We start from the raw sequence: 56,651 nt of genomic DNA on the forward strand, positions 1-56,651 counted from the left end.
GGCTTTGTCCTTAACCATCCAGGCCGGGCCATAGGTGTTCCAGTATGACGTTTTGCCGCGTTTCTCGTATTCGATATCATAAAAGTGCGGCTGCGCGCCGCGTTGTTCAATGAAATATTTCACCAGAGCAAGATAGCGGGGCTCCTGCGTGACGTCGTACAGCCGCATCAGCGCCAGCTCGATTTCCGGGTGGCCCGGATAGCCGTGCAGCTGGCTTTCTCCCGGGCCAAACACGCTGTCGATATGGTCCGCCAGCCTGCAAACCACATCCAGCAGGCGGCGTTTCCCTGTTCCCTGGAAATACGCCACGCCCGCTTCAATCATATGACCGGCGCAGTAGAGCTCGTGGCATTCGGCCAGATTGGTCCAGCGCTCCTCAGGCGCTTTTACCGTAAAGTACGTGTTGAGATAGCCATCCTCACATTGCGCCAACGCGATCAGCTCAATCACCTCGTCGGCGGTTTTCTCCAGTTCTGCATCAGGCTTCTGGCACAGCGACCACGCCACGGCTTCCAGCCATTTCGCCACGTCGCTGTCCTGAAACACCATGCCGTAGAATTCACCCTGCTCCAGGCCTGCCGCAATGCGGAAGTTGGTGATAGCGTGGCTGGGCTCGGCTTCCGCCACGCGGTCGTTCAGCGCATCCCACTGGTAGGGGATGACGACATCACGGGCCAGGCGTTGATACTGCCCGAGAAACGGGTCGTTGATTTTCAACTGGTGCAGATCGGGTTCCATTATGGTCATAGCGTTCTCCTCAGGACGATACGTGACGCTGGCGCAGGTCGGTGGCAATGCGCGACATCATAGGGTTGTTAAGCCTGCACCAGCGGATAGCGACAGCCAGCAGCAGGTGAAAAAGGGCGGGCAGCAATGTCTCCATGGCGGTGATGCCCTGTAACGAGGCTGGCGTCTGGTTGCCCACGCCCGGCTGATAGGCCACGGCGATAAACACCAGGCTGATGATCCCGGCGCTGGACGCCCACGCGAGCTTGATGAAAAACAGGTTGAAGGCGAAGTTCATGCCTGAAGAGCGCACGCCGGTTTTCCATTCGCCGTAGTCATCGGCAAAAGCCATCAGCGAAAAGTGCAGCGGCAGGGTGAAACCCAAAATTACGCCGTTACTTAAAATGACGATCAGCCAGAGCGTCTGCTGCGCCGGGCTAGCCGGCAGAAACCACATGCCCACCGCGAGCGCGGCGAGCACCAGGTTGGTGTAGTAGTAGAGCTTGACGGTATCAATACGGCGCGACAGCGGGCTGACGATCACCGCGCCCAGAATGGCGGCAAAGGTCACCATCGTGAAAAAAAGCGAGGTATAAGCCGTGCTGCCGTGAAGCACGTAGGTGATGAAGTACATATATCCACCACCGCGAATGTTGAAGACATTGATCAGCAAGAAGGACATCACCAGCATCAGCAGCAGCTGATCGTTTTGACGCAGACCGGCCAGATGCTCCCGCAGGGTGAATTTACCCATCAGCGCCAGCGGGACGCGCTCGCGCACCCAGAAAAAGCAGCACAGGAACATCACCACGGCGATGGCGCACAGCACGCCGACGCCAAGCTGATAACCTTTCGCGGCATCTCCCTGGCCTAATTCAGCGACCAGCCACGGCAGGCCCACGGAGACCAAAAAGCCCGCCACGCCGCACAGCACGAAGCGCCAGGACTGGCAGGATATGACCTCGTTGTGACGGGTTGTCATGGTGTTGATTAGCGCGCAGTAGGGCACGTTGATGGCGGTGTAACCCACGGACAATAGCAAATAAGTGCCGAACGCCCAGGCGATTTTCACCCCCATGCTGGCTTCCGGTACGGTGAAGGTCATCACTCCGATAATCCCTATCGGGAAGGCGATCCACAGCTGCCAGGGACGAAAACGCCCCCAGCGGCTCTGCGTACGGTCGGCAATGACGCCCATCACCGGATCGGAAATCGCGTCAAACACGCGAAGGGCAATAAACAGCGTGCCCACCAGCGCGGGAGTGAGGCCAAAGACATCGGTATAGAAAAAGGTCAGAAAATTCATAATCAGGCAGGTGATCACGGTGCCGCCCGCATCGCCCAGGCCGTAGCCCATTTTCTCGCGGACGGACAAGCGGCTATCTGTTGCCTCTTGCGTCACGTCTGATTCTGTCATCGGTGTGGAAGTCATGAAGTAACTCCTCGGTAATCGAATTTATTATCGTATTTGTGCAAGGTACGCATTTATTCTGCACCGAACGGAGAGGCCAACAAGGGAAGGGAAAAGTATAAAAAGATGACGATTCCGACCTGATGATAAAAATGTGATTCCGATCGGACAGTTATTCGAATATTGATTAATAATCAAAGCGTAAGTTGAATACAAACGGCAATAAAAGCGGAATGGTGAATATCCATGCTTGAATTATCCATAGCGCTTCCGATTAAGGTCCAAAATGGCGGGTTATTTATCTCCCGGGGCGTGGGCCGCCACCCTGCGCGAAAATTAACGTCTTGGGAGATTATTTTTGTCGAAAAAGGGACATTAACGATCCAGGAAGAAAATACGGTATTTGACGTGAAGGCGGGTGAGAGTTTGCTGCTTTGGCCTGGCAGGCGACATGTAGGCGTCGGCGACTTTCCTGCCGATCTTAAATTTTACTGGCTGCATTTTGAGGTTGAGCATCACCCGCCCCGATTACCCAATTTGGCAATAGAACAACATTGCCGAGTGAGGGATGCACAGTATGTGATTTCTCTTTTTCGCCAGTTCCTGAGTGAGCAGGAGAAATTACAGCGAAGCGTGGCGCTTGAAATCATTCTATTACTGATTTTGCAGCAAATTTCCATTTCATCAGGATATGAAGATAATGCTGATGAAGCCGGTGCGGCGATGGCGTGGAAGGCGAAGCAGCTTATTCGCACGCAGTTTCATTTACCCCTTTCGACGTCGCAGCTGGCAAAAGCGTTGCACTGCAATGCCGATTATCTCGGGCGCGTGTTTCGCCGGACGTTCCATTTAACCCTGACGGAGGCGATACATCGCCAGCGCGTCAGGGCAGCGGAAAAGCTGTTGCTGGATGGTTCTGCTTCGCTTACTGAAGTGGCAACCCGCTGCGGTTTTAATGACGTGGGGTATTTTCGGCAGATCTTTTCGAAGCATACCGGGCTAACGCCCGCCGTCTGGAAACGGCGGTACTGTAAAGAGCATATCAATTCCGGCTGATTACTGCCCGTAATAGGCATTCGCTCCATGCTTACGCAGATAATGTTTGTCGAGAAGTTCCTGCTGCATAACCGGAAGCTGTGGCGCGAGCTGGCGCGAGAACAGGCCCATATAGGCGCACTCTTCCAGCACGACGGCATTGTGGACCGCATCGGCAGCGTCTTTACCCCAGGCGAACGGGCCGTGGGAGTGGACCAGCACCGCCGGGATCTGCATTGGGCTTAAGTCGCGCTCCTCGAAGGTTTTGATGATAACTTCACCCGTCTGGTATTCGTATTCCCCGGCAATCTCTGCCGCAGTCATCGGGCGCGTGCAGGGAATGGACCCGTAGAAATAGTCCGCGTGCGTGGTACCCCAGGCGGGTAGGTCGAGCCCCGCCTGCGACCAGATAGTGGCGTGGCGAGAGTGGGTATGCACGATGCCGCCAATCTCCGGATAACGGCGATACAGCGCAAGATGGGTGGGCGTGTCGGAAGAGGGCTTTTTATTACCCTCGACAACCTGACCCGTGGCGATATTCACCACCACCATATCCTCCGCCGCCATCACGTCGTACTCCACGCCGGAGGGCTTAATCACCATCATGCCGCTTTGGCGGTCCACGGCGCTGACGTTGCCCCAGGTAAAGGTCACCAGCTGGTGGGCGGGCAGCGCCAGGTTTGCTGCCAGCACCTCGGCTTTGAGCTGTTCTAACATGTCATGCCTCCTTCCTGCATACGGGCTTCAATCCAGCGGCGCGCCTGGATAATCTCCAGCACCGGCTCTTTTGCTTTTTCAGTCCACATTTCAATCAGAAACGCGCCGCGATAGTTCAGTTGGTTCAGGGTGTTAAAGACGCCGACAAAATCGACGCAGCCTTCGCCAAACGGCACGTCGCGAAACTGTCCGGGGCTTTGCGCGGTAACGGGTTGGGTATCTTTCAGGTGAATCGCCGCAATGCGGTCAATGCCCAGCGTCAGCTCGGCGGTGACGTCGTTACCCCACGCGCTCAGGTTGCCGACGTCCGGGTAAACGCTGAACCACGGCGAGGCGAGCATCTCGTCCCATTTTTTCCATTTGCTGATGGAGTTCATAAACGCGGTATCCATGATCTCCACCGCCAGCATCACCTGTGCGGCGGCGGCCTGCTCCACGGCCCACGCCAGCCCTTCGGCAAAGCGCTGCTGCGTTCCCTCGTCATGCTCTTCGTAATAAACGTCGTACCCGGCAAGCTGGATGGTGCGAATGCCCAGGTCACGCGCCAGCCTGATGGCTTTGGTCATGATCTCCCGGGCGCGTTCGCGCACGGTTTCATCGCGGCTGCCAAACGGGAAGCGACGGTGGGCAGACAGGCACATGGATGGGATAGACACCCCCGTTTCCAGCATCGCTTCAACCAGAGAGGCGCGCTGCGCGGTGCTCCAGTCGAGGCGCGATAATCGTTCATCGGTTTCATCGACAGACATCTCGACAAAATCGAACCCGCAGCTTTTCGCCAGTACCAGCCGTTCCGGCCAGGAGAGATCTTTTGGCAGCGCTTTTTCATAAATCCCTAACGGATGCTGACGCATGGTTACGCTCCCCAGATGTCGCGAATGTTCGAATGGAATGCCTCAGCCACCTGCTGCGGATTGGCGGCACCCGCGAGCGCGCGGCCGGCAATAAAGGCTTTAACGTTGATCTGCTTAAAGAGCGGCAGATCGGCGGGGGTGATGCCGCCGGTAATCGAAAGCTGTAAACCGATGTCGGAGAGCGCTTTCATTTTTGCGAGATCCGCCTCGCCCCACTGCTGGCCGCTCGCCTGCGCGTCGCGCCCGCGGTGATAAATGGCCTGCTTCACGCCAACGCGATGCCATGCGCGAGCATCGTCCAGCGTCCAGCTACCGAAGAGCTCCATCTGGATTTCTCCCCCGCAGCGCAGGGCCATCTCGTGGCCGCGTTCAACGGTCGCCAGCGGTGCGGCGCAGATGATGGTCATCCAGTTCGCACCCGCGCCAAACGCCTGCTCTGCCAGGGTTTCTCCGGCGTCGGCCACCTTCCAGTCCGCAACGATGATTTTATTCGGGCACTGCTCGCGCAGGGCGCGCACGGCGTTTAGCCCTTCGGTCAGGCACAAAATGGTGCCCGCTTCGACGATATCGACGCAATTCGCGAGCGTCGCGACATCGCGCTGCGCGGCCTGAAGAGAGGTATGGTCGAGCGCCAGCTGCAGTAATGGTCGGCTCATAGGTCGTACTCCTTAACTCGGGCGTGGTAGCCCTGAAGTGCTGAAATCAGTAACTGGTAGCGGTGATATTTGCGCTGGTAGGCCGCATGGGCGCGCATGTCGGGTGCAATGACGCGAATGTCGTGTCGGAGGGCGCTTTGCGCCGCATGGAAATCGGTATACACGCCGGTGCCGACGAGGGCGGCCAGCGCCGCGCCGGAACAGCCGGTCTCTTCCACCTGCGGCAGTTCAATCGCCAGCCCGCTGACGTCCGCGAGCATTTGCATCCACACGTCCGAATGGGCGGGGCCACCGGTCACGCGCAGGGCATGAACGTGGGTAAAGCGTTCGAGCATGCGGTTGAGGTGGGTCATGTGGCTGAACACCACGCCCTCATACACCGCCTGCAGCAGGTGCGCGCGGGTGTGTAGCGCCTGCATCCCATAGAAACCGCTGGTCATCTCCAGCCCGGCGTTGCTGCCATAGAGGAACGGCAGGAAGAACAGGTCGCTTCCGGCCTTCGGCTGGCTGGCAACCGTGCGGTTGATCTCATCGAATGACATGTCGCCCCATTGCGCGGTGAGCCATTCAAGGTTGCCGGACGAGGTCGGGCTGGCTTCGTGAACGATATACTGCTGCGGGTACACGTAGCGGCCATAGACGTACGGGAAGGGTTCGTTGTCGCGAAGCGCATCGGCGATCCCGCTGGTGACGGCCCAGGTGCCCATCACGGCGTTCAGCGTGTGTGGGTCTTGCAGCCCGGCACAGACTGCGGTGGAAACCACGTCAAACAGTCCACCCACGACGGGCGTGCCCGCCGCGAGACCGGTAAGGGTGGCTGCCTGAGCGGTGATTTCCCCGCAAATTTCTGCTGAACCGACAATTGGCGGCAGGGCGTCGTCAATTTCGCCGATCCCGAGCCAGCGCGTTAGCTGGGGGTCGTATTTCCCGGTATTCATGTTGTAGAGGTTGGACTCGGAGATGTTGCTCTCCTCGCAGCCTTTCACGCCGGTCAGGCACCAGCGAAGATAGTCGTGCGCCATCATCACGCAGCCAATCTGCTGGTACCGCTGCGGTTCGTTCTCTTTGACCCAGCGCAGAAGCGAGGCCGGGTGCCCGGTCCACAGGGTCTGGCGCGTATGCGGATAGAGCTTTTCGGGAATGCCGTCCTGCTGCCAGCGCTGCACAATTTCCAGCGCCCTGCGGTCAGAGGAGAGTATGGCGTTGCCCAACGGTTGGTTCTGTTTATCAAGTAGAAACAGCCCTTTACCTTGCGCAGAAATGCCCACGCCTTTTATCCGGTTGCCGTTTATGCCTGAACGCTTGAGCAGCGCGGCGAGGGTTGCGTGGCAGTGCTGCCACAGATGATGCATGTCCCGCTCGGCGTAGCCCGCTCGCGGGCTGAGCGTGGCAACGGCGCGACGTTCGATACATACTTCTTTGCCCTGGCTGTTGTACAAACCGGCTTTCAGATAAGTACCGCCACAATCGATACCCAGCCAGAAGGGCTCTTTTTCACTCATCTTCGTCTCACTTATTCGCCGGGTGGCGCTGCGCTTACCCGGCCTACGGTTCGGTTTTCTCCCTCTCCCTGTGGGAGAGGGCTGGGGTGATCAGGCCGCACGCTTGTGCGGATTTACCGTGGGGTTAGGCTCTGCCCCGGCATCGCACTTCGCCGGTAACAGCAGGGCCAGCAGCGACGCCAGCGCCAGAGAAACGGCCAGGCAGTAAACGCCCGCGTCTTTGCTGTACAGGGTGATCAATACCCCAACCGCATACGGGCCGCAGAAGCCACCGAGGTTACCGAGGGCGTTGATCACGCCGCGCGCGCCGCCCGCCATTTCTGCGCTGAACAGACGCGCTGGAATGGTCCAGAACACGCCCGCGGCGGATTGCAGGAAGAACCCACAGCCCACCAGTGCGGCATAGGCCAGCCAGGTGTTTGCTTTTAGCGCCACGGAGAGGAACATGCAGAGCGCAAAACCGATCAACGGCAGGGAGACAAACAGCTTGCGCTTGCCGGTGCGGTCAGAAAGCGTAGAGAACAGGAACATCCCCGCAATGGCGCCGATGTAGGGCAGGATGGCGAGCATCCCCACCTGGCCGATGCTGGTGTGCGTCAGCTCCTTCAGAATGGTGGGCAGCCAGAGGGTGTAGCCGTAAATCCCGGTCTGGTAGAAGAAGTTCAGGGCGATCAGCTGCCACATGGTTTTGTCGGACAGCACGGCGCTGAGCGAGGCATTTTTCACCTCTTTTCCGGCGATGGCCTGCTGTTCAGCCGCCAGCGTTTTCACCAGATAGTTTTTCTCGGCCTCTGAAATCCAGCGGGCTTCCTGCGGACGGTCGTAAACGGTAAATGCCCAGAGCACCAGCACGACGACGGACATCAGACCTTCAATGATGAACAGCCAGCGCCAGTCGAGTGCGGTAATAATCCAGCCCGATAGCGGGGCGGTGATGATCCCGGCGATGGGCACGAACATGATCACAATCGCGTTGGCGCGACCGCGCTCGGCATCCGGGAACCAGTTGCTGATCATGGTGAGCACAACGGGCAGCATCCCGCCTTCCGCCACGCCGAGTAAGAAGCGCAGCACCAGCAGCTGGTACTGATTCGTTACAAGACCCGTGAGCACCGATATCGCCGCCCAGGCGACCAGCGACCAGCCGATAAATTTCTTGCCGCTGCCGTGCACGGCAATCTTGCCGCCGGGAACCTGCAGAAACAGATAGCCGATAAAAAATATCCCGCCCGCGAGGCCTGCCATGGTCGCGGTAATCCCTAATTCTTCATCCATCCCCCCCGGCATCGCAAACGCGATATTCACGCGGTCCATATATGAAATAATGCAGGCAATAAGAATAGGAGGAATGATTCTTAGCCAGCGCTGGCGCGGAATGTCCGCATGTAGAGTTTGAGTAGAAATATTCATCGTTAATCTCTCAGTAAGGTAACCGGAATAAACTTTTATTATTGTTATTGCGTTGCTTTATTCATTTGGCTAATGCCGTCGCGCAAAATGGCGATGCGATGACTGACGTCAGCATTAGCATTTATTTCCAGTAATTTAATACCGGAGAATTTCAACCTTGCGGCGCTCGCCGCAGTAAAGAGTGCTTTTGCTTGTTCGGTTGACAGTAAACTGTCGGCGCAGAACGAGGAAAATGGCGCGTGCAGATCCTGCCATTCACCGTACTCCCCACCGGGAGCCGTGCCCGAAAACATCAGCGCACCCAGTTTTCCGGCCTTAAGCGCGGCCTGAACATGGTCAAGGGGAAGGGTAGTGTTACGGCCTTCGATGGCTGACCGCGCCCAGTTGATGCAGACGCTGATATCCGTCTCTTTAACCACCTCCAGCACCTGCTCTAAGGGCAGGAAGCCTTTACGGGGTGCGGCGCCGGTCATGGCATCGCAGTGTTCCAGCACCAGATCGCAGCCCCAGTCCCAGCGTGCTATTTCACGGATGGAGCGGGAAAACGCGTCGGTGGCTTGCTCGACCGAGGCATTGCCCGCCTGTGGTGCGGCCTGCATCTCAAGCGCCATCACTTTCCCCGGGAAGCGGGTATTCACAGCGTTAATTTTATGGTGCAAACGCCGGTAAAATTCGACACACGCTTTACGCTGCGCCTCGTCGGCAGATGCCAGGCCAAACGCGCCGTTGATGCCGCGACGGCGCATGGTTTCCATGACCGCCGTGACCACAATTTGCCAGTCCCCCGGCGTATGGCGAAACAGCCATTCATCGCCAAGGGGATGGAGATTTTCAAGGCACGGCTGTTCCAGCCCGCGAATATTTGGCGTGTCGGAAAGCTGGCGCCAGAATGCCTGTTCTTCTTGTTCCCCTTTCTGGTGAAACGAGGGTGCGCAGGGGTACGCACCAATAATAAAACCGGTGTTGGTCATTTCGCGTTCCTGTATTTATCAGAAAATTAATCTAATTCGCTGATTGCCACTTTCACCACAATTTTACGAATTGTGGTTTCCTTGTTTTTAATACAGGCAGGACGGTGCACATCCTGCGGGAAAAATAGGGCATAGCTGCCGGGAATCATGTCGATAAACAATTCGTTTTCACTGTCGTGATAAAAAATAATATCGCGCTGTTCCAGCAGTGATTCGCTTATTTCGTTATTGCCGGTATCAATCGCGATACCGATTTTCTCTTCACCCCAGGCCAGGAACTGTATATCCAGATAACGGCGATGCACTTCCGGCCGGTTCTCGTGCGGTTCCTTTGTGGTGAGATCCAGAACCTGGGCAAAAATGTTACGCCCTTCAATTTCCACCACGCCTGGCTCCAGGGTGGTGAAATCCGTCGTGCGCAGAAATTCGAGCGCTTTTTCAATCGCCCGCGGCAGGCGACACGGATTTGGCTGGGAAATATGTCCGAATATCATGGTCCACTCCTTACAGAGACTGGATTTTCGCCCACACGCTGTCGTCAACCGTGATGCCGTTGCGGCGGTTCTCTTCCAGCAAACGGGTGAACTCATGCCCCGGCAGGCGGACGGCGACATTCTCATCCGCGCGTTCGGCCGTGGTGATGAAGTCCATGATGCGCTGCAGTTTGGCATGGCGGGTTGGGCCGTCGATCAGGCGGTCCACCTCGATGGCGATGAAGATCTGCGATACGCCGTACTCGTCGCTGTTGTCCTGGGTGACTTCCGCGACGGACGATCCGTTCGAGAGCAGGGTGGCGATCATGTCGAGGACGATGGATAAGCCGGACCCTTTCCAGTAGCCCATGGGCAGAATACGACGGTTTTTCTCGATCGTGCCCGGCTCCCGGGTGAGGTTGCCTTCGTCGTCGAAGCCGCCATCGACCGGCAGCTCGCGCCCGGCCAGGCGATTCACCTCCAGCATGCCGTAGGAGAACATCGACATCGACATGTCGACCATGGTGATTGGATTAGAGGGAATAGCCACGATCAGCGGGTTGGTGCCAATGCAGCACTCTTTTGATCCCCACGCGGGCATCACGGCAATGGAGTTGGTCCAGCAAATGCCGATATAGCCCTTCTCCGCCGCCTGCCAGCCGTAGCTGCCGCCGCGCATCCAGTGGTTCGCGTTACGCAGTGCGACCAGACCAATGCCGTGATCGGAGGCCAGCTCGGTGGCGCGATCCATCATCTTCTTCGCCGTCAGGTTGCCGATGGAGCGCTGCGCATCCCACTGTTCGATGGCGCCTAACGTCATCACCCGTTTGGGCTGGGCGTCAGGAATGATATCGCCTGCATCAAGCTGCTGAATAAAGCGCGGGAAGCGGTTCACGCCGTGTGAATAGACGCCGGATTCCGTGGTGCGGGCAAACATCTCGGCGCAGGCGTCTGCGGCTTCCGCCTTCACGCCGCGATCGAGCAGAACCCGATTGAACGCCGCTTTCAACTCTTCAAAGGTCACTTTCATCCCTGTTCTCCTGTTCTTTTAAGGGCAAGTGCGAGTGCTTTTTTATCGCTAAATTTCACTATGCGAAATCTGATTTCAAATATAGCGATCAAATTTTGTCAGATCAACGACATTCATGTTTTTCAAAATCGATTAAAATCAAACGGTTGTGTTTTTTCTGTTGAGATCGTGAACTGACCCACACTTTGCGCTACCATCAGAGCGCGATAAAAAGGAGCCATGTAATGAGCATGAAAGAGAGCGAAATGACGCAAGAAAAAGAGAGGCCAGCAGGTAGCCAGAGCTTGTTTCGCGGCCTGATGCTGATTGAGATCCTCAGCAACTATCCGAACGGGTGTCCGCTTGCGCATTTATCGGAACTGGCGGGGTTGAATAAGAGTACCGTGCACCGGCTGTTGCAGGGGTTGCAGTCATGCGGGTACGTGACGCCAGCACCCGCGGCGGGCAGCTATCGCCTGACTACCAAATTTATCGCCGTCGGGCAAAAGGCGCTGTCGTCGCTGAATATCATTCACGTGGCGGCGCCGCACCTCGAAGCGCTGAATATTGCGACCGGCGAAACGGTGAACTTTTCCAGCCGGGAAGACGACCACGCGATACTGATTTACAAGCTCGAACCGACAACCGGCATGCTGCGCACGCGCGCCTATATCGGCCAGCATATGCCGCTCTACTGCTCTGCAATGGGTAAGATTTACATGGCGTTTGGCCATCAGGATTACGTGGCGAGCTACTGGGAAAGCCATCAGGAACAGATCCAGCCTTTGACGCGCAACACCATCACCGAGCTGAGCGCCATGTACGATGAGCTGGCGGAAATTCGCGATCGCAGCATGGCGATGGACAAAGAAGAGAACGAGCTGGGCGTCTCCTGTATTGCCGTGCCGGTGTTTGATATCCACGGCCGCGTCCCGTATGCCATCTCTATCTCACTATCAACGTCGCGCATGAAGCAGGTGGGCGAGAAGAACCTGCTCAAGCCGCTGCGCGAAACGGCCGAGGCTATCTCCAAAGAGCTGGGTTTTAACGTGCGCGAGGCGTAACCGATGAACCGATTTATCATGGCGGATGCGGAAAAATGCATCGGGTGCCGCACCTGCGAAGTGGCCTGTGCGGTGGCGCATCAGGACGACTTCACCGCTCAGATTTTCACCTCCCGCCTTCGGGTGGTGAAAGGGGATGCCTGCACAACGGTGGTGGGGTGTCATCAGTGCGAGGACGCCCCCTGTGCCAACGTCTGCCCAACCCACGCCATCAGCCGCACGGCGGGTGCCTGGCTCGTGGATCGGCGGCGCTGCATTGGGTGCAAAAGCTGTATGGTAGCGTGTCCGTTTGGGGCGATGCAGATACGGCTGGTGGGAAACAGGGCGCAAGCGCTTAAATGTGATTTATGCAGTCATCGCGAAGGCGGACCGGCCTGCGTGGAGGCCTGTCCAACCCACGCGCTGCGCTGCGTTGATCCCGCCAGATTACGCGCCGACCGGCTGCATAATCTGGGGTAAGAGCTTACTGACCGTTTTCGCGCCAGGCTTTTTCGATCTCTTCGGCCAAAATTTTGACACCCGCTTCGATTTTTTCCGGATCGGGCACGTAGTTCATGCGCATGCACTGGTGCGTATGCGGCCACGGCTTGTCCAGACCCGGGAAGAAATAGTCCCCCGGCACCATCAGTACGCCGCGCTTTTTCAGGCGCTGGTAGAGCAGTTCGGTGGTGATAGGTAAATCTTTAAACCACAGCCAGAGGAAAATCGCGCCTTCCGGTTTGTGGATCAGGCAGCGTTCTTCCGGCAAATAGCGACGAAGCGTCGCAATCGTCTCCTGAACGCGCTGGTAATAGAAAGGCTTGATCACGTCATTCGACAGACGCAGCAGGTCCTTGCGTTTAATCATTTCGCACATCATCGCCGGGCCAATGCCGCCCGGTGAAAGGCTGATAATGCCGTTCATGTTGGTAATGGCGGTGATGATTTTCTCGTTGGCGATGATAATGCCGCAGCGGCTGCCCGGCAGGCCCAGCTTGGAGAGGCTCATGCACAGGACGATGTTCGGGTTCCACAGCGGGCGTGCTTCGCTGAAGATAATGCCCGGGAACGGCACGCCGTAGGCGTTATCGATCACCAGCGGAATGCCGTGCTGATTTGCCAGCGCATCCAGCTTCATCAGCTCGTCATCGGTAATGACGTTGCCCGTTGGGTTAGTTGGGCGCGATACGCAGATCATGCCCGTCTCTTCACCGATATGCAGGTGTTCAAAATCGACGTGATATTTGAACTGGCCTTCCGGCAGCAGCTCTATGTTTGGGCGCGCGGAGACGAACAGATCCTCTTCCAGGCCGGAATCGGCGTAGCCGATATACTCCGGAGCCAGCGGGAACAGCACCTTTTTGGTCGTGCCGTCGGCGCGACGTCCAGCGAACAGGTTAAACAAGTAGAAAAACGCGCTCTGGCTGCCGTTTGTTAGTGCAATATTCTGTGGTTCGATATCCCAGCCGAGCTCGTCACGCAGCATGTCGGCGAGGAGTGCCAGCAGCTCGGTTTTACCCTGCGGGCCGTCGTAATTGCAAAGCGCGTCGGTTGCTTTGCCGCTTTCCAGCATCTGAGCGAGCAGCGTCTGGAAATAGGTATTCATCTCCGGGATTTGAGCCGGGTTTCCGCCGCCGAGCATGATTGCGCCCGGTGTGCGCAGCCCGTCGTTGAGGTCCTCCATCAGGCGAGTAATGCCTGAATGGCGGGTGAATTTGTCGCCGAAAAGTGAAAACGTCATAGCAGGTGATCTGTCGAGCTTATTTTGAAAGTGGGTAACCATAACGCTAGCACCGTGCTGGTGCAAATCGGGTGATGTGGTCGGATTTGTTGTTTTATCTGGCGGGAGTGGATTTATGTAGTGAATAGTTCTGGTTGATTTCCCTCACCCTAACCCTCTCCCATAGGGAGAGGGAACTGGAGTGTGCCGTTATTGATTACCTGCCCATACCACCATCACCTTATCGTCCTTGTGCTCGCGCACAAAGCCATACCCCTCTTTCAGCGACAGCGTGGTTTGCTTGCCTTCACCTATCGCCGGATGGCGGGCGCGGAACTGACCCAGCGTTTGCCAGTGGGTGACGGTTAAGGCCTGCTTGCCCGTGACGTCCTGCCAGTTCATATCCGAACGGGTGCCCTGCAGCGGGTCGGAGCCAGTCGGCCCGAACGGGCGCCCGGACTCATCCCCGTAATAGATTTGCACGCTGCCCGGTGCCAGCAGGAGCAGCTCCGCCGCGCGCTGGCCCCCTTCACGGAACAGGCGCGTATCGTGTGACGAGAGGTAGCTCAGCACGTTGAAGCTTTGCAGCTTCTCCGCCATCTGCTGCCAGGTGAGATCCATATCGGCCAGGCAATCCACCGCTTTTGCCGCCTGCTCCTGATAGTCAAAGTTAATCATCGCGTCAAAACCGTGGCGGTAATAATCGCTCCGCATCACCCCGTGGCCCCAGGATTCGCCGGTCATCCAGAAAGGCGCGTTGTCGAGTTTTTTGTCCGGGTTCGCCATTTTCCAGGCGGCCAGGGCCTGGCTCGCCTGGTCTTTCAGCTGTTGCCAGGCCGCAAGCTCAACGTGTTTCGCGGTATCGACCCGAAAGCCGTCGATGCCGTAGTCACGTACCCACTGGCTGAGCCAATGGGTCAGATAATCGCGCGGGGTATAGCCCGGAATAGCTTTCGCGTGGGTATCGGGTTTGTGTTGATAGAAATTGGGTAACCCGGAAGGGACGGTGGATTCCGTTTTCAGGTCGGGCAGGAACGCCAGCGACATCGTCAAATCGTCAAAGCCGGGGTTGTCGTAATCACCGATGTCGGTACGGATCCATTTTTTGCCCCACCATTTTTCCCATGCGGCTTTGTCGCTGAAGTTAATGTAGTCATTAAAGCTGTGCCAGCTTTGGCCCGCGCCCGGCTTCCAGTCGGTCCAGCGTTCCCCCAGCGTCTTTTTCAGCTCATCACCCTGCAGGTACAGGGAACCAAACTGATATTCCTGCATGTCCGCAAGCGTCGCGTAGCCCGTGTGGTTCATGACGATATCGAACAGGATGCGGATCCCACGCCTGTGCGCTTCATCGACAAGCTGGCGCAGGTCATCCTCCGTCCCCATATTGGCGTCGAGCTTCGTCCAGTCCTGGGTGTAGTAGCCGTGATAGGCGTAGTGAGGGAAATCCCCTTTGGTGCCGCCGCCTACCCAGCCGTGGATTTGCTCAAGCGGGGAGCTTATCCAGAGCGCGTTGACCCCCAACTGCTGTAAATAATCGAGCTTGCTGGCGAGTCCCTTGAGGTCGCCGCCGTGGAACGTCCCGATCTCCTGCATACCGTCTTTATGGCGTCCGTAGCTGTTGTCGTTGCCCGGATCGCCATTTACGTAACGGTCGGTCAGCACAAAATAGACGGTGGCGTTTTGCCAGCTAAACGGCGCGGGCTTGTCGGTTTCGGCGCGCTCAAGCAGCAGCAGGCCGTTACTGTTGGCGGCTGGCTGCAGGGTAATTTTTCCATTCTGCACCGTCGCCGTCTGTTTACTGTAGTAGTCGCGCACGACGGAGCCTTCCGGGAAGGTACTGCTGACGTCGAGCGTCAGCGGCTTACCGTCCCACGTCGGGCACTGACGGATGACGTTTGCAACCGGCTGTTCTGCGGCACTTTGAATCGTCAGGAGTAGTGTGGGCGTACCGGAGCGGGTATCAATCCGCATCTGGTATTCACCGTCGCGGAAAAGGCGCCACTGCGGCGGTGTGCCGTCACAGGGCTTGAGCGATAGCATCTCATTGAGTTTTATCGCGTCCGTAGGCTGCCAGCACGTCTTGTCAAAACTCAGCGTAAGAGGACGCGTACCCTTCGCAAGCTTTGCCTGGCTGGTGAAGATTCCGGTGCCTTCAGCGTGAAATGCGCTAAACCCCGGCGATGTCCAGTCAGCATGTGCCAGTGCGGGTAACATCAGAAAGGCGAGTGCGGTGCGTTTCATTCCTGGTTCCTGTCGCGGTATTTTTGACCAGTGTGCCATCTGAGGCTGGGCAAAAACTCATCCCCTGTCGCTTTCTGCCGGGAGGATGCGTGAGGATGAGTGATTTCGCGCAAAATTAGGCAGTTATCTGCGATAGTGAACACAGTTTTTGTAGAATTGTTTTTTTTATGAGCAAGTTTCAGGTGACATAGTTTCGGAATTGGACTATTTCTATACGTGCTCTTGAAGTCTATTTTTGATATGATTTGAGATTCCGCTCTCAAATTTGTGAAAAAAATAAGGTGTTAGGATGATTACATCCGACCAGGAGACCTAATGATATCGACTCCCATTCGACGATATGGGGCTGCGATACTCATGTTACTCACCACGGCATTTTCGGGTGAGGTGCTTGCGAAGACGCACACGGATACAACGAGTAAGAAAGCCCACGTAATAAAGACGACAAGTAGTAAGGTTAGCAGTAAACAAGAGTATTCTCGCAATAGTGCAAAGAGTAGTTCACTTCCTGATTTGCGAAAATACCCTTCCGGGACACCAAGGAAAAAAGCGTTTCTCCGGACGGTAATGCCTTACATCACGAGTCAAAATGCCGCGATTACTGCGGATCGTAACTGGCTGATTTCTAAACAGTACGATAGCCGCTGGTCGCCGTCTGAACGCGCGCGTCTGAAAGATATCACCAAGCGCTATAAGCTGAGCTGGAACGGTAACACCCGTCGTGTGCCGTGGAATGCTCTCCTTGAGCGTGTCGATATCATCCCGAATAGCATGGTTGCGACCATGGCGGCAGCCGAAAGCGGCTGGGGTACGTCAAAGCTGGCACGCAGCAACAACAACCTTTTCGGCATGAAATGCGTGAAAGGGCGTTGTAACAATGCGCCAGGCAAGGTGAAAGGCTATTCGCAGTTTGAATCCGTGAAGGATTCCGTGAGCGCCTACGTGGTGAATTTGAATACGCATCCGGCCTACTCATCGTTCCGTAAATCACGCGCTCAGCTGCGTAAAGCGGATCAGGAAGTGACGGCCACCACGATGATCCACAAGCTGAAAGGTTATTCGACGAAGGGGCAGAGCTATAACAACTACCTGTTCGCCATGTACCAGGATAACCAGCGCTTAATCGCCGCACACATGTAATCTCAAAAAACGCCTTCTTATTTGAAGGCGTTTTCTTTTCTAAATCAGCACCTCGCTGTGGCGATCCCGGTACTCTTTTGGCGTGGTGTCATACTCTTTGCGGAACACCGAGTAGAAATATTGCAGCGACGGGTAACCGCACATCTGCGAGATTTCATTGATCGACAGCGATGTGGAAATGAGCAGGCTGCGGGCTTTCTCCAGCTTCTCCGCATGGATGACGGCATGGATGGTTTCGCCCACCTCTTCTTTAAAACGCTTCTCCAGATTCGAACGCGAAATGCCCACCGAATCCAGCACCTGATCGACCTTTATCCCTTTGCAGGCGTGGTTGCGAATATAGTGCATGGCCTGAATGACGGCCGGATCGCTTAAGGAGCGATAATCGGTTGAGCGGCGTTCTACGACGCGGACAGGCGGCACGAGCAGGCGCTGAAGCGGCAGAGATTCTTTATCCAGCAGACGATGCAGCAGCTTCGCCGCCTGATACCCCATCTGACGCGTGCCCTGCGCAACGGAGGAGAGCGCCACGCGGGAGAGATAGCGGGTAAGCTCTTCGTTATCAATGCCAATCACGCACAGCTTTTCCGGCACCGGAATGTGTAAATGTTCGCAGACCTGCAGCACGTGGCGCGCGCGTGCGTCCGTCACGGCAATAATCCCGGTTTGCGGCGGCAGCGTTTGCAGCCAGTCAGCGAGGCGGTTTTGCGCGTGCTGCCAGTTTTCCGGAGCCGTCTCCAGCCCCTGGTACACCACGCCGCGATACTTCTCCTGCGCGACCAGCTGGCAAAACGCGTGTTCACGCTCAACGGCCCAGCGCTTGCCGCTGGTGGCGGGTAAACCATAGAACGCGAAGCGGTGAACGCCTTTCTCTTTTAGATGGAGAAAGGCGGCCTCGACCAGGGCATGGTTATCGGTGGCAATATAGTGAACCGGCGGATAGTGTTCGGGGGAATGGTAGGAGCCGCCGACGCCCACGATCGGAACGTCGACGTCGGTCAGCAGCTGCTCAATGACGGGATCGTCGTAGTCGGCGATGACGCCATCCCCCAGCCAGTCTTTGATGTTCTCGAGACGAGTGCGGAAATCCTCTTCAATAAAGATATCCCACTCAGATTGCGACGCCTGCAAATATTCGCCAACGCCTTCTACCACCTGACGGTCGTAGGCTTTGTTGGCATTGAATAACAACGTAATGCGGTGACGCTTTTCAAACATGGCTCACTTCCCAATTAAGTCATAATACCGTTATCAGGCCCGTCGCTTGGTGGCCGAGTCCATCCAGACTGCCAGTAAAAGAATGGCCCCCTTGACGATATACTGCCAAAACGTCGGGACGTCCATCATACTCATTCCGTTATCCAACGACGCCATGATAAATGCCCCCATCACCGCGCCCGCGACGCTACCGATACCGCCTGCGAGGCTGGTGCCGCCAATGACGCAGGCGGCGATCGCATCCAGCTCGGCGATGTTACCGGCGGAGGGAGATCCGGCCCCCAGACGCGAGCTGAGGATCAACCCGGCGATAGCGACCATCAGGCCGTTAATGGCGAAGACCGCCAGCTTGGTACGCTCGACGTTAATACCCGAGAGGCGGGCAGCCTCAAGGTTGCCGCCAATGGCATAAATGCGGCGACCAAACGCGGTGCGCGTCGCCATAAACATGCCGCCCAACAGTAACAGTGCCAGCAGCAGGACCGGTGTCGGGACGCCGCGATAGTCATTCAGGAGCCAGATGGCGCCCAGCACAATGACCGCCGTGAGCGCCTGACGCCCCACCACCGACGTTGACGCAGGGGAAGCCAGCCCCAGCGCCTGACGACGGACGCGTCCCCGCCACTGCCATGCGACAAACGCCAGCAACCCCACCACGCCGAGAGTAAAACCCACGCCATCCGGGAGGTAGCTCTGACCAATTTGCGACATGGCCGCACTGGTCGGTGAGACGGTGGTGCCGTTAGTGATGCCGATTAAGATCCCGCGGAAGGCCAGCATTCCCGCCAGGGTGACAATAAACGATGGCACCTTACGGTAGGCAACCCACCAGCCGTTCCAGGCGCCCAGTACCAGCCCCAATACCAGCGTGACCGCCACGGTCAGCGGCAGCGGCCAGCCGAGCCAGACGTCAAAAATGGCCGCCACGCCGCCGAGAAGCCCCATCATCGAACCGACCGACAGGTCAATCTCCGCGGAGATAATCACGAACACCATGCCCACGGCCAGAATGCCGGTGATAGCGGTCTGGCGAAGCAGGTTGGAGACGTTACGCGCGCTCAGGTATGAGCCATCGGTCATCCAGGTAAAGAACAGCATGATGACGATAATTGCCGCGATCATGACAAAAACCTGCAGGTTTAGCGCTTTGAGCCCCGCGAACGCACCGGGCGTCGGGACGGCGACTTTGATATCAGACGGATTGCTTTTCGACATGACGTTCGCTCCTTAAAGCGGCTTCCATCACCTGCTCCTGCGTCAGGTTCTGGTTAATCAGGTTGGCTTTCAGTTTCCCCTCGTGCATGACCAGCACGCGGTCGCTCAGGCCGAGCACTTCGGGTAACTCAGACGAAATGACAATGACGGCAATCCCTTGCTGAACAAGCTGATTAATCAGTTTGTAGATTTCATATTTGGCACCGATATCGATTCCACGCGTCGGCTCATCAAGGATTAAAATGCGTGGGTTGAGAAGCAGGCAGCGCGCCAGAATCGCCTTCTGCTGGTTGCCGCCGCTCAGGCGGCCAATCGCCAGTTCCGGTGAAGAGGTTTTGACCTTCAGCCGGGCCAGCGACTGAAGAATACACTGCTGCTCTGCGGCATCGTCCAGGCTGCTCAGCGTGCCCGAGAACCGATCGAGTGCCGCAAGCGTAATGTTTTTCCCTACCGCCATGACGGGTACGATGCCGTCTTTTTTGCGATCTTCCGGCACCATAGCAATGCCGTGGGCAATCGCCTGCTGGCAGTTGTCAATTTTCACCGGCTGGCCGTCGATAAATATCGTGCCCTCCCAGCGCCCCGGCCACACGCCAAACAGACACTGCACGGCCTCCGTGCGCCCTGCGCCGACTAACCCGGCAATACCGAGAATTTCGCCGCTGTGAAGGGAAAATGAGATGTTATTCACGCGCTTGATGTGGCGGTTAACGGGGTGCCACGCGGTCAGGTTTTCCACGCGCAGGACTTCATCGCCCGTTGCGTGAGGTTCACTCGGGTAGAGCGCCGTCAGCTCGCGGCCCACCATCATGGTGATGATGTCATCTTCACTCATCCCTGCGGCTTCACGCGTGCCGATGTGTTGCCCGTCGCGGATCACGCAGATGGTGTCCGAAATGGCTTTCACCTCGTTCAGCTTGTGCGAAATGTAGATGCAGGCGATACCGTGGTTTTGCAGATCGCGAATGATATTGAGCAGAACCGCGGTTTCCTGTTCGGTGAGCGAGGCCGTGGGCTCATCAAGGATCAGCAGCCTGACCTGTTTATTGAGCGCCTTAGCGATTTCGACCAGCTGCTGCTGCCCCAGCCCCAGGTCCCCCACGCGCGTATTGGGTGAAATGTGGAGGCTCACCTGCGCCAGCAGCTTTTCACAGCGCAGCGTCATGGTGTCGTAGTCCAGCACGCCGTGGCGGGAAATTTCGGCTCCGAGGAAAATGTTCTCCAGCACGGTGAGATGCTTCACCAGCGCCAGCTCCTGGTGGATGATGGCGATGCCTTTACGTTCGGTATCGCGGATGTGTGTCGCCTGGATAACTTCACCGGCAAAGACGATTTCGCCTTCGTAGCTCCCGTGCGGGTAGATCCCGCACAGCACTTTCATCAGCGTTGACTTGCCCGAACCGTTCTCACCGCACAGCGAAACCACTTCGCCGGGGTTCAACCGGAGGCTGACGTTGTCGACGGCTTTCACCGCGCCGAAGCGTTTGGTGATGCTTTTCATTTCAAGTAAATAAGGCATAACCGCTCCACATAACCCGAGGGAAGAACAGCACAACGTGATGCGCCCCCGCAGAGCAGGGGCCGCGCCGGATTACAGTTCGCTCTTCTTGTGGAAACCATCTTTGATGACGGTGGCGTCAATGTTCTCTTTATTGACTTCTATTGGCGTGAGCAGACGGGCCGGAACGTCTTTAAGCCCGTTATTCAGGGTCGCATCTGCTTTAGGTTGCTTGCCATTACCCAGCTCCACGGCAATTTCTGCCGCCGTATTGGCAAGCTGGGTAATCGGTTTGTAGACCGTCATGGTCTGGGTGCCTGCGATAATACGTTTTACCCCGGCCAGATCGGCGTCCTGCCCTGAGATAGCGACTTTCCCCGCCAGACCCTGGGCGCTCAGCGCCTGAATGGCGCCGCCTGCGGTGGCATCGTTGGAGGCCACGACCGCATCAATTTTGTTGTTATTGGCCGTTAGCGCGTTTTCCATAATCTTCAGCGCGTTTTCTGGCAGCCAGCCGTCGGCCCATTGATCGCCGACCACCTTAATTTTCCCGTTATCAATGTACGGCTTAAGGACTTTCATTTGTCCTTCGCGGAACAGTTTGGCGTTGTTATCCACCGGCGAACCACCCATCAGGAAATAATTCCCCTGAGGCACTTTGTCGATCAGGCTTTGCGCCTGTAATTCGCCCACTTTTTCATTGTCGAACGAAATATAATAATCAATATCCGCATTATTAATCATGCGGTCATAGGCCAGCACTTTTATGCCTTCCTGCCTGGCTTCTTTCACCACGTTACTTAATACCTGGCCGTTATAGGGGATAATAACCAGCACATCAACGCCACGGTTAATCATATTCTCGATCTGCGACATTTGCGTTTCTTCGTTGCCGTTAGCCGACTGTACAAACACGCTGGCGCCGAGGGATTCTGCTTTCTTCACAAAAATATCGCGATCTTTTTGCCAGCGCTCCAGGCGCAGGTCATCAATGGCCATGCCAATTTTGACCTCTTTGGCCTGTCCTGCAAAGCTTGCAAGGAGGAGAGTAGTGCAGAGCGTTAGGGTCAGGTTCTTTATCTTCATAATTATTCTGCCTTTTTGTAGGGGGATGTGTTGCTGAGATAAAAGAAACATTCACTGCTGAGACGCAGCAAATTTTTAACGCGGAAAGGCGGGCTGGCAATTACAGATTTTTATCTTCTCATTACGATATTTGGTTTATTTCTGAATTTATGACCGCGATCGGATTTTAAAAAACGTAACGTCTTAATTACATTTGATTCTGGAATATGCGCCGAAAAATAGTTCGTTTGCGCATTATTTTGCGAGCCAGCGCACAGTTATGCATTCTCTCAATAGCAGTGTGAAATAACGTAATTGAGCAACCCAAAATGTCTATTCACTATTACTCCTGTATCAACGACTCGCCGCATACCCTGATTATGGAGCTCAATATGCAAGCTTATTTCGACCAACTCGATCGTGTTCGTTACGAAGGCCCAAAAACGGCCAATCCTTTAGCTTTTCGTCACTACAACCCGGATGAGCTGGTGCTGGGTAAGCGCATGGAAGATCATCTGCGCTTTGCCGCCTGTTACTGGCATACCTTCTGCTGGAACGGTGCCGATATGTTCGGCGTGGGTTCCTTTGACCGCCCATGGCAGCAGCCGGGCGAGGCTATCGAGCTGGCAAAGCGCAAAGCCGATGTGGCATTTGAGTTCTTCCACAAGCTGAACGTGCCGTACTACTGCTTCCATGACGTGGACGTGTCGCCGGAAGGCGCGTCGCTGAAAGAGTACCTGAACAACTTCGCGCAGATGGTAGACGTGCTGGCGGCGAAACAGCAGCAAAGCGGCGTGAAGCTGCTCTGGGGTACGGCAAACTGCTTCACCAATCCTCGCTACGGCGCGGGTGCAGCAACTAACCCTGACCCAGAGGTATTTAGCTGGGCGGCTACGCAGGTGGTGACGGCCATGAACGCCACGCATCAGCTGGGCGGCGAAAACTATGTCCTGTGGGGCGGCCGTGAAGGTTATGAAACCCTCCTGAACACCGACCTGCGTCAGGAGCGCGAGCAGATTGGCCGCTTTATGCAGATGGTTGTCGACCACAAGCATAAAATCGGCTTCCGCGGCACGCTGCTGATTGAGCCGAAACCGCAGGAACCGACGAAGCACCAGTATGACTACGACGTGGCGACGGTGTATGGCTTCCTGAAGCAGTTCGGTCTGGAAAAAGAGATTAAAGTTAACATTGAAGCAAACCACGCCACGCTGGCGGGCCACTCATTCCATCACGAGATTGCGTCTGCGATTGCGCTGGGCATTTTCGGCTCTGTGGATGCGAACCGAGGCGATGCGCAGCTGGGCTGGGATACAGACCAGTTCCCGAACAGCGTGGAAGAGAATGCGCTGGTGATGTATGAAATCATCAAGGCGGGCGGTTTCACCACCGGCGGCCTGAACTTTGACGCCAAGGTGCGTCGTCAGAGCACCGACAAATACGATCTGTTCTACGGCCACATTGGCGCAATGGACACCATGGCGCTGGCGCTGAAGGTGGCGGCTCGCATGATTGAAGACGGCGAGCTCGATAAACGCGTGGCGAAGCGCTACAGCGGCTGGAACAGTGAGCTGGGCCAGCAAATTTTGAAAGGCCAGTTATCGCTTGCGGACATCGCGAAGTACGCTGAACAACATCAGCTGGCACCGCAGCACCAGAGCGGGCACCAGGAGCTGCTGGAAAATCTGGTCAATCACTACCTGTTCGATAAATAACACCACGTAGGCCCGGTAAGCGCAGCGCCACCGGGCATTTTCAGTTAAGGAATCCACTATATGTACATCGGGATCGATCTTGGCACATCGGGTGTGAAAGCCATCCTGTTAAGCGAGCAGGGCGACGTGTTAGCCACGCAGACGGAAACGCTGCAGGTTTCACGTCCGCATCCGCTGTGGTCGGAACAGGATCCGGAGCAGTGGTGGCAGGCGACGGATCGCGCAATCAAAGCCTTAGGTGAGAAACATAGCCTTCGTAACGTGAAGGCGCTGGGCATTGCCGGACAAATGCACGGCGCTACGCTGCTGGATAGCCAGCATCGCGTGTTGCGTCCAGCGATACTCTGGAACGATGGCCGCTGTGCGGAAGAGTGCGCGCTTCTTGAGACGCGTGTACCCACGTCGCGTGAGATTACCGGCAACCTGATGATGCCCGGCTTTACCGCGCCCAAACTTCTGTGGGTGCAGCGACACGAGCCGGAGATTTTCCGTCAGGTGGCGAAAGTCCTGCTGCCGAAAGATTATCTGCGCTTTCGCATGACGGGCGATTTTGCCTCCGACATGTCCGATGCCGCCGGCACGATGTGGCTCGACGTGGCGAAACGCGACTGGAGCGAGGCGATGCTGGATGCCTGCCATCTGACCCGCGGACATATGCCCGCGCTGTTCGAAGGTAGTGAGGTGACAGGCACGCTGCTGCCAGCCGTTGCTGAACGCTGGAACATGCCTGCCGTACCGGTGGTGGCCGGGGGCGGCGATAATGCGGCGGGAGCTGTCGGCGTCGGCATGGTTGAGGCGGGGCAGGCGATGCTGTCGCTGGGAACGTCTGGCGTCTATTTTGCCGTCAGCGACGGGTATCGCAGCAATCCCGAAAGCGCTGTGCACAGTTTCTGCCATGCCCTTCCGGGGAAATGGCATTTGATGTCGGTGATGCTCAGCGCGGCGTCCTGCCTGGACTGGGCGGCAAAACTCACCGGCATGGCCGACGTGCCGTCGCTCATCTCTGCGGCGCAGCAGGCGGATGACGCTGCGGGAACGGTCTGGTTTTTACCGTATCTTTCCGGCGAACGAACGCCGCACAACAACCCGGAAGCGAAAGGGGTGTTCTTTGGCTTAACCCATCAGCATGGCCCGGCAGAACTGGCGCGTGCGGTTCTTGAAGGCGTAGGCTATGCGCTGGCTGACGGAATGGACGTAGTGCACGACTGCGGCCTGAAGCCCACGAGCGTCACCCTGATTGGCGGCGGCGCGCGAAGCCCTTACTGGCGACAGATGCTGGCCGACATCAGCGGTTTGCAGCTGGATTTCCGCACCGGAGGGGATGTCGGGCCCGCGCTGGGCGCCGCGCGGCTGGCGCAAATCGCCATGAACCCCGAAAAACCGCTTTCAACGCTGTTGCCACAGCTCCCGCTTGAACAGGCGCACTTGCCTGATGCGGCGAGCCATGCGCGGTACGCGGAAAGGCGCGACGTGTTCCGTAAAATCTACCAGCAGCTGCTGCCGCTGATGTCGTAAATTCGATTGTCCGACAGAGGCACGAGGATGTCCTTTTTTGGTCTGTGCGTGCCTTCCTTTCCTTGCCAGTATGGTGTCACACCCACTGGCGAGGAAATTTATCATGTCACGTACTGCGTTAATCAACATCGATACCCAGCAGTCATTTCACCATCGAAATTACTGGCAGGAAGGCGATATTCCCGACTTTCAGCAGGCGATGCAGGGGCTGATTGAAGGCTGCCAGGCGCACGGTATTCCGGTCGTGGATATTTTTCATGTCGACGAAGACGGCCCCTTCACGCTGCAAAGCGGCTATGTCAAACCGATGGCCTTTTTGCGTCATCAGCCGGATGTGGTTTTCCAGAAACACGTCCATAATGCCTTCACGGATACCGGGCTTGACCGCTGGCTGCGCGAGCGTGATATCAACAACGTGATTATCTGCGGCATCCGCACGGAACAATGCTGTGAAACCACCGCTCGGGTGGCATCCGATCTGGGGTATGCTGTGACCTTTGTGAGTGAGGCAACGCTGACGTTTCCCATGACCTACAAGGGCATTACCCTTAGCGCTGCGGAAATTCGCCATCGTACCGAAACGGTCCTGGCCGGGCGTTTTGCCGAAATTAAAACGGTAGCGGAGACGCTGGAGTCACTGTAATGCGCATCGACGTCTGGTTCGTGATGTTGCCCGGGGTGCTGTCATTAGACATGACCGGCCCGGCAGAAACCTTTGTGCTGGCGGGCGACGCGTTTCGTCTGCACTACATTGGGCCGCAACCGGACGTTCCAACGTCTATAGGCCTGACGATGAGCGGCATCCAGCCGCTGCCGGAGCGTCTCCCGGCAGGTAGCCTGCTGGTATTACCCGGCGTGAGCGACTCCCGTACTCAGTTTTCCACGCCGCAGGCGCAGCTGATCCAGCACTGGCTGATGCGCCTGCAGCCGCAGATCCAGCGCCAGGACATCACGGTGATGTGCGTCTGTTCAGGCGCGCTGCTGGCGGCGAAATCGGGCCTGCTGAACAACCGACAGTGCACAACCCACCATGACGTTATCAGCCGTTTACGCACCGCGTCCCCCACGGCGACGATCAAAGAAAACCGTATCTTTGTGCAGGATGAGAACATCTGGACCAGCGCGGGGATCACCTCGGGCATCGATCTGGCGCTGCACATGATTAACCGCCTGTGCGGCCCCGAAAAGGCCCTGGCCGTGGCGCGTGAGATGGTGGTGTGGTTCCGCCGTTCCGGTGACGATCCCCAGCTTTCGCCGTGGCTACGCTATCGCAACCATCTTCACCCGGCGATCCATCGGGCGCAGGACGCGCTCACCGCCGAGCCGCAAAAAGCGTGGAGCGTACCTGACGTTGCCGCCCTGGCGCACGTTAGCCCGCGCCATCTCACCCGGCTGTTTCAGTCACATTTAGGCATTAGCGTTCGCGACTATCTGGAACAGCTGCGCCTGGCGGTGGCGGAGCAGTGGCTATTGCAGGGGCGCGGCGTGGAACAGGCTTCGCTGGCGGCAGGGTTTTCCTCCCCACGCCAGTACCATCGCGCCCGCCAGCGAACCGTTAGCTGACGAAGCGGCGAGTATCTATTTTTTGCAGCAGCATCGACAGCAGCAGGCTGATCGCCAGCGTGGCGGCAAAAATCCAGACAATATCCAGCACCGGCCAGCTCTTTAGCTCAACGCCTCGGGTGCGCAGGGCGTGGATCACCAGCGCGTGAAAACCATAAATTCCGAGCGAGTGCCGCGAAATCACGCTCAGTAAAGGGAGTGGCCGCGCGTTGAGCGTGTTTTTAACGAGCGTAAGCAGCGAGACGGCACAGATAAAGACCATCGGTCCACAATACAGGTACCAGGTATCGGCAAAATTGCCGCGCCACTGCAGTTCATGCAGCGTCCCGCGTGAAATCACCGCCACGCCAGCGATAAACAGCGCTCCGCAGAGCCAGTTCAGACCGCGTTTTTGCGTGTCCATCATCCCGATGGCGCGCCCCAGCATGCCGTAAAGCACGTAGTAGAAGGTGTCGCCGTTGATATAGAGATTGATCGGCAACCACTCAAATCCGTCGATTTTCTGTGAGACCGTATTCGGGTTGGCGATAATGCCTATCACCACCATCAGGGCCAGCAGCATTTTCCCGCTGACGTTTTTCACCTGAATAAGGGGAGAAACCAGGTAGATAACGATAATGGCGAAGAAGAACCACAGGTGGTAGAACACCGGTTTTTGCAGCACGTATTTGAGCGATAGCCCGGCGTTAATGGAGGTGAACAGGGTGATGTAAATCAAGGCAATGGCGCTGTAAAACCCCAGGCAGGCCGCGATGCGGATAAAGTGCCTCGGCTGCGCGCTGCGCTCGCCAAAAAAGAGAAAGCCGGAAATCATAAAGAACAGCGGCACGCTGACGCGCGACGCAGCGTTGAGAATATTGGCGATATCCCAGTTAACGGGGCTGACGCTGTGGGCATTCGTGACGTACCAGGTCGTCGTGTGGATCATGACCACCATCAGACACGCTATTCCTCGCAGGTTATCAATCCAGTTAATTTTTGACTGCATCAGTTCCTCGTTTTCCCTGTAAATTGAGTGTGACTGCCATTGTCCAAAAGTCTTCGCCTGGAAAACTCTGAGTTTTATTCTGCAGGCTTGTCGGGAGACCGCGAGATTCGCAGAATGCCGGACCATAATCTATAAAAGCGTTGATACTAAAAATAACAGCCGCTGACCAGGACGGTAATAAAAATGATGATGAAGCGTGTGGCGTCACTCTTTCTGCTGTTAATCCTGGCGGGATGCAGTGCGCCGCAAGAAGCACCTGTGCAAAAAGCGCAGCAGGGTAAAATGAGCCCGGAACGTTCGCTGAACATGGAAGAGCTTTGTAAAGATCGCGCTGCTCGCCGCTATAATTCGGACGTGCAGAAAATTGACGTCACCGGATTTGAGCGTTTTCAGGGAAGCTATGAGCTGCGGGGCCATACGTCGCGCAAAGAGGCCTTTGTCTGCTCGTTTGATGCGGACGGTCAGTTTTTACACCTCTCCATGCGCTAGCCTGCTCGTATAATCAGCAGCCAGACGCCGTCAGCGTTCTGGCCGGAAGGCTTATTTCCCAATTTTCCCTAAACAACCCCGTTTCGTACTGTATATCTTGCAGCCAGCGGGTATACTGGTCCCTTCCATTTAAAACCACACGTATCCAGCACGAAATACTATGCAAAAGTTTGATACCAAGACCTTCCAGGGCCTGATCCTGACCTTACAGGATTACTGGGCTCGTCAGGGCTGTACCATTGTTCAACCTTTGGACATGGAAGTCGGCGCCGGCACTTCACACCCGATGACCAGCCTGCGCGCGTTGGGGCCTGAGCCAATGGCGACCGCGTATGTGCAGCCTTCACGTCGTCCGACCGATGGTCGTTACGGTGAAAACCCGAACCGTCTGCAGCATTACTATCAGTTCCAGGTGGTGATTAAGCCATCACCCGACAACATTCAGGAACTGTACCTCGGGTCGCTGAAAGAGCTGGGTATGGATCCCACCATCCACGACATCCGTTTCGTGGAAGATAACTGGGAAAACCCAACGCTGGGTGCCTGGGGTCTGGGTTGGGAAGTGTGGCTGAACGGTATGGAAGTGACCCAGTTCACTTACTTCCAGCAGGTGGGTGGTCTGGAATGTAAGCCGATCACCGGTGAAATCACCTACGGTCTGGAACGTCTGGCGATGTACATTCAGGGCGTAGACAGCGTTTACGACCTGGTCTGGAGCGACGGCCCGCTGGGTAAAACCACCTACGGCGACGTGTTCCATCAGAACGAAGTGGAGCAATCCACCTATAACTTCGAATACGCGGACGTGGACTTCCTGTTCACCTGCTTCGAGCAGTACGAGAAAGAAGCGCAGCAGCTGCTGGCGCTGGAGACTCCGCTGCCGCTGCCTGCCTACGAGCGTATTCTGAAGGCCGCCCACAGCTTCAACCTGCTGGACGCCCGCAAAGCCATCTCCGTGACTGAACGTCAGCGCTACATTCTGCGTATTCGTACCCTGACCAAAGCCGTTGCAGAAGCTTACTACGCGTCCCGTGAAGCCCTTGGCTTCCCGATGTGCAACCGAAACAAATAAGAGGCGGCCATGTCTGAGAAAACTTTCCTGGTGGAAATCGGCACCGAAGAGCTGCCACCAAAAGCCCTGCGCAGCCTGGCTGAATCTTTCGCTGCGAACGTGACCGCCGAGCTGGATAACGCTGGCCTGGCGCACGGTAAAATTGAGTGGTTTGCCGCGCCGCGCCGTCTGGCGCTGAAAGTGGCAAATCTGGCGGCGTCTCAGCCGGATCGCGAAGTCGAAAAACGTGGCCCGGCGATTGCCCAGGCGTTCGACGCGGAAGGCAAGCCGAGCAAAGCGGCGGAAGGCTGGGCGCGCGGCTGCGGCATCACCGTCGATCAGGCCGAGCGTCTGACCACCGACAAAGGCGAATGGCTGCTCTATCGTGCCCATGTGAAAGGCGAAAGCGCAGAAGCGCTGCTGCCGGACATGATTGCCACGTCGCTGGCGAAGCTGCCAATTCCTAAGCTGATGCGCTGGGGCGCGTCCGACGTCCACTTCGTGCGTCCGGTTCACACCGTGACCCTGCTGCTGGGCGACACCGTTATCCCGGCGACCATTCTGGGCGTCGCGTCCGATCGCGTGATCCGCGGCCATCGCTTTATGGGCGAGCCAGAGTTCACCATCGACAATGCCGACCAGTATCCGCAGATCCTGCTGGAGCGCGGCAAGGTCATTGCCGACTACGAACAGCGTAAAGCGAAAATCAAAGCGGACGCCGAAGAAGCGGCGCGCAAGATTGGCGGTAACGCCGATCTTAGCGACAGCCTGCTGGAAGAAGTGACCTCGCTGGTGGAATGGCCGGTAGTGCTGACCGCGAAGTTCGAAGAGAAGTTCCTGGCCGTTCCGGCAGAAGCGCTGGTCTACACCATGAAGGGTGACCAAAAGTACTTCCCGGTCTATGCCAACGACGGCAAGCTGCTGCCAAACTTTATCTTCGTGGCAAACATCGAATCGAAAGATCCGATCCAGATTATCTCCGGTAACGAGAAAGTGGTGCGTCCGCGTCTGGCGGATGCCGAGTTCTTCTTCAATACCGACCGTAAAAAGCGTCTGGAAGATAACCTGCCGCGCCTGCAAACCGTGCTGTTCCAGCAGCAGCTGGGTACGCTGCGCGACAAGACCGACCGCATTGCGGAGCTGTCCGGCTGGATTGCCCGCGAAATCGGTGCCGACGTCAACCACGCGACCCGTGCGGGCCTGCTGTCAAAATGCGACCTGATGACCAACATGGTGTTCGAGTTTACCGACACCCAGGGCGTGATGGGCATGCACTACGCGCGTCACGATGGCGAAGCGGAAGACGTGGCGGTTGCCCTGAACGAGCAGTATCAGCCGCGCTTTGCGGGTGACGAACTGCCGTCCAACCCGGTTGCCTGCGCTGTCGCCATTGCCGATAAGATGGACACCCTGGCGGGTATCTTCGGTATCGGCCAGCATCCGAAAGGCGACAAAGATCCGTTTGCGCTGCGTCGTGCCGCGCTGGGCGTGCTGCGTATCATCGTTGAGAAGAACCTGAACCTCGATCTGCAGACCCTGACCGAAGAAGCGGTGCGTCTGTACGGCGACAAGCTGACCAACGCGAAGGTTGTGGATGACGTGATCGACTTTATGCTCGGTCGTTTCCGCGCGTGGTATCAGGACGAAGGTTACACCGTTGACACCATTCAGGCGGTGCTGGCGCGTCGTCCGACCCGTCCGGCTGATTTCGATGCACGTATGAAGGCGGTGTCCCACTTCCGCACGCTGGAAGCGGCATCTGCTCTGGCCGCAGCCAACAAGCGTGTCTCCAACATTCTGGCGAAATCCGACGAGACGCTGAACGAGCGCGTGAACGCCGCGACGCTGAAAGAGCCGGAAGAGATCGCCCTGGCGATGCAGGTTGTGGTGCTGCGCGACAAGCTCGAGCCGTACTTCGCGGAAGGCCGCTACCAGGAAGCGCTGGTGGAGCTGGCGGAACTGCGTGACGTGATTGATGCGTTCTTCGAGAAAGTGATGGTGAACGTAGAAGACAAAGAGCTGCGTATTAACCGTCTCTCTATGCTTGAGAAACTGCGCGAGCTGTTCCTGCGCGTGGCGGATATTTCGCTGCTGCAGTAATGTGCCCGTTGTTACAAATGCTAAAAACCCGCTTCGGCGGGTTTTTTTATGGGTCTTTTGTAGGTCGGATAAGCGCGGCGTCATCCGGCAGGTTTAGCCGATCGCGATTGTGCCTTCGTCTGTCTGCAGCCAGCGCGGTGCCTTCAGCGTATCGGTAAAGTAGCTGACCAGTTCACACAGCAAATCTTCCATCACGATTTCAGACTGTCGCGGCAGTGAGCCGTTCATCAGCAATTGCGTAATCTCCTGACAGTAGCGCCCCAGCTGATCGCATTCGGGTTCGAAAGCCGGAACGCGTGACGGGAGTTCTTCCACGGTCAGGCTGGCTTTTAAATGTTCTGGAATAGCGTCCAGCAGCGTCGGTTGCAGAAGCGCCAGACAGGCGGAGAGTCGGCCGTAGAGCGCCATTTTCTGGATGGGCTCTTCGCACTCAATCAGCGCATCGGTAAAGCGTTCGCAGTTATCCGCCAGTTGGGTGAAATCGGTGGCGTGGTTGAAGGGCAGGGTGAATAAAGAATGAGCTTGGGTTGGGGTAGTAGCCATATTGGCAGCCTCCGATAAGTGATAAAGCTTCCACCACCGGAAATGCTAACTTCGCTGGTGGTGGACTGAACAGAGTTAGCATTACCGGCCTTATCGGATACCGGCGCATCTTTCGATGCCCCTGCTCAGCCCACCATTGAGATGTAGCAAAGCATGCTGCACATAATGTGCCGCCGATAAGATAAGCCAGGATGCTAAACCCGACACCTGATTTTGCAGGTGCGAAGAGAACTTACTGCTCATCAAAACAGGCGGCAACAGATTTGAGCTATGCCACTGAGGATATTACCATTTCTGGAAAGAGGCTCGCAAAATTACCGCAATGAAAAGCATACTGCGGGCAGAGGTCTTACAGCGACGCTATGGTCCGGCTGTAAATCGCTGGCACGTTCACGGGTATTGTCGTTACAGAGTAGCAAGGAACATAAAGTGAACGGAATGACCACCAGAGCCGTATGTTCCCCCTCACCCCAGCCCTCTCCCAAAGAGAGAGGGAGTTTAAATCGCCCAAAATTTAACCTTAAAACCTTCAACACATTACCGTTATCCTTACTCCCGTTAACGTTCTCGCGCTGGAGTGCCCCCCAAAAATGAACAAACACGACTGATGAATTTCGATCCTTGCTAAACGCCACCGCGTCGGCAGGGGATGTTTTGATTTCATTCAGGAGTGCTTATGGCTCATTTTGCGCAGTCCCCTTCTTTTATTCTGCATCAGGTCACCTGTCAGTTTCCGACGGGCGATACCCTCTTTGGTCCGCTGAATCTTTCACTGGAACCCGCCCTGTGCGCGCTGGTTGGCCGCAACGGCAGCGGGAAAACGCGTCTGCTGCGCCTGCTGGCGGGGCTTGATGAACCGGCAGGCGGGCATATCGAACGTATCGGAACGCAGGTCTATGTGGCGCAGCAGCAGAACATTTTGCCGGATACGACGCTCGCTGAGCTGCTCGGGTACGAAGCCATCTTCGCGGCGCGAGCGCGTATCGACAGCGGAGGGTATCAGCCTGACGATCTGGAAACGCTTGATGGCTTCTGGGATTTAGCAGAACGCCTGAGCGGGGCGTTTACGGCTAACGCGGATTTTATGCTGCTGGACGAACCCACTAACCATCTGGATCTGGCCTCGGTCGAGGCCATTGAAGCGGCGCTGGCCGATTTTCCCGGCGCACTGCTGGTAGTATCACACGATGAGGCTTTTTTAAGAGGCTTAACGTTAACGCATGAGCTGGTGTGGGAAGAGGCGGGCTGGCATTGCGAAAGCCTGTAAACACAAGCCCCCGCAAAGGCGGGGGCGTTCAAACGTTACTACGCTATCTGTTTGCTGAGTGCAGGGTTAGCCTGAATCAGGCTCATCAGCTTTAGCTCGGTTGGGGTGGGTTTCTCTCGTTTTGACTCCCACTCCTGGACCATCGCCACGCTGACACCCATCGCTCTGGCGAATTCTTCGGTCTTCAGCCCTGTCCCTTTGCGCAATTGCTCGTATTCTGTAAAGGGATTGGATTTTTGCTGCAGGGTAATCGTCTGCGGTACATCTTTAAAAACGATCTGTTCCAGGCTGCTCAGCAGCTCAAACTCAGGATCTTTATATTCCATTGAGGACTCCTCTTAAATCTCACATCGTGATCAAGAACATCAGAGAGCCAATTAAGAATAGCCCCTAATATTAACCCAGGATCGTCACGGGTGTGATTAATCGTGCGGTAACGATCGCTTTACCCGATTCAGCAATATGGACAGTTATGCTAATTCCCTGATTAGTCATACGTCGGCTTCGTCAGGTATTTTTTTGTAAATGGTAAGAAATAAATCGGCAATAGCCGTTTTGCATGAAAAAAGTATCTTGCAAGGCTGACCTGGACTATCCTTGTAAGCCGTCGGGCACGCGTGTGCCGGTGTGCGCTTTTTTGGGTGAAAGGAGTAATAAAATGGCGACAGGAAAGTCCTGCTCTCGCTGGTTTGCGCCTATTGCGGCGTTGTTGATGGTTGTTAGCCTGAGTGGGTGTTTTGATAAAGAAGGCGATCAGCGCAAAGCGTTTATCGATTTTCTGCAGAATACAGTGATGCGCAGCGGCGAGCGGTTACCGACGCTGACTGCGGATCAGAAAAAACAGTTTGGTCCCTTCGTGTCCGATTACGCCATTCTTTATGGGTATTCACAGCAGGTGAGCCAGGCGATGGATTCCGGTATCCGCCCGGTCGTAGATAGCGTCAACGCCATCCGCGTTCCGCAGGATTATGTGACGCAGCGTGAACCGCTTCGCCAGTCTAACGGTGCGCTTGGCGTGCTGAGCCAGCAGCTACAGAATGCGAAAATGCAGGCTGACGCGTCACGTTCTGCCCTGAAGCAGGGTGACGATCTCAAGCCGGTCTTCGACAAAGTGTATGAGAAAGTGGTGACTAAGCCTTCTGAAGCGCTGCAACCGCTGATCCCGGCCGCGCAAATCTTCACGCAGCAGCTGGTTCAGGTGGGCGACTTTATCGCCCAGCAGAATACGCAGGTGAGCTTTGTTGCCAACGGCATTCAGTTCCCGACCTCGCAGCAGGCAAGCCAGTACAATACGCTGATTGGGCCGCTGGCCTCCCAGCATCAGGCCTTCAGCCAGGCCTGGAGCGCCGCAGTCGCGGCCACAGAATAAAACGAAAACCCCGCTTCCGGCGGGGTTTTTTATTCATATTGAAAATAACGCTTGTCATTACACTACCACATCGGTATAACTATCCCCGTCGGTTTGTTACACAGACCTAAAGCAGTTTAGTTAAGCAGTCCAGATTGTTATCCATAGATACCCTTCGTAGTGACCCTTCCTTCATCGCTTAAAAATCTGTAACGCAATCCATCAAGCCGGAAGGCACAATATATTTGTTAATTAAGGTAATTCTATGTCTGCTAAAATGACTGGTCTGGTAAAATGGTTCAACGCTGATAAAGGTTTCGGCTTCATCACTCCTGACGATGGCTCAAAAGACGTGTTCGTACACTTCTCTGCTATCCAGAACGATGGCTACAAATCTCTGGACGAAGGTCAGAAAGTGTCCTTCACCATCGAAAGCGGCGCTAAAGGCCCAGCAGCTGGTAACGTTGTAAGCCTGTAAGCTTCCAACCCAGTAGCACAAAATTCAAAAACCCGCCTTCTGGCGGGTTTTTTCGTTTCTACTGCTGGACCTGCGGGTTCACGCAGTTCTTATCCACCTTTCCACCCAGCGCGGCTATAAGGTTGTCTACCGCCGTCGCCGCCATGTTGTAGCGCGTCTCGTGCGTGGCAGAGCCGATGTGGGGCAGGGCAACGACGTTTGGCATGATCAGCAGTGGCGAATCCACCGGCAGCGGCTCCTGCTCAAACACGTCCAGACCTGCGGCATGGATCTCACCGTTTTGCAGCGCTTCAATCAGCGCCTGCTCGTCCACCACCGGGCCACGACCCGCGTTGATGAAAATGGCGGATTTCTTCATTTTTTCAAACGCGGTTTTGCCGATCAGGTGACGCGTTTCGTCCGTTAACGGCAGGATCAGGCAGACAAAATCGGCTTCCTGCAGCAGGGTATCCAGCTCGCAGTAGCGCGCGTTGAAGCGTTCTTCGGCTTCATCGTGATGGCGGCGCGCGTTGTACAGTATCGGCATGTTGAAGCCAAAATGCGCGCGCTGTGCCAGCGCCAGCCCGATACGCCCCATGCCCACAATCCCCAGCGTTTTGCCGTGAACGTCCACGCCGAACCAGTCCGGGCCAATGCTTTTTGTCCATTCGCCCGCTTTGACGCGCTCGGCAACTTCCACCACGCGACGGGCCGTGGTGAGCACCAGCGCCATCAGCGTGTCGGCCACGGTTTCCGTCAGGGCATGCGGCGTATGCATCAGCAGGATCCTGCGGGCGTTCAGGGCCTCCACGTCGAAGTTGTCGTAGCCCACGGAAACGGTGGAGGTCGCACGAAGCTTCGGCATTTTCTCCAGCAGGGCGATATCCACTTTCTCGCTTGAACCCAGCAGGCCTTCGGCGCTGGCGAACGCGTCGGCGTGCTGCGCCACGGTCTCCGGGCGCAGGTCCTTCACCTGCGTGACGGTGAAGTGTTCTTCCAGGCGTTTCTGCAGATCTTCCGGCAGGGCTTTATACAAAATGACGGACGGCTTCATGCTAATCTCCGTTGATTTTTAAGGATTCAGGCGTGGCGTGCGCCGACTGGGTGCTGTTGATTATTAGCAGGCTTAACAATCAGAGTAAGCCATACCGAGGCGAAAAGCGCCACCCCCATAAAGATGTACGATGCGGACGGACTGCCGGTGGCACCGTTCAGGTAACCCACGAACCAGGAGCCGCAGAACGAACCCAGCGCGCCCATGCTGTTAATCAGCGCCATCGCGCCGCCCGCCACGTTACGCGGCAGCATTTCCGGGATGATGGCAAAGAACGGTCCGTACGGGGCGTACATGGCCGCACCGGCAATGACCAGCAGGGTATAAGAGGCCCAGAAATGGTTCGCACCTACGGCCCAGGAGCCAATGAACGCAAAGGCTGCGATCAGCAGCAGCGGCCAGACGAACAGCTTGCGGTTTTGCAGCTTATCCGACGCCCACGAGGCGACAATCATGGCGATGGTCGCGGCCAGGTAAGGTACTGAAGAGAGCCAGCCAACTTCGACCATGCCCAGGTTCTCGCCGCCGCTGCGGATAATCGACGGCAGCCACAGCACAAAGCCGTACACGCCAATGCTCCAGGTAAAATACTGCGCGCAGAGCAGGATTACGTTACGCGAGCGGAAGGCTTCACCGTAGTTACGTACCGCCTTCAGACCCTGCTGTTCTTTGTCCAACTGCGCCTGCAGCGCCGCTTTTTCATCTTCGGAAAGCCATTTCGCCTGGGCAGGCTTATCTTTTACCAGCACCCACCAGCAGAATGCCCAGATCACTGCCGGCACCCCTTCGATGATAAACATTTCGCGCCAGCCGAAGGACTGGATCAGATAGCCCGATACCACCGACATCCACAGCACCGTGACCGGATTACCGAGGATCAGGAAGGTATTCGCGCGCGAGCGTTCAGATTTGGTAAACCAGTTGCTGATGTAGATCAGCATCGCCGGCATGACCGCCGCCTCAACGACGCCGAGGATAAAGCGAATGGCGGCCAGGGCAGGAATATTGTTCACCACGCCGGTCAGCGACGCGCAGGCGCCCCACAGGATCAGGCAGACGAAGATCAGCTTACGCACGCTGCGGCGTTCCGCGTAAATCGCGCCGGGGATCTGGAAGAAGAAGTAGCCCAGGAAGAAGAGGGCGCCCAGCAGGGATGAGACGCCCTTAGTGATCCCGAGGTCTTCGGTGATCCCCGCCGCGGACGCGAAGCTGAAGTTGGCACGATCGAGGTACGCCAGGCTGTACGTGATAAACACGATTGGCATGATGTACCACCAGCGTTTTACTGCATTGGTCGAACTGTTCATAGGCTTGCCTCTGTTGTTGAGGTTATTACCGCCGTTGTCTGTAGGGTACACGGTGGCTTGATTTGTTGAGTGCGGTTTATGCCCCCCTCACCCTAACCCTCTCCCCCCTGGGGAGAGGGCCGGGGTGAGGGGAATGTTTATTCGTTAAGCTCTGCTCGTGTGGGTAATCCTTCGCTGTCGCCCTGCACCTGAATGGCCAGCGAGCCAATCTTGTTCCCGCGCGCGACGGCCTGCGGCAGCGTTTTGCCTTCCAGCAGGGCGCTAATGACGCCCACGGCAAAGCCATCGCCCGCGCCGACGGTGTCGACCACGTTCTCAACCTGCACCGCCGCGACCGCCCCTTGTTGGCCGTCGGCCGTTTTAAACCACGCGCCGTCGGCACCGGTCTTCAGCACTACCGCTTTAACCCCTTTATTCAGGTAAAAATCGGCAATACCTTCCGGCGTGCTTTCGCCGGTCAGGATCGTTCCTTCTTTCAGGCCCGGCAGAACCCAGTCCGCCCTGAACGCCAGGCGGTTGAGCTTCTCGACCATTTCCGTTTCGCTCTTCCACAGCACCGGGCGCAAATTCGGATCGAAAGAGATCGTTTTACCCTGCGACTTCATTGTCGTTGCCGCATGATCCAGCAGGTCGTACGAGCTGGCTGAGAGCGCCGCCGCCACGCCGCTCAGGTGCAGGTGGCGTGCAGAGGCGAAATAGTCGGCGTGATAGTCCTCTACCGAGAGGCGGCTGGCGGCCGATCCTTTGCGGAAATACTCCACGATGGGATCGGTTCCATTTTCGACTTTGGATTTAAGCTGAAAGCCGGTAGGGAAGCGTCCATCAAGGGTGACGCCCGCGGCATCAATCCCCTCTTTTTTCAGCGAATCGAGAACGAAATGGCCAAAGCTGTCGTCCCCCACGCGGCTGACCCAGCCCACGTTCAGGCCGAGCCGCGCCAGTCCGGTCGCGACGTTCAGCTCTGCGCCCGCCACGCGTTTGATAAAGTGCTCTACCGCGCTCAGCTCGCCCGTTTCGGTGGCGACAAACATCGCCATGGCTTCGCCAATCGTGATGACATCCAGCGTCTTGTGCATGGTTTACTCCTCGCGCAGCAGGTTGACGTAATGGCGGGTCACGGCGGTGAGATCCGCCCCTTCCAGCGGGAACTCGATACCGCGCGGGGCATCGGCAGGCAGCTGGTCGAGCAGATCAAGCCAGCGGGCATCGGCACGGTCCGGCGCCACGGCGCGGAAGTTATCTTTATGCGGCACGGCGCCCTTAACGTGGATATAGCTCACCGCAGGGGCCAGGTGACGTGCGGCTTCTTCGGGGGAGTCGCCCACCCACAGCCAGTTGCCCATGTCGAAGGTCAGCGTGACGGGGAGCGCCATTTCGCGGCTGACGGCCTGGAAGCACTGCATCGGCGCAAGCTGTCCGCAGTCGGTCTGATCGTTCTCCACGACCAGCGCCATGCCGCTTGCGTTCAGCAGGGTACGCAGGGCGTCGAGAGGCTGCGCGTCGCGGAAATGGCCCAGAGAAACCTTCAGCCACAGGGCGTTCAGGGTGCTGGCCTCGGAGAGATAGCGGGGCAGGTCCGGGTTGAGGGTGCCGTCGGGCATAAACAGGGCGGCGGGCGCTGAGTAGCACGCCAGCAGGCCCAGCAGCTCAATGGATTCTCCCAGCGCGGACAGCGCCAGCAGCTCTTCGCTGTTGAACAGCTCCCGGCGGATCTCCACGCCGTCGGCGCCCGCACCCGCAATAACGGGAAGCATTGCCCGCTGACCGCCCGCCTGTCGCACCTGTTCCGCACCGTACGCGGCGGTGACCACCATAATTTTCCTGCCCATCTTCGGACTCCATCGCAACATATCAATACTATTACGCTAGATGGAACCGGTTCCAAAGAAAAGGTCAGGATGTCGAATTTATGATCGGTATCACAAGGGATAATTAACGCGCGGTAGAGCCGCGAACGATCAGCTCGCCGGAGAAGACCTGCTCGCGAACGGCCTCGCTGGTGCCTTCAATGCGACGAACCACCTGTTCAACAGCAGCATAGCCAATCTGCCAGGTGGGCTGTTTGAGGGTGGTAATGCCGACGCCGGCCAGCTCTGCCCACTCCAGTTCATCAAACCCCAGCAGGCCGATATCGCTGCCCCAGTGCAGGCCAATGCGCTTAAGGGATCGAGCGACCTGAAGCGTTAGCGCTCCGTTGGCGGAGATAACGGCTTTGCGCATCCCGCGGTGGCGCGTGTGGAACTGGCGCAGGGCGTTGTCGAGCTGCCCGGCTTCGTGAAGCGGCGTTTCGGCATTTTCGGCGATCACGCCGGGATATCGCTCCAGCGTGGCGCGAAATGCGCTCAGGCGTTCGCGACGGGTGTTGACCATCCCTAACGGCTCGCTCAGAAACAGGATGGCCTCGAAGCCCTGTTCGATCAGATGTTCGGTGGCCGTCGTGGCGGCCTGGGTGTTGTCCAGACCGACAACATCGCAGGCAAATTCCGGGATTTTACGGTCGATGAGGACCATCGGCAGGGAGGATTGCTGCAGGCGGTTTAGCCCCTCTTCCCGCATGCCCACGGCGTTAACCACGATCCCTTCCACCTGGTAGCTGCGCAGCAGGTCAAGGTAATGCAACTCCTGGTCGACTTCGTTGTTGGTATTACAGACCAGCGGCGTGAAGCCTTTCTCGCGACAGGCGGCTTCGATCCCGCTGAGCACGTTAACGGAGTAGGGGTTGGTGATATCGGCGATAATCAGCCCGATAAGGCGAGTGCGGCCACGTTTGAGCCCGCGCGCCATCAGGCTGGGACGGTAGTCGAGATCGGCAATGGCTTGTTCAATTCGCGCCAGCAACGCATCGGACAGCAGGTGTTTTTCGCCGTTAAGGTAGCGCGAAATGCTGGTTTTACCGGTTTTGGCGGCTTTCGCCACGTCGCTGATGGTGGCCCGGGCTGGTTTGCTCATCGCTGATTTCCCTGAATTTAGTGAGAATACCTTAGCGGGAAAATCGGACGAAGCAAGCATTTTGCCGGGTGGCGGCTTCGCCTTACCCGGCCTACGTTCCTAAAAACGGCAACGGGGTTGCCGTTTGCTTTTACCTACTGAATTGGGCTTAACGTAATCTCTACGCGGCGGTTCTGCGCTTTGCCTTCCGCCGTGCTGTTGCTGGCGATAGGGTTGGCAGGGCCCATGCCGCTGGTGCGGATGCGGTTCGCTTCAACGCCCTGGGTAATCAGCGAGCTGGCCACGGCGTCGGCGCGCTGCTGGGACAGACGCATGTTCAGATCCTGGCTGCCGGTGCTGTCGGTGTAGCCCATCACGTTCACGGCGGTCTTGTTGTACTCTTTCAGCACCATCGCCACGCCGGTCAGGGTGTTTGCTCCCGCCGGTTTCAGCGTTGCGCTGCTGCTGTCGAAGGTCACGTTGTTCGGCATGTTCAGGATGATGTTATCGCCGCTGCGCGTCACGCTGACGCCGGTGCCCTTCATTTTGTCGCGCAGTTTCGCTTCCTGTACGTCCATGTAATAGCCGACGCCGCCGCCGAGCGCTGCGCCCGCCGCTGCGCCAATCAGCGCGCCTTTGCCGCGGTCTTTCTTTGAGGAGGAGAGTGCCCCAACGCCCGCGCCGACCAGCGAGCCGATACCCGCGCCAATGCCGGATTTACCCGCTTCGCGCTCACCGGTGTAAGGGTTGGTTGTGCAGCCAGAAACAGCCAGAACACCGCTCACCAGAGCGGCAATAACGAGTACGCGTTTTTTCATCTTCTTTCCTTAATCCTTTTTATTCTTTGCCACGGCGAGCGTGGCAGTTGATTATGACGTCCAGATACGGAGAAAATTCCGGGTATAACTCTGAAATTTGTGACAAACCATAAACGGCCTCAGCAAGAAGGCCGTAAAACCTGCACGCAACCAGGAGCGCACGCTTGAGCACCTCAACGAAAACCATTCTGACCGCCGCCCACTGGGGGCCGATGCTGGTCGAAACCGATGGCGAAAATGTTCTGTCGTCCCGCGGGGCACTGCCAACCCAACATCCCAACTCGCTACAGACCGTCGTTCGCGATCAGGTGCACAGCAAAACGCGCGTGCGCTGGCCGATGGTGCGTAAAGGTTTTCTGGCCTCGCCGGACAAGCCTCAGGGTATTCGCGGTCAGGATGAGTTTGTTCGCGTGAGCTGGGATGACGCGCTGGCGCTGATCCACGCCCAGCACAAGCGCATTCGCGACAGCTATGGTCCGTCGTCCATTTTCGCCGGGTCTTACGGCTGGCGTTCGAACGGCGTGCTGCATAAGGCCTCGACGCTGCTGCAGCGCTACATGAGCCTGGCGGGCGGCTACACCGGACATCTGGGGGATTACTCCACCGGCGCGGCGCAGGCGATCATGCCGTACGTCGTGGGAGGAAACGAAGTGTACCAGCAGCAGACCAGCTGGCCGCTGGTGCTGAAGCACACTGACGTCGTCGTGCTCTGGAGTGCCAACCCGCTAAATACGTTGAAAATTGCCTGGAATGCCAGCGACGAGCAGGGTGTTGGCTATTTCGACGCGCTGCGCAAAAGCGGCAAGCGCATCATCTGCATTGACCCGATGCGCTCTGAAACCCTGGATTTCTTCGGCGACAGCGCCGAGTGGATCGCCCCCCACATGGGCACCGACGTGGCGATGATGCTGGGTATCGCCCATACGCTGGTCGAAAACGGCTGGCACGATGCCGACTTCCTGACGCGCTGTACCACCGGCTTTGATAAATTCGCCGACTACCTGACGGGCCAGTCCGATGGCGTGGCGAAAACGGCAGAATGGGCGGCAGATATTTGCGGCGTTCCTGCGGAGAAAATCCGTGAACTGGCGGCTTTGTTCTATAAAAACACCACCATGTTAATGTCCGGCTGGGGGATGCAGCGCCAGCAGTTTGGCGAGCAGAAGCACTGGATGCTGGTCACCCTTGCCGCAATGCTTGGGCAGATCGGCACGCCGGGCGGCGGTTTTGGTCTCTCCTATCACTTTGCGAACGGCGGTAACCCGACGCGCAAAGCGGCGGTGCTGGCGTCTCTGCAAGGCTCGGTGCAGGGCGGCGTGGATGCCGTGGATAAAATTCCGGTGGCGCGGATCGTTGAAGCGCTGGAAAATCCCGGCGGTTTTTATCAGCACAACGGTCTCGACCGCCACTTCCCGGAGATTAAGTTTGTCTGGTGGGCGGGCGGGTCGAACTTCACGCACCATCAGGATACCAATCGCCTGATCCGCGCCTGGCAAAAGCCGGAGCTGGTGGTGATCTCCGAGTGCTTCTGGACCGGCTCGGCAAAACACGCCGATATCGTACTCCCGGCGACCACCTCGTTTGAGCGGAACGATCTCACCATGACCGGCGACTACAGCAATCAGCATATGGTCCCGATGAAGCGCGTGGTGGCCCCGCGCGACGAGGCGCGTGATGATTTCGACGTGTTTGCTGACCTGAGCGAGCGGTGGGAAGCGGGCGGTCGCGCGCGTTTTACCGAAGGGAAAAACGATCTGCAATGGCTGGAGACTTTCTACCAGATTGCCGGACAGCGCGGTGCGGCGCAGGGCGTGACGCTCCCGCCCTTTGCGGCGTTCTGGGAGGCGAACCAGATTATCGAAATGCCGGAAAGCGAACAGAACGCGCAGTTTGTCCGTTTCGCGGATTTCCGCCGCGACCCGGAGAACCATCCGCTGAAAACCGAGAGCGGCAAGATTGTGATCTACAGCGAGCGCATCGCCAGCTTTGGCTACGCCGACTGTCCGCCGCATCCTATGTGGCTCGAGCCGGACGAGTGGCACGGCAACGCCCAGCCGGAGCAGCTGCAGGTGCTGTCAGCGCACCCCGCGCACCGTCTGCACAGCCAGCTTAACTATACGTCCCTGCGCGAGCGGTATGCGGTCGCCGGGCGAGAGCCGATCACGTTGAATACCCATGACGCAAAAGCCCGCGGGATTGCGGACGGCGACGTGGTGCGCGTCTGGAACGCGCGCGGGCAGGTGCTGGCAGGGGCGGTGGTGAGCGACGGGATTAAGCCGGGCGTGATCTGCATTCATCAGGGCGCATGGCCTGACCTCGATCTCGCCGAAGGCGGGATCTGTAAAAACGGCGCGGTTAACGTGCTGACCAAAGATCTCCCCAGCTCGAAGCTGGGGAACGGTTGCGCAGGGAATACGGCGCTGGCCTGGGTCGAGAAATATCAGGGGCCAGAGCTTACCTTAACGGCGTTTGATCCGCCTGCCAGCTCATGATCCACGTCGGGTGCTGGGTATCATCCTGCCAGGCGCTGTCTTCAATGCGAAAGCCCTGAGCATGGTAGAAATTCACCGCCCGCACGTTTTTCTGGTACACCTCCAGAGTGAGGTGCGGGAAGCGCTGTTGAACATGGTTCAGCAGCGCGCGCCCGATGCCTTTCCCGATGCATGACGGCGCCACAAACAGGGCGCCGACAAACTGAGACTGCATCACGCTGATAAATCCGCACGGTTCCCCGTCCTGTTCCCAGACCCAGGTTTCCGCCGACGGCAGGTAAACCTCCCGCACCATGGCCTCGTTCTCTTTCCAGTAACCCGGCGCGATAAACGGATGCGCTTCCGTGGTGCTTTCAAGCCACAGGCTCAGAAGCGGCGCGGTATTCTCACTTTGCCATTTGCGGATCATGATGACCTCCCGGATGACAGAAGCAGCCGGTAACGTGGTCGTTGACCAGGCCACAGGCCTGCATAAAGGCGTAGCAGATGGTGGAGCCGACAAACTTAAAGCCGCGTTTTTTCAGGGCCTTCGAGAGCGCATCCGAGGCCGGGGTGGAGGCAGGGATCTCCGCCAGCGTGGCGGCCCGGGTGAGCTGCGGCGTGTTGTTCACAAACGTCCAGACAAATTCTGAGAACGGTTCGCCGTTTTGCTCCATCGCCAGATAAGCGCGTGCGTTGCCGATGATGGCCTGGATCTTACCGCGATGGCGGATGATACCGGCATCCTGCACCAGCCGTTCCACGTCCTCATCGGTCATTGCGGCCACGGCGACAGGATCGAACTGATGGAAGGCGTTGCGGTAGTTTTCGCGTTTCTTCAGCACCGTAATCCACGATAATCCCGCCTGCTGGCCCTCCAGGCAGATCATCTCAAAGAGCTTTTTGCCATCCGTTTGCGGCACGCCCCATTCCCGATCGTGATAGTCGATATAAAGCTGATCCTGGCTTACCCAACCGCAACGTTCCATCCGTCTTCTCCCTTATTGATACTGATTTCGCAAAAATTTCGTTCTGACCGGCTTGACGTGTTTACTATAAAGACAATAGTTAATACAGGGCTATGTGATCTTAAGCTCTTCCTGAATAACGACAAATATCGCCGAATTCGGCTCTCTCTGGGGTCGCGTTGATGATGATAAAAAAAATCAGTGGTCGCCATGCTGCTTCTGGCCTGGTGGGAATTTCTGTCTGCCTGTTTTTTTGTAATACAGCGTCTGCATGGCAACAGGAATATATCGTTTCAGACGCCCAAAATAATACGGCGGAACGCTATACATGGGACGCGGATCACCAACCGCGTTATGAGGATATTCTGGCTGAGCGTATTCAGTCCTCGCAAAGCGCGCCGGGTCTTGCCCTGAATTTACCGTCCGGCAGCGCGACGGAAGGGGCAATGAGCGCGGGCTGGAATTTTCCCGTTTCCGCGCGTATCACCACAGGGCCGGTGGTGGCGTGGCGGTACGACGGCACGGCGCCCATGATGATCAACGAGTTTGGTGATAGCGCGTCGACGCAGGCGCTCATCGACCCGCTCTGGCACGCCAGCGTCAGCACGCTGGGGTGGCGCGTGAATACCCAGTACGGCGAGCTTCGCCCCTGGGCGCAGATTAGCTATAACCAGCAGTTTGGTGAAAACCAGTGGAAATCGCAGTTTGGCATGCCGCAGACGCCAGCCCCCGCCCAAAACGGTAGCTGGATGGACGTCACCGTCGGGACGGATATTCCGTTTAATACGCACATGGCTGCCTATGCGTCGCTGGCTCAGGGGGAGCACACCACCACCGGCGAGGAGTTTTTATACACCCTCGGCGTCAGCGCGAATTTTTAAAGTTGTTACTTTTTTAAACCTTACGATAACATCTCGAATACAATAGCAGCAGGCTTTACAGCGATAGCAGGTACTCACACGCTGTCGCTTTATTCCCGCACCAGGTCATTCATTCCCGATTCAAGGCATTTCATTCCGTTCTCCCTGCATTTCATGCCGTTTTACCCCTGGCGTATTAAGGTTTTATTTATCGTTGTCCTCAGCGAACTTCCTTAATTTCTCCTGCAGGACAACTGCCATGAAGACATCAACTTATAACCGCACGCGCTGGCTCACGCTCTTTGGCACCATCGTTACCCAGTTTGCGCTGGGTTCGGTCTATACCTGGAGCCTGTTTAACAGCGCGCTTTCCGACAAGCTTGGCGCACCGGTGAGGCAGGTTGCGTTCTCCTTTGGTCTGCTGAGCCTGGGCCTGGCGATTTCGTCTTCCGTCGCGGGCAAGCTGCAGGAGCGTTTCGGCGTGAAGCGCGTGACCATGGCATCCGGCATTCTGCTGGGGCTGGGCTTTTTCCTGACGGCGCACTCCAGCAACCTGATGATGCTGTGGCTAAGCGCCGGCGTGCTGGTGGGGCTGGCCGATGGCGCAGGCTACCTGCTGACCCTGTCGAACTGCGTGAAGTGGTTCCCGGAGCGTAAAGGTTTAATCTCCGCGTTTGCCATCGGCTCTTATGGCCTGGGCAGCCTCGGCTTCAAATTTATCGATTCCCATCTGCTGGCGTCCGTTGGCCTCGAAAAAACCTTTATGATCTGGGGTGCCATCGTGCTGGTGATGATTCTTTTCGGCGCCACGCTGATGACCGATGCGCCGCAGCAGGAGGTGAAATCCGTTAACGGCGTGGTAGAGAACGACTTTACCCTCGCGCAGTCCATGCGTAAGCCGCAGTACTGGATGCTGGCGGTGATGTTCCTGACCGCCTGCATGAGCGGCCTGTACGTTATCGGCGTCGCGAAGGATATCGCGCAGGGGATGGTGAAGCTGGATGCGGCCACGGCGGCCAATGCGGTGACCGTGATCTCCATTGCTAACCTTTCTGGCCGCCTGGTGCTCGGCATTCTGTCTGACAAAATCGCCCGCATCCGCGTAATTACCCTTGGGCAGGTGGTTTCGCTGGTCGGGATGGCGGCCCTGCTGTTCGCTCCGCTGAATGAAGCCACCTTCTTCGCGGCGATTGCCTGCGTGGCCTTCAACTTCGGCGGCACGATTACCGTTTTCCCGTCACTGGTGAGCGAGTTCTTTGGGCTGAACAATCTGGCGAAAAACTACGGTGTTATCTATCTGGGCTTCGGGATCGGCAGTATCTGCGGCTCGCTGATTGCTTCTCTGTTCGGCGGGTTCTACGTGACCTTCTGCGTGATATTTGCTCTGCTGATTATCTCACTGGCGCTCTCCACCACGATTCGCCAGCCGCAGCGTGAAGTCTTCAAAGAGGTGCATGCTTAAGCTGAATGAAAGAGGCCTCCGCGGCCTCTTTTTTCTTTATGTGAGACACTTCCCGCCGCGATATTTTGTAAAAATTTATCCCGATCACACTCTCTGCTGCCACTTTTCTCTCCCGCTGTGGTCTACTTACGGCGCTTGTAAACGTTTCTTAGAACGCTTCCTTACGCATTTACTTACTCTGTCTGCTTTCTCGATGAGATTCAGCGGGTTTTTATACCCCTTCCCCCAGGGTTGTTTGCATGAAATATATTAGGTCTCTTACCCAGCAAAGATTGTGTTTAATGCTGGCTGTTTATATTGGTTTGTTTCTGAATGGCGCGGTGCTGTTCAGAAGAGTGGAAGGTTATTTTGAACACCTCACCGTAAGAAATGGGATTTTCGCGGCAATTGAAGTGTTTGGTTCCGTTCTGGCGACCTTTTTCCTGTTACGCCTGCTCTCTCTCTTTGGCCGACGTCCTTGGCAAATCCTGGCCTCGCTGGTGGTGATTATTTCTGCTGCCGCAAGCTATTACATGACCTTTATGAACGTGGTCATTGGTTACGGTATCGTCGCCTCGGTGATGACTACCGATATCGACCTCTCAAAAGAGGTGGTTGGGAAAGGCTTTATCGTCTGGACGGTTTTAACCTGTCTCATCCCGCTGTTCTTTATCTGGAGCAATACGTGCCGCTATACGCTGTTACGCCAGCTGCGCACGCGCGGACAGCGGATCCGCAATATCGTCGTCGTCCTGCTAGCCGGTCTGCTGGTATGGGCGCCTATTCGCCTGATGGAAACGCAGCAAAAACGCATTGAGAAAGCGACGGGCGTGGATATGCCAAGCTATGGCGGCGTGGTGGCAAACTCCTATCTGCCGTCTAACTGGCTGTCCGCGCTAGGCTTGTATGCCTGGGCACAGGCGGATGAGTCCGGCGATGTGAAATCACTGATTAACCCAACTAAAAAATTCACCTATCAGGCACCGTCTGACGGCCTGGATGATACCTACGTCGTCTTTGTTATCGGCGAAACGACGCGCTGGGACCATATGGGCATTCTGGGCTATGACCGGGATACCACGCCGAAGCTGGCGCAGGAAAAGAACCTGGTGGCCTATCGGGGCTACTCCTGCGATACCGCAACGAAGCTCTCGCTGCGCTGCATGTTTGTGCGTGAGGGCGGTGCGAGCGATAATCCGCAGCGCACGCTGAAAGAGCAAAACGTGTTTGCCGTGCTGAAGCAGCTTGGGTTTAGCGCTGACCTGTTCGCCATGCAAAGTGAGATGTGGTTCTACACCAACACCCTGGCAGACAACATCGCGTACCGCGAGCAGATTGGCGCCGAGCCGCGTAACCGCGGTAAAAACGTCGACGACATGCTGCTGCTGAAAGAGATGTCGGAGTCCCTCAAAAGCCATCCACAGGGTAAGCATCTGATTATTCTGCACACCAAAGGGTCGCATTACAGCTATTACCAGCGCTACACGCGTGATTTCGCGAAGTGGCAGCCCGAGTGCGTAGGCATTAATAATGACTGCAGCAAGCAGGAGCTGATCAATGCCTATGATAACTCGGTGCTGTACGTGGATACCTTCCTGAGCCGGGTCATCGACCAGCTGCGCGATAAAAAAGCGATTGTGATTTACGCTGCAGACCACGGTGAATCCATCAACGAGAAAGAGCATTTGCACGGTACGCCGCGCAAGCTGGCGCCGCCGGAGCAGTTCCGCGTGCCGATGATCATGTGGATGTCGGATAAGTATCTGGAGAATCCGGAGAAGGCGAAGATGTTTGCTCAGCTGAAGAAAGAGGCGGAGATGAAGGTGCCGCGTCGTCACGTTGAGCTGTACGACACCATTATGGGTTGTCTCGGCTATACCTCACCTAACGGTGGGATTAACGAAAACAACAACTGGTGTAAACTCCCTGATAACACCGCAAAAGCCGCGCAGTAGCTGCTCTGGCGAGAATATCGCCAGTTGAATGGCTTTTTGAAAATAAGGGATTGACGGGGGCGCACCTCAGCAGTAAGATGCGCTCCGCATTCGGCGAGTAGCGCAGCTTGGTAGCGCAACTGGTTTGGGACCAGTGGGTCGGAGGTTCGAATCCTCTCTCGCCGACCACATTCTGAAAAGGGCTAACCGCAAGGTTAGCCCTTTTTGCATTAGCGGGTTACTCAGCCCGACTGCCCAAAATGCCCCTTATCCTCGCTTAAGCCTGCCTGTTAACGATTTTGTGACATAATCCATTGTATTTTTTTATATATAGATTGATCTTTTTTCGCGTTACTTATGGATAACCTCAGCATTTTTCGCTGTGCGTTTTAACGTTCGCGGTATTTAGTGCTCAGATAATCACCATTCTGCAAGAAAATTTACCCATTCTGAATAAAAGTTAATCACTGATTGTTGCGAAATATGAAGATAGTTGTGCTGCAAGATAGCGAGTAGCATAAATTTCCCTGCTGAAAACTGGCGCATAGAGTTTTTTTAATCTTTGTTTGCGGTTTCTCACACTCAGCGTAAATGCCCGTCACCTGTATTGACGTTTTCACATTCTGTTGACAGATTGTAGGGCATGAGGGGCATTTCAGGGACGATCTGCGCTGCAACTCAAACGCTCTTCTGAAAGGATTCTCCATCCCTTTACTGCCTTCGGGCACCTCCGACCGGACCGGGTAAAAAATAAATAAAGGTCTGGCGGCGTAACACAACAAAGCAAAACATCACATTGGAGCAGAATAATGAGTATTTCCTTGAAGAAGTCAGGGATGCTGAAGCTTGGTCTGAGCCTGGTGGCTATGACCGTGGCAGCAAGCGTACAGGCAAAAACCCTGGTTTACTGTTCTGAAGGCTCGCCGGAAGGCTTTAACCCACAGCTCTTTACCTCTGGTACGACTTACGACGCAAGCTCCGTACCGATCTATAACCGTCTGGTTGAATTCAAAATTGGCACCACGGAAGTGATTCCGGGTCTGGCTGAGAAGTGGGACATCAGCGAAGACGGTAAGACCTATACCTTCCACCTGCGCCAGGGCGTGAAGTGGCAGGACAGCAAGGACTTCAAACCGACGCGTGACTTTAACGCCGACGACGTCGTGTTCTCCTTCGACCGTCAGAAAAATGCCCAGAACCCGTATCACAAAGTGTCTGGCGGCAGCTATGAGTACTTCGAAGGGATGGGTCTGCCAGACCTGATCTCAGAAGTGAAAAAAGTGGACGATAACACCGTTCAGTTCGTCCTGACGCGTCCTGAATCGCCATTCCTGGCCGATCTGGCCATGGACTTTGCCTCTATTCTCTCTAAAGAGTATGCGGACAATATGCTGAAAGCCGGCACGCCGGAGAAAGTGGACCTGAACCCAATTGGTACCGGTCCGTTCCAGCTGCTGCAGTACCAGAAAGATTCCCGCATTCTGTATAAAGCCTTCCCTGGTTACTGGGGCACCAAGCCGCAGATTGACCGTCTGGTCTTCTCCATAACGCCTGACGCTTCCGTGCGTTATGCCAAGCTGCAGAAAAACGAGTGCCAGGTGATGCCATTCCCGAACCCGGCTGACATCGCGCGCATGAAGCAGGACAAGAACATCAACCTGATGGAGCAGGCGGGCCTGAACGTGGGCTATCTCTCCTTCAACACCGAGAAGAAACCGTTTGATGACGTGAAGGTGCGTCAGGCGCTGACCTACGCGGTGAACAAAGAAGCAATCATCAAAGCCGTTTACCAGGGCGCGGGCGTTGCTGCCAAGAACCTGATCCCACCAACCATGTGGGGCTATAACGACGACGTTAAGGACTACACCTACGATCCTGAGAAAGCGAAAGCGCTGCTGAAAGAAGCGGGCCAGGATAAAGGCTTTACCGTTGAGCTGTGGGCGATGCCGGTACAGCGTCCGTACAACCCGAACGCACGCCGTATGGCGGAAATGGTTCAGGCCGACTGGGCGAAGGTTGGCGTACAGGCCAAGATTGTCACCTACGAGTGGGGCGAGTACCTGAAGCGCGCCAAAGCGGGTGAGCATCAGGCGGTGATGATGGGCTGGACCGGTGATAACGGGGATCCGGACAACTTCTTCGCTACCCTGTTCAGCTGTGCTGCAGCGAAAGACGGTTCTAACTACTCCCGCTGGTGCTACAAGCCGTTTGAAGACCTGATCCAGCCGGCGCGTGCGACCGACGATCACAACAAACGTATTGAGCTGTACAAGCAGGCGCAGGTTGTTATGCACGATCAGGCTCCGGCGCTGATTGTTGCTCACTCCACCGTGTACGAGCCAGTGCGTAAAGAAGTGAAGGGCTACGTGGTTGATCCACTCGGCAAACACCACTTCGAAAACGTATCTGTTGAATAATAAGTAGGGTGTTCTCCCTCTCCCTCTGGGAGAGGGCAGGGGTGAGGGGCGTGCATGCATCCCCTCACCCTAACCCTCTCCCATTGGGAGAGGGAATTTACATTTGTGAGCAATACAGACGCCACGCCACTGGTCGTGCGTCATCAGAGAGAATCCGGGTTATGTTGCAGTTCATCCTCCGACGTCTGGGACTTGTTATCCCCACGTTTATCGGTATCACCCTTCTCACTTTTGCCTTCGTCCATATGATCCCCGGCGACCCGGTAATGATTATGGCGGGCGAGCGTGGTATTTCCCCTGAGCGCCATGCACAGCTGCTGGCGGAACTCGGTCTCGATAAGCCGATGTGGCAGCAGTACCTCCACTATATTTGGGGCGTGCTGCACGGTGACTTAGGGATTTCGCTGAAAAGCCGTCTTCCGGTGTGGGACGAGTTCGTGCCGCGCTTTAAAGCGACGCTCGAGCTTGGCGTCTGCGCCATGATTTTCGCCACTGCGGTGGGTATTCCTGTCGGGGTACTGGCTGCCGTCAAGCGTGGTTCTATTTTTGACCATACCGCCGTGGGCCTGGCGCTGACCGGCTACTCCATGCCTATTTTCTGGTGGGGCATGATGCTGATCATGCTCGTCTCGGTGCAGCTTAACCTGACGCCGGTCTCCGGGCGCGTCAGCGATATGGTCTTCCTGGATGACTCCAACCCGCTCACCGGCTTTATGCTGATTGATACGGCTATCTGGGGTGAAGAGGGCAACTTCATTGACGCCGTGGCGCACATGATCCTGCCTGCCATGGTGCTGGGCACCATTCCTCTGGCGGTGATCGTGCGTATGACCCGTTCATCGATGCTGGAGGTGCTGGGCGAGGATTATATCCGCACCGCGCGCGCCAAGGGCCTGACGCGTATGCGGGTCATCATTGTCCATGCGCTGCGTAACGCCATGCTGCCGGTAGTGACCGTGATCGGTCTCCAGGTGGGGACGCTGCTGGCGGGGGCGATCCTGACCGAAACCATCTTCTCCTGGCCGGGTCTTGGACGCTGGCTGATTGACGCGCTGCAGCGCCGTGACTATCCGGTTGTGCAGGGCGGCGTGCTGCTGGTCGCGACGATGATTATCCTCGTCAACCTGCTGGTCGATTTGCTGTACGGCGTGGTGAACCCGCGTATTCGTCATAAGAAGTAAGGGGCCATCATGTCACAAGTTACTCAAAATAAAGTGGTCGCTGCACCGGTTCCAATGACGCCGCTGCAGGAGTTCTGGCACTACTTCAAGCGCAATAAAGGCGCGGTGGTAGGGCTGGTGTATGTCGTTATCATGATCCTGATTGCGGTGTTTGCGAACGTCCTCGCACCGCATAACCCGGCGGACCAGTTCCGCGATGCGCTGCTCGCCCCGCCTGCGTGGCAGGATGGCGGTAGCCTGGCGCACCTGTTAGGTACCGATGACGTGGGCCGCGACGTGCTGTCGCGCCTGATGTACGGCGCGCGCCTGTCGCTGCTGGTCGGCTGCCTGGTGGTGGTGCTGTCCCTGATCATGGGGATCGTTCTCGGCCTGGTTGCCGGCTACTTCGGCGGCATCGTTGATAACATCATCATGCGTATCGTCGACATCATGCTGGCGCTGCCAAGCCTGCTGCTGGCGCTGGTGCTGGTGGCGATCTTCGGTCCGTCGATTGGTAACGCCGCGCTGGCGTTGACCTTCGTGGCGCTTCCCCACTACGTGCGCTTAACCCGTGCTGCGGTGCTGGTGGAAGTGAACCGCGACTACGTCACCGCGTCTCGCGTGGCGGGGGCCGGGGCGATGCGTCAGATGTTCGTGAATATCTTCCCTAACTGCCTTGCGCCGCTGATTGTTCAGGCGTCGCTCGGTTTCTCTAACGCCATTCTTGATATGGCCGCTCTTGGCTTCCTGGGCATGGGTGCGCAGCCGCCAACGCCGGAGTGGGGCACCATGCTCTCCGACGTGTTGCAGTTCGCACAAAGCGCCTGGTGGGTTGTCACCTTCCCGGGTCTGGCAATCCTGCTGACGGTGCTGGCATTTAACCTGATGGGTGATGGCCTGCGTGATGCGCTTGATCCCAAACTGAAGCAGTAAGAGGCACGAGATGGCGTTATTAAATGTAGATAAATTATCGGTGCACTTCGGTGACGAGGGCACCCCGTTTCGCGCCGTGGACCGCATCAGCTACAGCGTAAATCAGGGCGAAGTGGTGGGCATTGTCGGGGAGTCCGGTTCCGGTAAGTCAGTGAGCTCGCTGGCGATCATGGGGCTGATTGATTACCCGGGCCGCGTGATGGCGGAAAACCTGCAGTTCAACGGTCAGGATCTGAAGCGCATTTCTGAAAAACAGCGCCGCCAGCTGGTGGGCGCCGAAGTGGCGATGATTTTCCAGGACCCGATGACCAGCCTTAACCCGTGCTACACCGTAGGTTTCCAGATTATGGAAGCGATTAAGGTGCATCAGGGCGGGAATAAGAAAACCCGTCGCCAGCGCGCGATCGACCTGCTGAACCAGGTGGGTATTCCCGACCCGGCGTCGCGTCTGGACGTTTACCCGCACCAGCTTTCCGGTGGGATGAGCCAGCGCGTGATGATCGCCATGGCAATTGCCTGTCGACCCAAACTGCTGATTGCGGATGAGCCGACCACTGCGCTGGACGTGACCATTCAGGCGCAAATCATCGAGCTGCTGCTGGAGCTGCAGCAGAAAGAGAATATGGCGCTGGTGCTGATTACGCACGATCTGGCGCTGGTGGCCGAAGCCGCGCACAAGATTATCGTGATGTATGCCGGCCAGGTGGTCGAGGCCGGGAGTTCGCACGATATTTTCCGCGCGCCGCGTCACCCGTATACCCAGGCGCTTTTACGCGCGCTGCCGGAGTTTGCCCAGGATAAAGCGCGCCTGGCGTCGCTGCCGGGTGTGGTACCGGGTAAATATGACCGTCCGCAGGGCTGTCTGCTCAATCCGCGCTGTCCGTATGCGACGGACAAGTGCCGGGCAAAAGAGCCAGAGCTGAACCAGCTTGCTGACGGTCGTCAGTCGAAATGCCACTACCCACTCGATGATGCCGGGAGGCCAACACTATGAGTACGCAACAGGCCACCACGCAACAGCCGCTGCTGCAGGCCATCGATCTGAAAAAATACTACCCGGTGAAGAAGGGGCTGTTTGCCCCTGAACGCCTGGTGAAAGCGCTGGACGGCGTCTCCTTTAACCTCGAACGCGGTAAAACGCTGGCGGTGGTGGGGGAGTCGGGCTGCGGTAAATCCACGCTGGGCCGTCTGCTGACGATGATTGAAGTGCCGACCGGCGGCGAACTTTATTATCAGGGGCAGGATCTGCTCAAGCACGATCCGCAGGCGCAGAAGCTGCGTCGTCAGAAAATCCAGATTGTGTTCCAGAACCCGTACGGTTCTTTGAACCCGCGTAAGAAAGTGGGGCAGATTCTGGAAGAGCCCCTGCTGATTAACAGCAATCTGAGCAAAGAGCAGCGCCGTGAAAAAGCGCTGGCGATGATGGCGAAGGTTGGCCTTAAAACCGAGCATTACGATCGTTATCCGCATATGTTCTCCGGCGGCCAGCGTCAGCGTATTGCTATCGCCCGCGGGCTGATGCTCGATCCGGACGTGGTGATTGCCGATGAGCCGGTCTCCGCGCTCGACGTATCGGTGCGTGCGCAGGTGCTGAACCTGATGATGGATCTGCAGCAGGAGCTGGGGCTGTCTTACGTGTTCATCTCCCACGACCTGTCGGTGGTCGAACACATTGCCGATGAGGTGATGGTGATGTACCTGGGGCGCTGCGTGGAGAAGGGGACCAAAGACCAGATCTTTAATAACCCTCGTCACCCGTATACCCAGGCGCTGCTGTCTGCGACGCCGCGTCTGAACCCGGACGATCGTCGCGAGCGTATTAAGCTGACGGGGGAACTGCCAAGTCCGCTGAATCCACCGCCGGGATGTGCATTCAACGCCCGCTGCAGCCGTCGCTTTGGTCCGTGCACCCAGCTCCAGCCACAGCTGAAGGATTATGGCGGCCAGCTGGTGGCCTGCTTCGCGGTCGATCAGGATGAAAATGGCGAGAAGCCACACGCATAACGAAAAAACCGGCGCAAAGCCGGTTTTTTTTACTCTGCCTGATTATTTCCGCAGGCGAATCTGGTCGACGGCGTGCTTCTCGCTCTTGGTGAGGATCAGGCTCGCGCGCTCGCGCGTCGGCAGGATGTTCTCTTTGAGGTTCACGTAGTTGATCTCATTCCACAGCCCGGTGGCTACCTTAATGGCCTCTTCTTTTGAGAGCTGCGCATAGTTATGGAAGTAAGAGTCAGGATCGGTGAACGCCCCTTCGCGGAATTTAAGGAAGCGGTTGATGTACCAGTTCTGCAGCAGCTCTTCCGGCGCATCGACATAAATAGAGAAGTCGACGAAATCCGAGACGAATACGTGATGCGGGTCGTGAGGATAGTCCATGCCGCTTTGCAGCACGTTCAGACCCTCCAGAATCAGGATGTCCGGCTGGACCACCGTTTTATCCCCATCCGGGATGCGATCGTAGATCAGGTGAGAATAGACGGGGGCCGTGACGTGCGGCACGCCGGATTTCAGGTCAGAGACGAATTTCACCAGGCGGTGCATATCATAAGAAAGCGGGAAGCCTTTCTTCTTCATCAGGCCGCGTTCTTTTAATACTTCGTTTGGATGCAGGAAGCCGTCCGTCGTGATCAGCTCCACGCTGCGGTGTTCCGGCCAGCGGCTCAACAGCGCCTGCAGAACACGCGCGGTGGTACTTTTACCCACGGCCACGCTGCCTGCGATACTAATGATATAAGGAATGCGTTGACCGTTCGTCCCGAGAAACTGCTCCAGCACGGCCTGGCGGCGCAGGTTCGAGCTGATATAGAAGTTAAGCAAGCGAGAGAGGGGGAGATAAATTTCTGCCACCTCTTCAAGGGAGAGATCTTCGTTTATCCCTTTTAACCGTGCGATTTCACCTTCCGTCAGCGTCATAGGGACGGAATCACGCAGGGCAGCCCACTGGCTGCGGTTAAAGTGAAGATAAGGCGTCATTAACGTTTGCTCTTTTTTGCTCATAAGCATGCTTCAGTGAGCCCGCTCAATACTGCCGGACCGTGGCTCATCACACAGTTAATTTTGGACAATGGGCAGGAGGTTAACACCAGATGACACGAATAATAAGAAAAAAGATGGAAAGCGATGCGTAACGCGGATGCCGTCACGCTACCGTGAATACGGTGCAAATGACGCTGATATGTTGATTATTTGACCTCGAATGACTACTTTTACAGCGCTTGATACGCTGTTCGCATAAAATGTGAGCGAAAGAACGTTTTATGCAATTTTTTAGTTGCATGACCGCGCAGGGATCCATAGAATGCGCGCTACTTGATGCCGACTTAGCTCAGTAGGTAGAGCAACTGACTTGTAATCAGTAGGTCACCAGTTCGATTCCGGTAGTCGGCACCATCAAGTCCGGTGGGGTTCCCGAGCGGCCAA

General features: G+C 56.7%; 50 protein-coding genes, 3 tRNA genes and 2 pseudogenes (2 of these 55 cut by a window edge). 26 read left to right on the top strand and 29 right to left on the bottom strand.

The genetic code is table 11. The annotated features are described in order from the left end of the window. A protein-coding gene (locus tag FY206_RS00830) for a glycoside hydrolase family 127 protein (RefSeq protein WP_032644452.1) crosses the window boundary here: on the bottom strand, positions 1-747 show its start. It extends 1,203 nt beyond the left edge of the window; only the first 747 of its 1,950 coding nucleotides appear in the window; it begins with the start codon at positions 745-747; its stop codon lies beyond the left edge, outside the window. 10 nt (positions 748-757) lie between these two features. Further along, complete coding sequence (locus FY206_RS00835; RefSeq protein ID WP_032644453.1) at positions 758-2,158, bottom strand: MFS transporter; 1,401 nt, start codon at positions 2,156-2,158, stop codon at positions 758-760. A gap of 225 nt (positions 2,159-2,383) precedes the next feature. Between FY206_RS00835 and FY206_RS00840 the strand changes: the two genes are divergently transcribed. Beyond that, the gene (locus FY206_RS00840; RefSeq protein ID WP_032644454.1) at positions 2,384-3,193 is read left to right on the top strand and encodes a helix-turn-helix domain-containing protein; all 810 of its coding nucleotides are present in this window, start codon (positions 2,384-2,386) and stop codon (positions 3,191-3,193) included. On the opposite strand, the gene araD is transcribed toward FY206_RS00840, so the two are convergent. The 8 genes from araD to yiaK all read right to left on the bottom strand — a co-directional run bounded on the left by araD (position 3,194) and on the right by yiaK (position 10,785). Continuing rightward, positions 3,194-3,889 (bottom strand): L-ribulose-5-phosphate 4-epimerase, encoded by a 696-nt coding sequence (gene araD / locus FY206_RS00845; RefSeq protein WP_032644455.1) that lies wholly within the window; start codon positions 3,887-3,889, stop codon positions 3,194-3,196. Further along, entirely contained in the window at positions 3,883-4,743 is an 861-nt protein-coding gene (locus tag FY206_RS00850) for an L-ribulose-5-phosphate 3-epimerase (protein ID WP_032644456.1), read from the bottom strand. Before FY206_RS00850 ends, araD begins: the two co-directional genes overlap by 7 nt. Positions 4,744-4,745: 2 nt before the next feature. Then, the gene (gene ulaD / locus FY206_RS00855) at positions 4,746-5,399 is read right to left on the bottom strand and encodes a 3-keto-L-gulonate-6-phosphate decarboxylase UlaD (RefSeq protein ID WP_032644457.1); all 654 of its coding nucleotides are present in this window, start codon (positions 5,397-5,399) and stop codon (positions 4,746-4,748) included. Beyond that, positions 5,396-6,901, bottom strand: coding sequence for an FGGY-family carbohydrate kinase (locus FY206_RS00860; RefSeq protein ID WP_032644458.1), 1,506 nt, complete (start codon positions 6,899-6,901; stop codon positions 5,396-5,398). Before FY206_RS00860 ends, ulaD begins: the two co-directional genes overlap by 4 nt. 90 nt (positions 6,902-6,991) lie before the next feature. Beyond that, complete coding sequence (locus FY206_RS00865; RefSeq protein ID WP_032644459.1) at positions 6,992-8,311, bottom strand: MFS transporter; 1,320 nt, start codon at positions 8,309-8,311, stop codon at positions 6,992-6,994. A 44-nt stretch (positions 8,312-8,355) separates the two neighbouring features. Then, complete coding sequence (locus tag FY206_RS00870; RefSeq protein WP_032644460.1) at positions 8,356-9,282, bottom strand: DUF4862 family protein; 927 nt, start codon at positions 9,280-9,282, stop codon at positions 8,356-8,358. Positions 9,283-9,308: 26 nt separating this feature from the next. Then, on the bottom strand, positions 9,309-9,776 hold the full coding sequence (locus tag FY206_RS00875) for a YhcH/YjgK/YiaL family protein (RefSeq protein WP_032644461.1): 468 nt from the start codon (positions 9,774-9,776) through the stop codon (positions 9,309-9,311). A gap of 10 nt (positions 9,777-9,786) precedes the next feature. Further along, positions 9,787-10,785 (bottom strand): 3-dehydro-L-gulonate 2-dehydrogenase, encoded by a 999-nt coding sequence (gene yiaK / locus FY206_RS00880; protein ID WP_032644462.1) that lies wholly within the window; start codon positions 10,783-10,785, stop codon positions 9,787-9,789. A 224-nt stretch (positions 10,786-11,009) separates the two neighbouring features. Between yiaK and yiaJ the strand changes: the two genes are divergently transcribed. Together yiaJ and FY206_RS00890 are read left to right on the top strand one after the other, a co-directional pair. Further along, positions 11,010-11,828: an IclR family transcriptional regulator YiaJ gene (yiaJ, locus tag FY206_RS00885; protein WP_021242452.1), complete on the top strand. Its 819-nt coding sequence runs from the start codon at positions 11,010-11,012 to the stop codon at positions 11,826-11,828. A 3-nt stretch (positions 11,829-11,831) separates the two neighbouring features. Continuing rightward, positions 11,832-12,287 (top strand): 4Fe-4S dicluster domain-containing protein, encoded by a 456-nt coding sequence (locus FY206_RS00890; protein ID WP_032644463.1) that lies wholly within the window; start codon positions 11,832-11,834, stop codon positions 12,285-12,287. 4 nt (positions 12,288-12,291) lie between these two features. Here the strand turns inward: FY206_RS00890 and avtA are convergent, their stop codons facing one another. Then, the gene (avtA, locus tag FY206_RS00895; protein WP_032644464.1) at positions 12,292-13,548 is read right to left on the bottom strand and encodes a valine--pyruvate transaminase; all 1,257 of its coding nucleotides are present in this window, start codon (positions 13,546-13,548) and stop codon (positions 12,292-12,294) included. Positions 13,549-13,737: 189 nt separating this feature from the next. Continuing rightward, positions 13,738-15,768: an alpha-amylase gene (locus FY206_RS00900; RefSeq protein WP_032644465.1), complete on the bottom strand. Its 2,031-nt coding sequence runs from the start codon at positions 15,766-15,768 to the stop codon at positions 13,738-13,740. Positions 15,769-16,083: 315 nt separating this feature from the next. Between FY206_RS00900 and FY206_RS00905 the strand changes: the two genes are divergently transcribed. Continuing rightward, positions 16,084-16,908, top strand: a complete 825-nt coding sequence (locus FY206_RS00905; protein WP_032644466.1) for a protein bax — start codon at positions 16,084-16,086, stop codon at positions 16,906-16,908. 39 nt (positions 16,909-16,947) lie between these two features. On the opposite strand, the gene xylR is transcribed toward FY206_RS00905, so the two are convergent. From xylR to xylF, 4 genes are all read right to left on the bottom strand, one after another. Next, complete coding sequence (gene xylR / locus FY206_RS00910) at positions 16,948-18,126, bottom strand: D-xylose utilization transcriptional activator XylR (protein WP_021242460.1); 1,179 nt, start codon at positions 18,124-18,126, stop codon at positions 16,948-16,950. Between the two features lie 33 nt (positions 18,127-18,159). Further along, positions 18,160-19,341, bottom strand: a complete 1,182-nt coding sequence (gene xylH / locus FY206_RS00915) for a xylose ABC transporter permease XylH (protein WP_032644467.1) — start codon at positions 19,339-19,341, stop codon at positions 18,160-18,162. Continuing rightward, complete coding sequence (locus FY206_RS00920; RefSeq protein ID WP_032644468.1) at positions 19,319-20,860, bottom strand: xylose ABC transporter ATP-binding protein; 1,542 nt, start codon at positions 20,858-20,860, stop codon at positions 19,319-19,321. The genes xylH and FY206_RS00920 overlap by 23 nt, the downstream gene beginning before the upstream one ends. Positions 20,861-20,932: 72 nt before the next feature. Beyond that, positions 20,933-21,925, bottom strand: coding sequence for a D-xylose ABC transporter substrate-binding protein (gene xylF / locus FY206_RS00925; protein WP_077064271.1), 993 nt, complete (start codon positions 21,923-21,925; stop codon positions 20,933-20,935). Positions 21,926-22,296: 371 nt separating this feature from the next. Here xylF and xylA point away from each other — a divergent pair, with 371 nt between their 5' ends. From xylA to FY206_RS00945, 4 genes are all read left to right on the top strand, one after another. After that, positions 22,297-23,619 carry a xylose isomerase gene (gene xylA, locus FY206_RS00930; RefSeq protein WP_086379673.1) on the top strand — a complete coding sequence of 441 codons (1,323 nt, stop codon included), beginning with the start codon at positions 22,297-22,299 and terminating at the stop codon, positions 23,617-23,619. Between the two features lie 60 nt (positions 23,620-23,679). Next, positions 23,680-25,134, top strand: coding sequence for a xylulokinase (gene xylB, locus FY206_RS00935; RefSeq protein WP_032644470.1), 1,455 nt, complete (start codon positions 23,680-23,682; stop codon positions 25,132-25,134). Between the two features lie 103 nt (positions 25,135-25,237). Then, on the top strand, positions 25,238-25,777 hold the full coding sequence (locus FY206_RS00940; RefSeq protein WP_032644471.1) for an isochorismatase family protein: 540 nt from the start codon (positions 25,238-25,240) through the stop codon (positions 25,775-25,777). Then, complete coding sequence (locus FY206_RS00945) at positions 25,777-26,697, top strand: GlxA family transcriptional regulator (protein WP_032644472.1); 921 nt, start codon at positions 25,777-25,779, stop codon at positions 26,695-26,697. The genes FY206_RS00940 and FY206_RS00945 overlap by 1 nt, the downstream gene beginning before the upstream one ends. Here the strand turns inward: FY206_RS00945 and FY206_RS00950 are convergent. Continuing rightward, on the bottom strand, positions 26,690-27,685 hold the full coding sequence (locus tag FY206_RS00950) for an acyltransferase (RefSeq protein WP_032644473.1): 996 nt from the start codon (positions 27,683-27,685) through the stop codon (positions 26,690-26,692). The two genes, FY206_RS00945 and FY206_RS00950, sit on opposite strands and share 8 nt — an antisense overlap. 183 nt (positions 27,686-27,868) lie before the next feature. Here FY206_RS00950 and FY206_RS00955 point away from each other — a divergent pair, with 183 nt between their 5' ends. The 3 genes from FY206_RS00955 (at position 27,869) to glyS (ending at position 31,325) form a co-directional block, all read left to right on the top strand. After that, the gene (locus FY206_RS00955) at positions 27,869-28,174 is read left to right on the top strand and encodes a YsaB family lipoprotein (RefSeq protein ID WP_032644474.1); all 306 of its coding nucleotides are present in this window, start codon (positions 27,869-27,871) and stop codon (positions 28,172-28,174) included. A 160-nt stretch (positions 28,175-28,334) separates the two neighbouring features. Next, positions 28,335-29,246, top strand: coding sequence for a glycine--tRNA ligase subunit alpha (gene glyQ, locus FY206_RS00960; protein WP_003860141.1), 912 nt, complete (start codon positions 28,335-28,337; stop codon positions 29,244-29,246). Between the two features lie 9 nt (positions 29,247-29,255). Beyond that, positions 29,256-31,325: a glycine--tRNA ligase subunit beta gene (gene glyS, locus FY206_RS00965; RefSeq protein WP_032644475.1), complete on the top strand. Its 2,070-nt coding sequence runs from the start codon at positions 29,256-29,258 to the stop codon at positions 31,323-31,325. 93 nt (positions 31,326-31,418) lie between these two features. Here glyS and FY206_RS00970 read toward each other — a convergent pair whose 3' ends face one another. Both FY206_RS00970 and FY206_RS25755 read right to left on the bottom strand, forming a co-directional pair. Beyond that, positions 31,419-31,829, bottom strand: coding sequence for a hypothetical protein (locus tag FY206_RS00970; RefSeq protein ID WP_284733920.1), 411 nt, complete (start codon positions 31,827-31,829; stop codon positions 31,419-31,421). After that, positions 31,760-31,936 (bottom strand): annotated as a pseudogene (locus FY206_RS25755) (hypothetical protein); the annotation flags it as partial. The pseudogene FY206_RS25755 and the gene FY206_RS00970, both read right to left, overlap by 70 nt. Positions 31,937-32,544: 608 nt before the next feature. Between FY206_RS25755 and FY206_RS00975 the strand changes: the two are divergent. Further along, a pseudogene (locus FY206_RS00975) lies at positions 32,545-32,916 on the top strand (ATP-binding cassette domain-containing protein); the annotation flags it as partial. 257 nt (positions 32,917-33,173) lie between these two features. On the opposite strand, the gene FY206_RS00980 reads toward FY206_RS00975, so the two are convergent. Further along, on the bottom strand, positions 33,174-33,461 hold the full coding sequence (locus FY206_RS00980; protein ID WP_032644477.1) for an HTH-type transcriptional regulator: 288 nt from the start codon (positions 33,459-33,461) through the stop codon (positions 33,174-33,176). Between the two features lie 332 nt (positions 33,462-33,793). Here FY206_RS00980 and FY206_RS00985 point away from each other — a divergent pair, with 332 nt between their 5' ends. Both FY206_RS00985 and cspE read left to right on the top strand, forming a co-directional pair. Further along, entirely contained in the window at positions 33,794-34,504 is a 711-nt protein-coding gene (locus FY206_RS00985; RefSeq protein ID WP_032644478.1) for a DUF3053 domain-containing protein, read from the top strand. Between the two features lie 244 nt (positions 34,505-34,748). After that, positions 34,749-34,961, top strand: a complete 213-nt coding sequence (cspE, locus tag FY206_RS00990; RefSeq protein ID WP_003860775.1) for a transcription antiterminator/RNA stability regulator CspE — start codon at positions 34,749-34,751, stop codon at positions 34,959-34,961. A 58-nt stretch (positions 34,962-35,019) separates the two neighbouring features. Here cspE and ghrB read toward each other — a convergent pair whose 3' ends face one another. From ghrB to FY206_RS01020, 6 genes are all read right to left on the bottom strand, one after another. Continuing rightward, positions 35,020-35,994 carry a glyoxylate/hydroxypyruvate reductase GhrB gene (gene ghrB / locus FY206_RS00995; RefSeq protein WP_045890264.1) on the bottom strand — a complete coding sequence of 325 codons (975 nt, stop codon included), beginning with the start codon at positions 35,992-35,994 and terminating at the stop codon, positions 35,020-35,022. 26 nt (positions 35,995-36,020) lie between these two features. After that, positions 36,021-37,301, bottom strand: coding sequence for an MFS transporter (locus FY206_RS01000; protein ID WP_032644480.1), 1,281 nt, complete (start codon positions 37,299-37,301; stop codon positions 36,021-36,023). Positions 37,302-37,438: 137 nt separating this feature from the next. Continuing rightward, a complete protein-coding gene (locus tag FY206_RS01005; protein ID WP_032644481.1) occupies positions 37,439-38,377 on the bottom strand; it encodes a sugar kinase in 939 nt (312 codons plus the stop codon). A 3-nt stretch (positions 38,378-38,380) separates the two neighbouring features. Beyond that, the gene (locus FY206_RS01010) at positions 38,381-39,130 is read right to left on the bottom strand and encodes a sugar phosphate isomerase/epimerase family protein (RefSeq protein WP_032644482.1); all 750 of its coding nucleotides are present in this window, start codon (positions 39,128-39,130) and stop codon (positions 38,381-38,383) included. 103 nt (positions 39,131-39,233) lie between these two features. Next, positions 39,234-40,250, bottom strand: coding sequence for a LacI family DNA-binding transcriptional regulator (locus FY206_RS01015; RefSeq protein WP_032644483.1), 1,017 nt, complete (start codon positions 40,248-40,250; stop codon positions 39,234-39,236). A 134-nt stretch (positions 40,251-40,384) separates the two neighbouring features. Next, positions 40,385-41,047, bottom strand: coding sequence for an OmpA family lipoprotein (locus FY206_RS01020; protein ID WP_032644484.1), 663 nt, complete (start codon positions 41,045-41,047; stop codon positions 40,385-40,387). A gap of 212 nt (positions 41,048-41,259) precedes the next feature. On the opposite strand from FY206_RS01020, the gene FY206_RS01025 reads away from it, so the two are divergent. Then, the gene (locus FY206_RS01025) at positions 41,260-43,539 is read left to right on the top strand and encodes a molybdopterin guanine dinucleotide-containing S/N-oxide reductase (protein WP_045890820.1); all 2,280 of its coding nucleotides are present in this window, start codon (positions 41,260-41,262) and stop codon (positions 43,537-43,539) included. Here FY206_RS01025 and FY206_RS01030 read toward each other — a convergent pair. Continuing rightward, positions 43,502-43,948 carry an N-acetyltransferase gene (locus FY206_RS01030; protein WP_032644486.1) on the bottom strand — a complete coding sequence of 149 codons (447 nt, stop codon included), beginning with the start codon at positions 43,946-43,948 and terminating at the stop codon, positions 43,502-43,504. The two genes, FY206_RS01025 and FY206_RS01030, sit on opposite strands and share 38 nt — an antisense overlap. Then, a complete protein-coding gene (gene tag, locus FY206_RS01035) occupies positions 43,926-44,507 on the bottom strand; it encodes a DNA-3-methyladenine glycosylase I (RefSeq protein ID WP_032644487.1) in 582 nt (193 codons plus the stop codon). The genes FY206_RS01030 and tag overlap by 23 nt, the downstream gene beginning before the upstream one ends. Positions 44,508-44,668: 161 nt before the next feature. Between tag and FY206_RS01040 the strand changes: the two genes are divergently transcribed. The 9 genes from FY206_RS01040 to dppF all read left to right on the top strand — a co-directional run bounded on the left by FY206_RS01040 (position 44,669) and on the right by dppF (position 55,235). Continuing rightward, positions 44,669-45,367 (top strand): autotransporter domain-containing protein, encoded by a 699-nt coding sequence (locus tag FY206_RS01040; RefSeq protein WP_032644488.1) that lies wholly within the window; start codon positions 44,669-44,671, stop codon positions 45,365-45,367. 238 nt (positions 45,368-45,605) lie between these two features. Beyond that, positions 45,606-46,808 (top strand): L-lactate MFS transporter, encoded by a 1,203-nt coding sequence (locus tag FY206_RS01045; RefSeq protein WP_077064252.1) that lies wholly within the window; start codon positions 45,606-45,608, stop codon positions 46,806-46,808. Between the two features lie 239 nt (positions 46,809-47,047). Further along, positions 47,048-48,742, top strand: coding sequence for a kdo(2)-lipid A phosphoethanolamine 7''-transferase (gene eptB, locus FY206_RS01050; RefSeq protein WP_032644490.1), 1,695 nt, complete (start codon positions 47,048-47,050; stop codon positions 48,740-48,742). 91 nt (positions 48,743-48,833) lie between these two features. Further along, positions 48,834-48,910: transfer RNA gene (locus FY206_RS01055), tRNA-Pro, on the top strand. A gap of 620 nt (positions 48,911-49,530) precedes the next feature. After that, positions 49,531-51,138 carry a dipeptide ABC transporter periplasmic-binding protein DppA gene (gene dppA / locus FY206_RS01060; RefSeq protein WP_032644491.1) on the top strand — a complete coding sequence of 536 codons (1,608 nt, stop codon included), beginning with the start codon at positions 49,531-49,533 and terminating at the stop codon, positions 51,136-51,138. A gap of 161 nt (positions 51,139-51,299) precedes the next feature. Further along, positions 51,300-52,319, top strand: a complete 1,020-nt coding sequence (dppB, locus tag FY206_RS01065; RefSeq protein ID WP_023334097.1) for a dipeptide ABC transporter permease DppB — start codon at positions 51,300-51,302, stop codon at positions 52,317-52,319. Positions 52,320-52,328: 9 nt separating this feature from the next. Continuing rightward, entirely contained in the window at positions 52,329-53,231 is a 903-nt protein-coding gene (gene dppC / locus FY206_RS01070; protein ID WP_032644492.1) for a dipeptide ABC transporter permease DppC, read from the top strand. Between the two features lie 10 nt (positions 53,232-53,241). Beyond that, positions 53,242-54,225, top strand: a complete 984-nt coding sequence (gene dppD / locus FY206_RS01075; protein ID WP_032644493.1) for a dipeptide ABC transporter ATP-binding protein — start codon at positions 53,242-53,244, stop codon at positions 54,223-54,225. Further along, positions 54,222-55,235, top strand: a complete 1,014-nt coding sequence (dppF, locus tag FY206_RS01080; protein WP_032644494.1) for a dipeptide ABC transporter ATP-binding subunit DppF — start codon at positions 54,222-54,224, stop codon at positions 55,233-55,235. Before dppD ends, dppF begins: the two co-directional genes overlap by 4 nt. A gap of 42 nt (positions 55,236-55,277) precedes the next feature. Here dppF and coaA read toward each other — a convergent pair whose 3' ends face one another. Continuing rightward, positions 55,278-56,228 (bottom strand): type I pantothenate kinase, encoded by a 951-nt coding sequence (gene coaA, locus FY206_RS01085; RefSeq protein ID WP_032644495.1) that lies wholly within the window; start codon positions 56,226-56,228, stop codon positions 55,278-55,280. 317 nt (positions 56,229-56,545) lie between these two features. Here coaA and FY206_RS01090 point away from each other — a divergent pair. Together FY206_RS01090 and FY206_RS01095 are read left to right on the top strand one after the other, a co-directional pair. Next, positions 56,546-56,621: transfer RNA gene (locus FY206_RS01090), tRNA-Thr, on the top strand. Between the two features lie 8 nt (positions 56,622-56,629). After that, a tRNA-Tyr gene (locus tag FY206_RS01095) sits at positions 56,630-56,651 on the top strand (it continues 63 nt past the right edge of the window).

Origin of the sequence: Enterobacter chengduensis, from assembly GCF_001984825.2 — a bacterium.
Taxonomy (GTDB): Bacteria; Pseudomonadota; Gammaproteobacteria; order Enterobacterales; family Enterobacteriaceae; genus Enterobacter; species Enterobacter chengduensis.

What these genes read in the sequence shown, in the direction of transcription:
- FY206_RS00865 (WP_032644459.1), bottom strand. Translation starts at nt 8,311, where the DNA reads ATGAATATTTCTACTCAAACTCTACATGCGGACATTCCGCGCCAGCGC.
- xylF (WP_077064271.1), bottom strand. Translation starts at nt 21,925, where the DNA reads ATGAAGATAAAGAACCTGACCCTAACGCTCTGCACTACTCTCCTCCTT.
- xylB (WP_032644470.1), top strand. Translation starts at nt 23,680, where the DNA reads ATGTACATCGGGATCGATCTTGGCACATCGGGTGTGAAAGCCATCCTG.
- FY206_RS00860 (WP_032644458.1), bottom strand. Translation starts at nt 6,901, where the DNA reads ATGAGTGAAAAAGAGCCCTTCTGGCTGGGTATCGATTGTGGCGGTACT.
- avtA (WP_032644464.1), bottom strand. Translation starts at nt 13,548, where the DNA reads ATGACGTTTTCACTTTTCGGCGACAAATTCACCCGCCATTCAGGCATT.
- cspE (WP_003860775.1), top strand. Translation starts at nt 34,749, where the DNA reads ATGTCTGCTAAAATGACTGGTCTGGTAAAATGGTTCAACGCTGATAAA.
- FY206_RS01020 (WP_032644484.1), bottom strand. Translation starts at nt 41,047, where the DNA reads ATGAAAAAACGCGTACTCGTTATTGCCGCTCTGGTGAGCGGTGTTCTG.
- xylH (WP_032644467.1), bottom strand. Translation starts at nt 19,341, where the DNA reads ATGTCGAAAAGCAATCCGTCTGATATCAAAGTCGCCGTCCCGACGCCC.
- xylR (WP_021242460.1), bottom strand. Translation starts at nt 18,126, where the DNA reads ATGTTTGAAAAGCGTCACCGCATTACGTTGTTATTCAATGCCAACAAA.
- FY206_RS01005 (WP_032644481.1), bottom strand. Translation starts at nt 38,377, where the DNA reads ATGCACAAGACGCTGGATGTCATCACGATTGGCGAAGCCATGGCGATG.
- dppC (WP_032644492.1), top strand. Translation starts at nt 52,329, where the DNA reads ATGTCACAAGTTACTCAAAATAAAGTGGTCGCTGCACCGGTTCCAATG.
- dppF (WP_032644494.1), top strand. Translation starts at nt 54,222, where the DNA reads ATGAGTACGCAACAGGCCACCACGCAACAGCCGCTGCTGCAGGCCATC.
- FY206_RS00840 (WP_032644454.1), top strand. Translation starts at nt 2,384, where the DNA reads ATGCTTGAATTATCCATAGCGCTTCCGATTAAGGTCCAAAATGGCGGG.
- ulaD (WP_032644457.1), bottom strand. Translation starts at nt 5,399, where the DNA reads ATGAGCCGACCATTACTGCAGCTGGCGCTCGACCATACCTCTCTTCAG.
- FY206_RS00920 (WP_032644468.1), bottom strand. Translation starts at nt 20,860, where the DNA reads ATGCCTTATTTACTTGAAATGAAAAGCATCACCAAACGCTTCGGCGCG.
- xylA (WP_086379673.1), top strand. Translation starts at nt 22,297, where the DNA reads ATGCAAGCTTATTTCGACCAACTCGATCGTGTTCGTTACGAAGGCCCA.
- FY206_RS01025 (WP_045890820.1), top strand. Translation starts at nt 41,260, where the DNA reads ATGCTGGTCGAAACCGATGGCGAAAATGTTCTGTCGTCCCGCGGGGCA.
- eptB (WP_032644490.1), top strand. Translation starts at nt 47,048, where the DNA reads ATGAAATATATTAGGTCTCTTACCCAGCAAAGATTGTGTTTAATGCTG.
- FY206_RS00980 (WP_032644477.1), bottom strand. Translation starts at nt 33,461, where the DNA reads ATGGAATATAAAGATCCTGAGTTTGAGCTGCTGAGCAGCCTGGAACAG.
- ghrB (WP_045890264.1), bottom strand. Translation starts at nt 35,994, where the DNA reads ATGAAGCCGTCCGTCATTTTGTATAAAGCCCTGCCGGAAGATCTGCAG.
- FY206_RS00900 (WP_032644465.1), bottom strand. Translation starts at nt 15,768, where the DNA reads ATGAAACGCACCGCACTCGCCTTTCTGATGTTACCCGCACTGGCACAT.
- glyS (WP_032644475.1), top strand. Translation starts at nt 29,256, where the DNA reads ATGTCTGAGAAAACTTTCCTGGTGGAAATCGGCACCGAAGAGCTGCCA.
- FY206_RS00905 (WP_032644466.1), top strand. Translation starts at nt 16,084, where the DNA reads ATGATATCGACTCCCATTCGACGATATGGGGCTGCGATACTCATGTTA.
- FY206_RS01010 (WP_032644482.1), bottom strand. Translation starts at nt 39,130, where the DNA reads ATGGGCAGGAAAATTATGGTGGTCACCGCCGCGTACGGTGCGGAACAG.
- FY206_RS00850 (WP_032644456.1), bottom strand. Translation starts at nt 4,743, where the DNA reads ATGCGTCAGCATCCGTTAGGGATTTATGAAAAAGCGCTGCCAAAAGAT.
- tag (WP_032644487.1), bottom strand. Translation starts at nt 44,507, where the DNA reads ATGGAACGTTGCGGTTGGGTAAGCCAGGATCAGCTTTATATCGACTAT.
- FY206_RS01000 (WP_032644480.1), bottom strand. Translation starts at nt 37,301, where the DNA reads ATGAACAGTTCGACCAATGCAGTAAAACGCTGGTGGTACATCATGCCA.
- FY206_RS00945 (WP_032644472.1), top strand. Translation starts at nt 25,777, where the DNA reads ATGCGCATCGACGTCTGGTTCGTGATGTTGCCCGGGGTGCTGTCATTA.
- FY206_RS00985 (WP_032644478.1), top strand. Translation starts at nt 33,794, where the DNA reads ATGGCGACAGGAAAGTCCTGCTCTCGCTGGTTTGCGCCTATTGCGGCG.
- glyQ (WP_003860141.1), top strand. Translation starts at nt 28,335, where the DNA reads ATGCAAAAGTTTGATACCAAGACCTTCCAGGGCCTGATCCTGACCTTA.
- FY206_RS01045 (WP_077064252.1), top strand. Translation starts at nt 45,606, where the DNA reads ATGAAGACATCAACTTATAACCGCACGCGCTGGCTCACGCTCTTTGGC.
- yiaJ (WP_021242452.1), top strand. Translation starts at nt 11,010, where the DNA reads ATGAGCATGAAAGAGAGCGAAATGACGCAAGAAAAAGAGAGGCCAGCA.
- FY206_RS00955 (WP_032644474.1), top strand. Translation starts at nt 27,869, where the DNA reads ATGATGATGAAGCGTGTGGCGTCACTCTTTCTGCTGTTAATCCTGGCG.
- FY206_RS01030 (WP_032644486.1), bottom strand. Translation starts at nt 43,948, where the DNA reads ATGATCCGCAAATGGCAAAGTGAGAATACCGCGCCGCTTCTGAGCCTG.
- FY206_RS00890 (WP_032644463.1), top strand. Translation starts at nt 11,832, where the DNA reads ATGAACCGATTTATCATGGCGGATGCGGAAAAATGCATCGGGTGCCGC.
- FY206_RS00940 (WP_032644471.1), top strand. Translation starts at nt 25,238, where the DNA reads ATGTCACGTACTGCGTTAATCAACATCGATACCCAGCAGTCATTTCAC.
- dppA (WP_032644491.1), top strand. Translation starts at nt 49,531, where the DNA reads ATGAGTATTTCCTTGAAGAAGTCAGGGATGCTGAAGCTTGGTCTGAGC.
- FY206_RS01040 (WP_032644488.1), top strand. Translation starts at nt 44,669, where the DNA reads ATGATGATAAAAAAAATCAGTGGTCGCCATGCTGCTTCTGGCCTGGTG.
- dppB (WP_023334097.1), top strand. Translation starts at nt 51,300, where the DNA reads ATGTTGCAGTTCATCCTCCGACGTCTGGGACTTGTTATCCCCACGTTT.
- FY206_RS00870 (WP_032644460.1), bottom strand. Translation starts at nt 9,282, where the DNA reads ATGACCAACACCGGTTTTATTATTGGTGCGTACCCCTGCGCACCCTCG.
- dppD (WP_032644493.1), top strand. Translation starts at nt 53,242, where the DNA reads ATGGCGTTATTAAATGTAGATAAATTATCGGTGCACTTCGGTGACGAG.
- coaA (WP_032644495.1), bottom strand. Translation starts at nt 56,228, where the DNA reads ATGAGCAAAAAAGAGCAAACGTTAATGACGCCTTATCTTCACTTTAAC.
- yiaK (WP_032644462.1), bottom strand. Translation starts at nt 10,785, where the DNA reads ATGAAAGTGACCTTTGAAGAGTTGAAAGCGGCGTTCAATCGGGTTCTG.
- araD (WP_032644455.1), bottom strand. Translation starts at nt 3,889, where the DNA reads ATGTTAGAACAGCTCAAAGCCGAGGTGCTGGCAGCAAACCTGGCGCTG.
- FY206_RS00950 (WP_032644473.1), bottom strand. Translation starts at nt 27,685, where the DNA reads ATGCAGTCAAAAATTAACTGGATTGATAACCTGCGAGGAATAGCGTGT.
- FY206_RS01015 (WP_032644483.1), bottom strand. Translation starts at nt 40,250, where the DNA reads ATGAGCAAACCAGCCCGGGCCACCATCAGCGACGTGGCGAAAGCCGCC.
- FY206_RS00875 (WP_032644461.1), bottom strand. Translation starts at nt 9,776, where the DNA reads ATGATATTCGGACATATTTCCCAGCCAAATCCGTGTCGCCTGCCGCGG.
- FY206_RS00835 (WP_032644453.1), bottom strand. Translation starts at nt 2,158, where the DNA reads ATGACTTCCACACCGATGACAGAATCAGACGTGACGCAAGAGGCAACA.